This window comes from Antarcticimicrobium sp., assembly GCF_029212575.1.
In the GTDB taxonomy this organism is placed as follows: domain Bacteria; phylum Pseudomonadota; class Alphaproteobacteria; order Rhodobacterales; family Rhodobacteraceae; genus Antarcticimicrobium.
The window spans coordinates 111,859-166,741 of record NZ_JARGPK010000056.1 but is presented as its reverse complement, the minus strand read 5'-3'; the positions used below and the strand labels follow the sequence as shown (position 1 = coordinate 166,741).

At 66.2% G+C, this 54,883-nt stretch carries 57 protein-coding genes and 1 pseudogene (2 of these 58 running past the window's edge); 28 read left to right on the top strand and 30 right to left on the bottom strand.

The window, feature by feature from the left end; genetic code table 11:
- From atpA to P1U75_RS13030, 5 genes are all read left to right on the top strand, one after another.
- Window positions 1-885, top strand: partial view of a F0F1 ATP synthase subunit alpha gene (atpA, locus tag P1U75_RS13050; RefSeq protein WP_300244081.1) — the 3' portion only. The gene continues 654 nt to the left of window position 1, outside the view; only the last 885 of its 1,539 coding nucleotides appear in the window; its start codon lies off the left edge, out of view; the stop codon is at window positions 883-885.
- A gap of 15 nt (window positions 886-900) precedes the next feature.
- Complete coding sequence (locus P1U75_RS13045; protein WP_300244078.1) at window positions 901-1,776, top strand: F0F1 ATP synthase subunit gamma; 876 nt, start codon at window positions 901-903, stop codon at window positions 1,774-1,776.
- Between the two features lie 19 nt (window positions 1,777-1,795).
- Window positions 1,796-3,220: a F0F1 ATP synthase subunit beta gene (gene atpD, locus P1U75_RS13040; protein WP_300244075.1), complete on the top strand. Its 1,425-nt coding sequence runs from the start codon at window positions 1,796-1,798 to the stop codon at window positions 3,218-3,220.
- Between the two features lie 11 nt (window positions 3,221-3,231).
- Window positions 3,232-3,648: a F0F1 ATP synthase subunit epsilon gene (locus P1U75_RS13035; protein ID WP_300244073.1), complete on the top strand. Its 417-nt coding sequence runs from the start codon at window positions 3,232-3,234 to the stop codon at window positions 3,646-3,648.
- Window positions 3,649-3,770: 122 nt separating this feature from the next.
- Complete coding sequence (locus P1U75_RS13030) at window positions 3,771-4,121, top strand: H-type lectin domain-containing protein (protein WP_300244071.1); 351 nt, start codon at window positions 3,771-3,773, stop codon at window positions 4,119-4,121.
- 16 nt (window positions 4,122-4,137) lie between these two features.
- Here P1U75_RS13030 and P1U75_RS13025 read toward each other — a convergent pair whose 3' ends face one another.
- Window positions 4,138-5,157 (bottom strand): ribose-phosphate pyrophosphokinase, encoded by a 1,020-nt coding sequence (locus tag P1U75_RS13025; RefSeq protein WP_300244069.1) that lies wholly within the window; start codon window positions 5,155-5,157, stop codon window positions 4,138-4,140.
- A 108-nt stretch (window positions 5,158-5,265) separates the two neighbouring features.
- Between P1U75_RS13025 and P1U75_RS13020 the strand changes: the two genes are divergently transcribed.
- Both P1U75_RS13020 and P1U75_RS13015 read left to right on the top strand, forming a co-directional pair.
- Window positions 5,266-5,868 carry a 2-hydroxychromene-2-carboxylate isomerase gene (locus P1U75_RS13020; protein WP_300244066.1) on the top strand — a complete coding sequence of 201 codons (603 nt, stop codon included), beginning with the start codon at window positions 5,266-5,268 and terminating at the stop codon, window positions 5,866-5,868.
- Complete coding sequence (locus P1U75_RS13015; RefSeq protein ID WP_300244064.1) at window positions 5,868-6,728, top strand: alpha/beta hydrolase; 861 nt, start codon at window positions 5,868-5,870, stop codon at window positions 6,726-6,728. Before P1U75_RS13020 ends, P1U75_RS13015 begins: the two co-directional genes overlap by 1 nt.
- On the opposite strand, the gene P1U75_RS13010 is transcribed toward P1U75_RS13015, so the two are convergent.
- From P1U75_RS13010 to P1U75_RS12980, 7 genes are all read right to left on the bottom strand, one after another.
- Window positions 6,692-7,735 carry a beta-eliminating lyase-related protein gene (locus tag P1U75_RS13010; protein WP_300244062.1) on the bottom strand — a complete coding sequence of 348 codons (1,044 nt, stop codon included), beginning with the start codon at window positions 7,733-7,735 and terminating at the stop codon, window positions 6,692-6,694. The genes P1U75_RS13015 and P1U75_RS13010 overlap by 37 nt on opposite strands.
- Window positions 7,735-8,205 (bottom strand): YcgN family cysteine cluster protein, encoded by a 471-nt coding sequence (locus tag P1U75_RS13005; protein ID WP_300244058.1) that lies wholly within the window; start codon window positions 8,203-8,205, stop codon window positions 7,735-7,737. The genes P1U75_RS13010 and P1U75_RS13005 overlap by 1 nt, the downstream gene beginning before the upstream one ends.
- A complete protein-coding gene (locus P1U75_RS13000; RefSeq protein ID WP_300244056.1) occupies window positions 8,202-9,134 on the bottom strand; it encodes a bifunctional riboflavin kinase/FAD synthetase in 933 nt (310 codons plus the stop codon). The genes P1U75_RS13005 and P1U75_RS13000 overlap by 4 nt, the downstream gene beginning before the upstream one ends.
- A 56-nt stretch (window positions 9,135-9,190) precedes the next feature.
- Window positions 9,191-9,634, bottom strand: coding sequence for a MaoC family dehydratase (locus P1U75_RS12995; protein ID WP_300244054.1), 444 nt, complete (start codon window positions 9,632-9,634; stop codon window positions 9,191-9,193).
- A gap of 103 nt (window positions 9,635-9,737) precedes the next feature.
- On the bottom strand, window positions 9,738-10,613 hold the full coding sequence (locus P1U75_RS12990; RefSeq protein ID WP_300244052.1) for an HAD family hydrolase: 876 nt from the start codon (window positions 10,611-10,613) through the stop codon (window positions 9,738-9,740).
- 168 nt (window positions 10,614-10,781) lie between these two features.
- Window positions 10,782-11,195 (bottom strand): DUF1294 domain-containing protein, encoded by a 414-nt coding sequence (locus P1U75_RS12985; RefSeq protein WP_300244049.1) that lies wholly within the window; start codon window positions 11,193-11,195, stop codon window positions 10,782-10,784.
- Between the two features lie 64 nt (window positions 11,196-11,259).
- Window positions 11,260-12,180: a manganese-dependent inorganic pyrophosphatase gene (locus tag P1U75_RS12980; protein ID WP_300244046.1), complete on the bottom strand. Its 921-nt coding sequence runs from the start codon at window positions 12,178-12,180 to the stop codon at window positions 11,260-11,262.
- Window positions 12,181-12,314: 134 nt separating this feature from the next.
- On the opposite strand from P1U75_RS12980, the gene P1U75_RS12975 reads away from it, so the two are divergent.
- The 7 genes from P1U75_RS12975 (at window position 12,315) to P1U75_RS12945 (ending at window position 19,265) form a co-directional block, all read left to right on the top strand.
- Window positions 12,315-12,986, top strand: a complete 672-nt coding sequence (locus P1U75_RS12975) for a DUF2161 family putative PD-(D/E)XK-type phosphodiesterase (protein ID WP_300244044.1) — start codon at window positions 12,315-12,317, stop codon at window positions 12,984-12,986.
- Between the two features lie 162 nt (window positions 12,987-13,148).
- Window positions 13,149-13,436 (top strand): co-chaperone GroES, encoded by a 288-nt coding sequence (locus tag P1U75_RS12970; RefSeq protein ID WP_300244042.1) that lies wholly within the window; start codon window positions 13,149-13,151, stop codon window positions 13,434-13,436.
- Between the two features lie 44 nt (window positions 13,437-13,480).
- On the top strand, window positions 13,481-15,124 hold the full coding sequence (groL, locus tag P1U75_RS12965) for a chaperonin GroEL (RefSeq protein WP_300244040.1): 1,644 nt from the start codon (window positions 13,481-13,483) through the stop codon (window positions 15,122-15,124).
- Between the two features lie 180 nt (window positions 15,125-15,304).
- Complete coding sequence (locus tag P1U75_RS12960; protein ID WP_300244038.1) at window positions 15,305-16,438, top strand: hypothetical protein; 1,134 nt, start codon at window positions 15,305-15,307, stop codon at window positions 16,436-16,438.
- A gap of 12 nt (window positions 16,439-16,450) precedes the next feature.
- Window positions 16,451-17,296 (top strand): DMT family transporter, encoded by an 846-nt coding sequence (locus P1U75_RS12955; RefSeq protein WP_366915041.1) that lies wholly within the window; start codon window positions 16,451-16,453, stop codon window positions 17,294-17,296.
- A gap of 47 nt (window positions 17,297-17,343) precedes the next feature.
- Window positions 17,344-18,117 (top strand): alpha/beta fold hydrolase, encoded by a 774-nt coding sequence (locus P1U75_RS12950; RefSeq protein ID WP_300244036.1) that lies wholly within the window; start codon window positions 17,344-17,346, stop codon window positions 18,115-18,117.
- Window positions 18,114-19,265 (top strand): alpha-D-ribose 1-methylphosphonate 5-triphosphate diphosphatase, encoded by a 1,152-nt coding sequence (locus P1U75_RS12945; protein WP_300244033.1) that lies wholly within the window; start codon window positions 18,114-18,116, stop codon window positions 19,263-19,265. Before P1U75_RS12950 ends, P1U75_RS12945 begins: the two co-directional genes overlap by 4 nt.
- A gap of 26 nt (window positions 19,266-19,291) precedes the next feature.
- Here P1U75_RS12945 and P1U75_RS12940 read toward each other — a convergent pair whose 3' ends face one another.
- From P1U75_RS12940 to P1U75_RS12930, 3 genes are all read right to left on the bottom strand, one after another.
- A complete protein-coding gene (locus P1U75_RS12940) occupies window positions 19,292-20,368 on the bottom strand; it encodes a 5-(carboxyamino)imidazole ribonucleotide synthase (RefSeq protein ID WP_300244031.1) in 1,077 nt (358 codons plus the stop codon).
- Window positions 20,361-20,849, bottom strand: coding sequence for a 5-(carboxyamino)imidazole ribonucleotide mutase (purE, locus tag P1U75_RS12935; RefSeq protein ID WP_300244029.1), 489 nt, complete (start codon window positions 20,847-20,849; stop codon window positions 20,361-20,363). Before purE ends, P1U75_RS12940 begins: the two co-directional genes overlap by 8 nt.
- 120 nt (window positions 20,850-20,969) lie before the next feature.
- Window positions 20,970-21,194, bottom strand: coding sequence for a DUF465 domain-containing protein (locus P1U75_RS12930; protein WP_300244026.1), 225 nt, complete (start codon window positions 21,192-21,194; stop codon window positions 20,970-20,972).
- Window positions 21,195-21,356: 162 nt separating this feature from the next.
- Between P1U75_RS12930 and P1U75_RS12925 the strand changes: the two genes are divergently transcribed.
- From P1U75_RS12925 to P1U75_RS12910, 4 genes are read left to right on the top strand one after another with little or no spacing between them, the layout of a single operon-like run.
- Complete coding sequence (locus tag P1U75_RS12925) at window positions 21,357-21,770, top strand: Hsp20 family protein (RefSeq protein ID WP_300244023.1); 414 nt, start codon at window positions 21,357-21,359, stop codon at window positions 21,768-21,770.
- A gap of 5 nt (window positions 21,771-21,775) precedes the next feature.
- On the top strand, window positions 21,776-22,000 hold the full coding sequence (locus P1U75_RS12920; RefSeq protein WP_300244020.1) for a DUF1150 family protein: 225 nt from the start codon (window positions 21,776-21,778) through the stop codon (window positions 21,998-22,000).
- The gene (locus P1U75_RS12915) at window positions 21,997-22,899 is read left to right on the top strand and encodes a PhzF family phenazine biosynthesis protein (RefSeq protein WP_300244018.1); all 903 of its coding nucleotides are present in this window, start codon (window positions 21,997-21,999) and stop codon (window positions 22,897-22,899) included. The genes P1U75_RS12920 and P1U75_RS12915 overlap by 4 nt, the downstream gene beginning before the upstream one ends.
- A 39-nt stretch (window positions 22,900-22,938) precedes the next feature.
- Window positions 22,939-23,799 carry a hypothetical protein gene (locus P1U75_RS12910; RefSeq protein ID WP_300244016.1) on the top strand — a complete coding sequence of 287 codons (861 nt, stop codon included), beginning with the start codon at window positions 22,939-22,941 and terminating at the stop codon, window positions 23,797-23,799.
- Window positions 23,800-23,901: 102 nt separating this feature from the next.
- On the opposite strand, the gene P1U75_RS12905 is transcribed toward P1U75_RS12910, so the two are convergent.
- The 3 genes from P1U75_RS12905 to trxB form a co-directional block, all read right to left on the bottom strand.
- On the bottom strand, window positions 23,902-25,620 hold the full coding sequence (locus P1U75_RS12905) for a bifunctional sulfate adenylyltransferase/adenylylsulfate kinase (RefSeq protein WP_300244014.1): 1,719 nt from the start codon (window positions 25,618-25,620) through the stop codon (window positions 23,902-23,904).
- A gap of 179 nt (window positions 25,621-25,799) precedes the next feature.
- Window positions 25,800-27,482: an adenylate/guanylate cyclase domain-containing protein gene (locus tag P1U75_RS12900; protein WP_300244012.1), complete on the bottom strand. Its 1,683-nt coding sequence runs from the start codon at window positions 27,480-27,482 to the stop codon at window positions 25,800-25,802.
- Window positions 27,483-27,575: 93 nt separating this feature from the next.
- Window positions 27,576-28,520, bottom strand: a complete 945-nt coding sequence (gene trxB / locus P1U75_RS12895) for a thioredoxin-disulfide reductase (protein ID WP_300244010.1) — start codon at window positions 28,518-28,520, stop codon at window positions 27,576-27,578.
- A gap of 224 nt (window positions 28,521-28,744) precedes the next feature.
- Here trxB and P1U75_RS12890 point away from each other — a divergent pair, with 224 nt between their 5' ends.
- Complete coding sequence (locus tag P1U75_RS12890; RefSeq protein WP_300244008.1) at window positions 28,745-29,245, top strand: Lrp/AsnC family transcriptional regulator; 501 nt, start codon at window positions 28,745-28,747, stop codon at window positions 29,243-29,245.
- Between the two features lie 7 nt (window positions 29,246-29,252).
- Here the strand turns inward: P1U75_RS12890 and P1U75_RS12885 are convergent, their stop codons facing one another.
- From P1U75_RS12885 to lgt, 4 genes are all read right to left on the bottom strand, one after another.
- Entirely contained in the window at window positions 29,253-30,035 is a 783-nt protein-coding gene (locus P1U75_RS12885) for a Hint domain-containing protein (RefSeq protein WP_300244006.1), read from the bottom strand.
- Window positions 30,036-30,622: 587 nt separating this feature from the next.
- Complete coding sequence (gene pgeF / locus P1U75_RS12880; RefSeq protein WP_300244003.1) at window positions 30,623-31,378, bottom strand: peptidoglycan editing factor PgeF; 756 nt, start codon at window positions 31,376-31,378, stop codon at window positions 30,623-30,625.
- The gene (locus P1U75_RS12875) at window positions 31,375-32,445 is read right to left on the bottom strand and encodes an SAM-dependent methyltransferase (RefSeq protein WP_300244001.1); all 1,071 of its coding nucleotides are present in this window, start codon (window positions 32,443-32,445) and stop codon (window positions 31,375-31,377) included. The genes pgeF and P1U75_RS12875 overlap by 4 nt, the downstream gene beginning before the upstream one ends.
- Window positions 32,442-33,329: a prolipoprotein diacylglyceryl transferase gene (gene lgt, locus P1U75_RS12870; RefSeq protein WP_300243999.1), complete on the bottom strand. Its 888-nt coding sequence runs from the start codon at window positions 33,327-33,329 to the stop codon at window positions 32,442-32,444. Before lgt ends, P1U75_RS12875 begins: the two co-directional genes overlap by 4 nt.
- Window positions 33,330-33,425: 96 nt before the next feature.
- Here lgt and P1U75_RS12865 point away from each other — a divergent pair, with 96 nt between their 5' ends.
- The 3 genes and pseudogenes from P1U75_RS12865 to P1U75_RS12855 form a co-directional block, all read left to right on the top strand.
- Window positions 33,426-33,674 carry an accessory factor UbiK family protein gene (locus P1U75_RS12865; RefSeq protein ID WP_300243997.1) on the top strand — a complete coding sequence of 83 codons (249 nt, stop codon included), beginning with the start codon at window positions 33,426-33,428 and terminating at the stop codon, window positions 33,672-33,674.
- A gap of 111 nt (window positions 33,675-33,785) precedes the next feature.
- A complete protein-coding gene (locus P1U75_RS12860; protein WP_300243995.1) occupies window positions 33,786-34,853 on the top strand; it encodes a glycosyltransferase family 4 protein in 1,068 nt (355 codons plus the stop codon).
- Window positions 34,854-35,029: 176 nt separating this feature from the next.
- Window positions 35,030-35,179, top strand: a pseudogene (locus tag P1U75_RS12855) (IS5/IS1182 family transposase); the annotation flags it as partial.
- A 28-nt stretch (window positions 35,180-35,207) separates the two neighbouring features.
- On the opposite strand, the gene P1U75_RS12850 reads toward P1U75_RS12855, so the two are convergent.
- Entirely contained in the window at window positions 35,208-35,630 is a 423-nt protein-coding gene (locus P1U75_RS12850; protein ID WP_300243992.1) for a DUF1214 domain-containing protein, read from the bottom strand.
- A 53-nt stretch (window positions 35,631-35,683) separates the two neighbouring features.
- On the opposite strand from P1U75_RS12850, the gene P1U75_RS12845 reads away from it, so the two are divergent.
- Complete coding sequence (locus tag P1U75_RS12845) at window positions 35,684-36,034, top strand: hypothetical protein (protein ID WP_300244315.1); 351 nt, start codon at window positions 35,684-35,686, stop codon at window positions 36,032-36,034.
- A 61-nt stretch (window positions 36,035-36,095) separates the two neighbouring features.
- Here the strand turns inward: P1U75_RS12845 and P1U75_RS12840 are convergent, their stop codons facing one another.
- Entirely contained in the window at window positions 36,096-36,443 is a 348-nt protein-coding gene (locus P1U75_RS12840; protein WP_300243990.1) for a hypothetical protein, read from the bottom strand.
- Window positions 36,444-36,947: 504 nt separating this feature from the next.
- On the opposite strand from P1U75_RS12840, the gene P1U75_RS12835 reads away from it, so the two are divergent.
- Both P1U75_RS12835 and P1U75_RS12830 read left to right on the top strand, forming a co-directional pair.
- Window positions 36,948-37,637 carry a glutathione S-transferase family protein gene (locus P1U75_RS12835; protein ID WP_300243988.1) on the top strand — a complete coding sequence of 230 codons (690 nt, stop codon included), beginning with the start codon at window positions 36,948-36,950 and terminating at the stop codon, window positions 37,635-37,637.
- Window positions 37,638-37,933: 296 nt separating this feature from the next.
- Entirely contained in the window at window positions 37,934-39,313 is a 1,380-nt protein-coding gene (locus P1U75_RS12830) for a hypothetical protein (RefSeq protein WP_300243986.1), read from the top strand.
- 193 nt (window positions 39,314-39,506) lie between these two features.
- On the opposite strand, the gene P1U75_RS12825 is transcribed toward P1U75_RS12830, so the two are convergent.
- A complete protein-coding gene (locus tag P1U75_RS12825; protein ID WP_300243984.1) occupies window positions 39,507-40,247 on the bottom strand; it encodes a YebC/PmpR family DNA-binding transcriptional regulator in 741 nt (246 codons plus the stop codon).
- A gap of 105 nt (window positions 40,248-40,352) precedes the next feature.
- Between P1U75_RS12825 and P1U75_RS12820 the strand changes: the two genes are divergently transcribed.
- Entirely contained in the window at window positions 40,353-42,134 is a 1,782-nt protein-coding gene (locus P1U75_RS12820; protein ID WP_300243982.1) for an SLC13 family permease, read from the top strand.
- A gap of 39 nt (window positions 42,135-42,173) precedes the next feature.
- Here the strand turns inward: P1U75_RS12820 and P1U75_RS12815 are convergent, their stop codons facing one another.
- Window positions 42,174-42,494: a multidrug efflux SMR transporter gene (locus P1U75_RS12815; RefSeq protein WP_300243979.1), complete on the bottom strand. Its 321-nt coding sequence runs from the start codon at window positions 42,492-42,494 to the stop codon at window positions 42,174-42,176.
- A gap of 229 nt (window positions 42,495-42,723) precedes the next feature.
- Here P1U75_RS12815 and P1U75_RS12810 point away from each other — a divergent pair, with 229 nt between their 5' ends.
- Entirely contained in the window at window positions 42,724-44,379 is a 1,656-nt protein-coding gene (locus P1U75_RS12810) for an FAD-binding dehydrogenase (protein WP_300243977.1), read from the top strand.
- Between the two features lie 12 nt (window positions 44,380-44,391).
- Here P1U75_RS12810 and P1U75_RS12805 read toward each other — a convergent pair whose 3' ends face one another.
- The 6 genes from P1U75_RS12805 to mgtE all read right to left on the bottom strand — a co-directional run bounded on the left by P1U75_RS12805 (window position 44,392) and on the right by mgtE (window position 51,119).
- The gene (locus P1U75_RS12805) at window positions 44,392-45,567 is read right to left on the bottom strand and encodes a TPM domain-containing protein (RefSeq protein ID WP_300243975.1); all 1,176 of its coding nucleotides are present in this window, start codon (window positions 45,565-45,567) and stop codon (window positions 44,392-44,394) included.
- Between the two features lie 84 nt (window positions 45,568-45,651).
- A complete protein-coding gene (locus tag P1U75_RS12800; RefSeq protein WP_300244301.1) occupies window positions 45,652-47,430 on the bottom strand; it encodes an SLC13 family permease in 1,779 nt (592 codons plus the stop codon).
- A gap of 137 nt (window positions 47,431-47,567) precedes the next feature.
- On the bottom strand, window positions 47,568-48,380 hold the full coding sequence (locus P1U75_RS12795) for a TIGR00282 family metallophosphoesterase (protein WP_300243973.1): 813 nt from the start codon (window positions 48,378-48,380) through the stop codon (window positions 47,568-47,570).
- Between the two features lie 96 nt (window positions 48,381-48,476).
- Window positions 48,477-48,962, bottom strand: a complete 486-nt coding sequence (locus P1U75_RS12790; RefSeq protein WP_300243971.1) for a fasciclin domain-containing protein — start codon at window positions 48,960-48,962, stop codon at window positions 48,477-48,479.
- A gap of 187 nt (window positions 48,963-49,149) precedes the next feature.
- Entirely contained in the window at window positions 49,150-49,716 is a 567-nt protein-coding gene (locus tag P1U75_RS12785) for a 5-formyltetrahydrofolate cyclo-ligase (protein WP_300243968.1), read from the bottom strand.
- Window positions 49,713-51,119 carry a magnesium transporter gene (gene mgtE / locus P1U75_RS12780; RefSeq protein ID WP_300243966.1) on the bottom strand — a complete coding sequence of 469 codons (1,407 nt, stop codon included), beginning with the start codon at window positions 51,117-51,119 and terminating at the stop codon, window positions 49,713-49,715. Before mgtE ends, P1U75_RS12785 begins: the two co-directional genes overlap by 4 nt.
- A 136-nt stretch (window positions 51,120-51,255) precedes the next feature.
- Between mgtE and guaD the strand changes: the two genes are divergently transcribed.
- Window positions 51,256-52,548, top strand: a complete 1,293-nt coding sequence (gene guaD, locus P1U75_RS12775; RefSeq protein ID WP_300243964.1) for a guanine deaminase — start codon at window positions 51,256-51,258, stop codon at window positions 52,546-52,548.
- A 102-nt stretch (window positions 52,549-52,650) separates the two neighbouring features.
- Here the strand turns inward: guaD and P1U75_RS12770 are convergent, their stop codons facing one another.
- Both P1U75_RS12770 and hisN read right to left on the bottom strand, forming a co-directional pair.
- A complete protein-coding gene (locus tag P1U75_RS12770; RefSeq protein WP_300243962.1) occupies window positions 52,651-53,985 on the bottom strand; it encodes an 8-oxoguanine deaminase in 1,335 nt (444 codons plus the stop codon).
- Between the two features lie 123 nt (window positions 53,986-54,108).
- A protein-coding gene (gene hisN / locus P1U75_RS12765) for a histidinol-phosphatase (protein WP_300243960.1) crosses the window boundary here: on the bottom strand, window positions 54,109-54,883 show its 3' portion. The gene runs 17 nt beyond the window's last position; the window shows 775 of its 792 coding nt (coding positions 18-792); its start codon lies off the right edge, out of view; its stop codon occupies window positions 54,109-54,111.

Genomic DNA, 54,883 nt, shown 5'->3' with positions numbered 1-54,883 from the left:
GTGAAGAAGCTGGAAGAGACCGGCGCCATCGACTATTCGATCGTCGTCGCCGCGACCGCGTCCGAGCCCGCGCCGATGCAGTACCTTGCACCCTATACCGCCACCGCGATGGCCGAGTATTTCCGCGACAACGGCAAGCACGCGCTGATCATCTACGATGACCTGTCCAAACAGGCCGTGTCCTATCGCCAGATGTCGCTGCTGCTGCGCCGTCCGCCGGGGCGCGAAGCCTATCCGGGCGACGTGTTCTATCTCCACTCCCGCCTGCTGGAGCGTTCCGCCAAGCTGAACGAGGATTTCGGCGCCGGCTCGCTGACCGCGCTGCCGATCATCGAAACCCAGGGCGGCGACGTGTCGGCCTTTATCCCGACCAACGTGATCTCGATCACCGACGGCCAGATCTTCCTGGAAACCGAGCTGTTCTACCAGGGCATCCGCCCGGCCGTGAATACCGGTCTTTCGGTGTCGCGCGTGGGCTCCTCGGCCCAGACCAACGCGATGAAGTCGGTCGCCGGCCCGATCAAGCTGTCGCTGGCCCAGTACCGCGAGATGGCGGCCTTTGCCCAGTTCGGCTCCGACCTCGACGCCGCCACCCAGCAGTTGCTGAACCGTGGCGCGCGCCTGACCGAACTGATGAAGCAGCCGCAGTACTCGCCGCTGACCAACGCCGAGATCGTGATCGTGATCTGCGCCGGGACGCTGGGCTTCCTCGACAAGGTCGCCGTCGGGAATATCGGCCGGTTCGAAGCGGGCCTGCTGGCGCATGTTCGCGGCAAGCATCAGGACCTGCTGGACTGGATCACCAACGACGATCCCAAGATCAAGGGTGAGGCCGAAGACAAGGTGCGGGCAGCCATCGACGAATTCGCCGCTGACTTCGCTTAAGGGGAGGATGAGGCAATGCCGAACCTTAAGGACCTTAAAAACCGGATCGCGTCGGTCAAATCGACCCGCAAGATCACCAAGGCCATGCAGATGGTGGCCGCGGCGAAACTGCGCCGCGCCCAGGAATCGGCCGAAGAGGCCCGCCCCTATGCCGAACGGTTCAATGCCGTCATGGCGGGGCTGGCCGCCTCGGTCGGGGGCAGCGACAGCGCGCCGAAGCTTCTGCGCGGCACCGGCAGCGACCAGGTTCATCTCCTGGTCGTGCTCACGGCCGAACGGGGCCTGTGCGGCGGCTTCAACAGCTCCATCGCCAAGCTGGCCCGGACCCATGCCGAACGGCTGCAGGCCGAAGGCAAGACGGTCAAGACCCTGACTGTCGGCAAGAAGGGCCGCGATGCGCTCAAGCGCGATCTCGGCAAGTTCAACGTCGGCCATGTCGACATGACCGAGGTCAAGCGGGTCGGCTATGCCGACGCGCAGGGCATCGCCAAGGGCATTCTCGATCGCTTCGACGCCGGCGAGTTCGATGTCGCGACGATCTTCTTCGCCGAGTTCGTCAACGTGGTCACCCAGGTTCCGACCGCGCAGCAGGTCATCCCGGCCAAGTTCGAACAGGACGCAGAGGCGGACGACAGCACGCTTTATGATTACGAGCCTGACGAAGAGGCCATCCTGGCCGACCTTCTGCCCAAGGGCGTTGCGACCGCCATCTTCAGCGCGCTGCTGGAGAACGGGGCCTCGGAACAGGGCGCGCGGATGAGCGCGATGGACAACGCGACCCGCAACGCGGGCGAGATGATCGACAAGCTGACCATCGAATACAACCGCTCGCGCCAGGCCGTGATCACCAACGAGCTGATTGAAATCATTTCGGGCGCGGAAGCCCTGTAAAAGAACCGGAGACGAAACAATGGCAAACAAACAAGGCAAGGTCACTCAGGTGATTGGCGCCGTTGTGGACGTTCAGTTCGACGGCCACCTGCCCGAGATTCTGAACGCACTGGAAACCGACAACAACGGCAAGCGGCTGGTTCTGGAAGTGGCCCAGCACCTGGGCGAGAACACCGTGCGCACCATCGCCATGGACGCGACCGAAGGTCTGGTTCGCGGCCAGGTGGTGACCGATGCCGGCGCGCCGATCTCGGTGCCGGTGGGCAACGCGACCCTGGGCCGCATCCTGAACGTGGTCGGCGAACCGGTCGATGAAAAGGGTCCGGTCGAGGCGACCGAAACCCGTTCCATCCACCAGCCGGCCCCGGAATTCTCCGAGCAGTCGACCGAATCGGAAGTTCTGGTCACCGGCATCAAGGTCGTCGACCTGCTGGCCCCCTACGCCAAGGGCGGCAAGATCGGCCTGTTCGGCGGCGCCGGCGTGGGCAAGACGGTTCTGATCATGGAACTGATCAACAACATCGCCAAGGTGCACTCGGGCTTTTCGGTGTTCGCCGGTGTCGGCGAACGGACCCGCGAGGGGAACGACCTGTATCACGAGATGATCGAATCCAACGTGATCAAGCCCGACAACCTGTCGGAATCCCAGGTTGCCCTGGTCTACGGCCAGATGAACGAGCCGCCGGGAGCCCGTGCCCGTGTCGCGCTGACCGGCCTGACCCTGGCCGAGCAGTTCCGTGACCAGTCCGGGACCGACGTTCTGTTCTTCGTGGACAACATCTTCCGCTTTACCCAGGCGGGGTCCGAGGTTTCGGCGCTTCTCGGCCGGATCCCTTCGGCGGTGGGCTACCAGCCGACGCTGGCCACCGACATGGGCCAGATGCAGGAACGCATCACCTCGACCAAGGCCGGCTCGATCACTTCGATCCAGGCCGTCTACGTTCCCGCGGACGACCTGACCGACCCGGCCCCGGCGACCACCTTTGCCCACCTCGACGCGACCACCGTTCTGTCGCGCGCGATCTCCGAGCTTGGCATCTATCCGGCCGTGGACCCGCTCGATTCGACCTCGCGCCTGATGGACCCGTCGATCCTGGGCGACGAGCACTACCAGGTGGCGCGCGACGTGCAGGGGATCCTGCAGCGCTACAAATCGCTTCAGGACATCATCGCCATTCTCGGCATGGACGAGTTGAGCGAAGAGGACAAGCTGACCGTTGCCCGTGCCCGGAAGATCCAGCGATTCCTGTCGCAGCCCTTCGACGTGGCCAAGGTGTTCACCGGCTCGGACGGTGTGCAGGTGCCGCTGGAAGATACCATCAAATCGTTCAAGGCGGTTGTCGCCGGTGAATACGACCATCTGCCGGAAGGCGCGTTCTACATGGTCGGCGGCATCGAAGACGTGATCGCCAAGGCCGAAAAGATGGCGGCTGACGCCGCCTAAGGAGCGCCCTCATGGCAGATACGATTCAATTCGACCTCGTCAGCCCGGAGCGCCGCCTCGCGTCGGTCCAGGCCAGCGCGGTCCAGATTCCCGGCGCAGACGGCGACATGACGGCGATGCCCGACCATGCCCCGCTGATCACCACGCTGCGCCCGGGCCTGCTGAGGATCGAGAGCCCGGAAGGCAATTCCGAGTATTTCGTGACCGGCGGGTTTGCCGAAATCGGCGCCGAGTCGATGTCGGTGCTGGCGGAAAAGGCGATGCCGGTGGGCGAGATGACCCGTGGCCATCTTGACGAGCTGATCGCCGAGGCCCGTGCCAAGCACGAGGCCGCCAAGACCGCCAGCGACGCGGAGCCGAGCCTGGTGGACGACGCCGCCAAGCTGCTGGCGGACATGGAGGCCCTCGGCGATCACATGAGCCTGTGATCGCCGGCCCTCCTTCCGGTTGAAACCCTTGCAAGCCGGCCCCTTTTCGGGGCCGGTTTTGTTTTGACAAAGGGTTTCTCAAAATGGTTTTTTGTCAGATACTTGAGAAAATCGGGCAGGCTATGAAGAAACTTGAGAACCATCTCATCGGAATCGACCAGGGCGATGTCGTCCTGTTCTCGGATTTCGAGGAGGGAGGCGAGATGTGGACGGGCGCGGGTCCACGCGAGAGGCGCAAGGCGGTCCGTTTCGGCCAGCCCTTCCGCGCCGCGCCGGCGGTCCAACTCTCGATTTCGCTGCTGGATGCAGACACCCAGGCGGCGGTCCGCGCCGAACTGACGGCTGAAAACGTCACCGCGGAGGGGTTCGAGATCGTGTTCCGAACCTGGCTCGATACCCGCATCGCGCGCATGCGCGCGGCCTGGCTGGCGATCGGCGCGCTCGAGCATGACGACAACTGGGTGATCGACTGACCGCAGAGACCGCGCCTCAGTCCGTGGTGTAGAGCGACTCATAGATCGGCGACAGCGTCTTGTCCTCGAACAGGGACGACACGCTGGTGCCGTACCAGATGTTCAGGATCGCCTGGGCAAAGATCGGCGCGGTCGGCACCACGCGGATGTTGTGGGTGGACTGCACCGCCGGGCTGGGCTGGATCGTGTCGGTCAGGACCAGGGATTTCATCACCGAGGCTGACACCCGCTCCACCGCCGGGCCGCTCATCACGCCGTGGGTGATATAGGCGTGCACCTCTTTCGCGCCGTTCTCCAGCAGCACCTCGGCGGCCTTGCACAGGGTGCCGGCGGTGTCGCACATGTCATCGACGATGATGCAGATCTTGTCGGTGACATTGCCGATCACCGTCATTTCCGCCACCTCGCCGGGCTTTTCCCGGCGCTTGTCGACGATTGCGAGCGGCGAGTTGATGCGCTTGGCGAGTTCCCGCGCGCGGGCCACGCCGCCGACATCGGGCGAGACCACCATGAGATCGTCCATCCGGTCCTTGAAATGGGTGCGAATGTCGAGCGCAAAGATCGGCGAGGCATAGAGGTTGTCCACGGGGATGTCGAAGAACCCCTGGATCTGCGCCGCGTGCAGGTCCATGGTCAGCACCCGTTCGATCCCCGACTGGGTCAGCAGGTTTGCCACCAGCTTGGCGCTGATCGGTGTGCGGGCCTTGGTGCGGCGGTCCTGCCGGGCATAGCCGAAATAGGGGATCACGGCGGTGATCCGCGACGCGCTGGACCTCCGCAGCGCATCGGACATGATCAGCAGTTCCATCAGGTTGTCATTGGCCGGGTTCGAGGTCGGCTGGATGACGAACATGTCCTCGCCGCGCACGTTTTCGAACACCTCGACAAAGATCTCGCCGTCGTTGAACCGCTCGACCCGGGCATCCACCAGCCCCAGGTTGACGCCGCGATGCATGCTCATGCGGCGGGCGATGGCTTCGGCAAGCGGAAGGTTGGCGTTCCCGGCGATAAGCTTGGGTTCGTTCAGTGTCGCCATGTGCTGATATCCCCGGGCAGCAAGGTGTCGTGTGACAGATTCGTGATGTTGACACCGCTTAACATGGCCGTACGGTCGCGCATAGATTGCGGCAGGAGAAATGCAAAGATGACACATCATATCGACTACTTCTTTTCCACCCTGTCGCCTTATGTCTATCTCGCGGGCACGCGGCTGGAGCAGATCGCTGCGCGGCAGGGCGCCACGATCACCTACAAGCCGCTTGACATCATCGGGCTGTTTCCGCGCACCGGCGGGGTTTCTCCGGCCGAACGGCACCCGGCGCGGATGGAGTACCGGGCGCAGGAACTGATGCGGCAATCGCGGAAACTGGGCCTGCCGTTCCACCTCCAGCCGGCGCATTGGCCGACCAATCCGGCGCCCTCCTCCTACGCGATCATCGCGGCGCAGAACGCCGGCGGCGGCGACATGGGCGCGCTGATTCACGCCATCACCCGCGCGGTCTGGGCCGAGGAAAAGGACATCGCCGAGGACGGGGTACTGAAGGCCTGCCTGACCGAGGCGGGTTTCGACCCCGCGCTGACCGACAGCGGGCTGCTCACCGGCGCCGAGACCTATGCCGCCAACCTCGAAGAGGGGGCCGCGCGCGGCGTCTTCGGCTCGCCCTTCTACATCGTCGGAGAGGATCAGAGGTTCTGGGGGCAGGACCGGCTGGAGGATCTGGAGGCCACCCTCGCAGGGCGCCTGTGATGGACGGGCAGGGGCTGCCGCAGCCGGTCTTTTCGCGGCAGTTCGGACAAGGCCCCCGGCAGGTTCTCGCGCTGCATTGCACGCTGGGCCATTCCGGCGCCTGGCGCGGGCTGGCGGCGCAGTTCGAGACGGAAGCTACCTTCACCGGCTTCGACATGCTCGGCCACGGGCGCAGCCCGGACTGGGACGGGCGCGGCGACCCGCAGGACCGGATCACCGAGATCGCGGAAACCTTCCTGACCGGGCGGATGGACGTGATCGGCCATTCCTTTGGCGCCACGGTGGCGCTGCGGCTGGCGGTAGCGCATCCGGAGCGGGTGCGCTCGCTCACGCTGGTCGAGCCGGTCTATTTCTGTTTCGCGGCGCAGGACGACCCGGAGGCGCTGGCCATCCATGACGAGGACGCGACAGCCTTCACCGCGCAGCTGGAGCGCGGCGACTACGAGACCGGCACGCGGCGTTTCAACGAGATGTGGGGCGGGGCTGGCCCCGGTTGGGAGCAGATGCCCGAGGATGCCCGCGCCGGCATGATCCGCAGCATGCATTTCGTGCGTGCCTGCAGCCCTCCGCTCTATGACGATCCTGCCGGTATCCTGTCGCCGGGGCGGCTTGACCGGGCGGCGATGCCGGCGCTGTTGCTGCGGGGCACCGAAAGCCACCCGGTGACGAAGGCGATCAACGATGCCATCGCCCGACGCCTGCCGGATGCCGCCAACGTCGTGATCGAAGGGGCGGGCCATATGCTGCCGATCACCCACCCGGCAGAGGTGGCGGCGCATCTGCGTGCGCTGTTCGCGCGGACGGGGGACAAGGTTGGGGGGCGTCAGACCCGGGCCAGTTCCACGAAACGGTCGATCTGATCCGCACCGATCGACCAGTCGCAGACCAGCCGACAGGCGAGCATTTCCCCGCCGTCACCGGTCTCCAGCGGACCGCCCTGCAGGTAATACATCGCGCCCTCGGCCTTGAGCCGCTGGTGCACCCGGCGGGGCAGGGCGGCAAAGATCATGTTGGCCTGCGGCAGGTTCAGGAACTCGGCCCCCGCGTCGTGCAACCCGGCGGCGAGGCGGGTGCAATTGTCATTCGCCTGCTCGGCCATCTCCAGCCACAGGCCATCCTCAAGATAGGCGTCCATCTGCGCCGAGAGATAGCGGTGCTTGGAAAACAGATGCGCGCCGCGCTTGCGGCGCAGCTCGAACTCCCAGGCGTGGGCGGGATCGAAGAACACCACCGCCTCGGCCCCCATCAGCCCGTTCTTGGTGCCGCCGAAGGAGACCGCGTCGACACCGGCCTTCCAGGTCATCTCGGCCGGGCTGCACCCCAGCGCGACGAGCGCATTGGCAAAGCGCGCGCCGTCCAGATGCACCGGGAGGCTATATTCCCTGGCGACCGAGGTGAGGGCGGCGAGTTCGTCCAGCGTATGAACCGATCCGCGCTCGGTCACCTGGGTGATCGACACCGGACCGCGCTGCGGCCCGTGCACGCCGCGGGTCTGCTCGCCCTCGATGGCGGCGCGCAGGGTTGCGGGGGTCATCTTGTCGCCGGTGCCCACCAGCGTCAGCTTGGCACCGCCGGAATAAAACTCCGGCGCGTTGCACTCGTCCTCCTGGATATGGGCGACGGGGGTGCAAAAGATCGTGTCCCAGGGATTGGCCAGCGTCGCCAGCGCCAGCGAATTGGCGGCGGTGCCGGTGGCGACCAGATAGACCGCCGCCTCGGGCGCCTCGAACAGATTGCGGATGCGGTCGCGGACGCGGTCCATCAGCGCATCGGCGCCGTAGCCCATGGCATAGCCTTCGTTGGCCCTGGTCAGCGCCTCTAGAACATTGGGGTGGACCGGGCCGGAATTGTCGGAGGCAAAGAACATCAGACGGGCTCCTCGATGATGTAGTCTTCCCAGTCGTCTTCCGGGATCTCGAATTCCGGGACGGTGCGATTGCGTACGGAAACCCCGGCGGAATGTACGCTTTCGGCGGTGCCGGAGATCAGCGGGTGCCAGTCGTAGAGCGGCTTGCCCTCCCACAACAGGCGATAGGCGCAGGTCTGCGGCATCCAGTAGGCGTGTTCGTCGATGTTCTCGGGGCGCAACACGATGCATTCGGGCACGAACTGGTGGCGGATCTCATATTGCGCGCAGCGGCAGGTCTCGTTGTCGAGCAGCCGGCAGGCGACGCAGGTCAGGTCGACCTCGCCGGTGTCCTCGTCCTCGAGCTTGTTGAGGCAGCATTTGCCGCAGCCGTCGCAAAGCGCCTCCCACTCGCGCGGGTTCAACTGGCGCAGCGGTTTGCGCTCCCAGAACCGGGAGGCGAGGCCGGAGCGGTCGATCGGATCGCTCATAGCGCCCCCAGGATGTCGCGAGCGCGGGCGCAATCGCCGTCCATCTGCGCGATCAGCGCGTCGAGGCTTTCGAATTCCATCTCGGGGCGCAGGTAGTCCACCAGCCCGACCGAGAGCGTCGCGCCGTAGAGATCGCCGGAGAAATCGAACAGGTAGGTTTCGATATTGGGCACCTCGCCGCCGAACATCGGACGTACGCCGAGCGAGGCGGCGCCGCGATAGCTGCCCCTGTGCGGCCCGTCGAGCACGTCGACCAGAACCGCGTAGACGCCGAAGGCGGGCGGGTGCAGCCCCTCGATCGACATGTTGGCGGTGGGAAAGCCCAGGTCGCGGCCGCGCTGTTCACCGCCGATGACCGCGCCCTCGATCCGGTGCCAGTGGCCCAGCATGGCGGTGGCGTCGCGCGGGCGGCCCTCGCTCAGCGCGGTGCGGATCGCGGTCGAGGAGACGGTGTTTTCCGACTTTTCCAGCAGCGGCGCGACGGTGACGCCAAAGCCCATCTCGCGCCCGAAGCGCACCAGATCCTCGGCATTGCCGGCGCGACCCTTGCCGAAACAGAAATCGGCGCCCACCACCACATGCGCCACGCCCAGCCCTTCGGCCAGCACGTTGCGGGCAAACTCCTTGGGGGTCAGCCCGGCAAGGGCGGCGTTGAAGTTCAGCTCGTAAAGCTTTTCCACCCCCAGCTTTTCCAGCCGGTGGCCGCGCGCGCCGCGGCGCATCAGGCGGAAGGGTGGGCTTTTCGGGGCGAAATATTCGCGCGGGTGCGGCTCGAAGGTGATGATCCCGAGGGGGGCATCCGGCACCGCCTTGCGCGCCAGTTCGATAACCGACCGGTGGCCGATGTGCACGCCGTCGAAATTGCCGATCGCGGCGCTGGCGCCGCGGTCCTGGGCTTCGACGAACTGGTAATCCCGTATGATCCGCATGGCCGATGCCTAGCGCCCTGCGCGACCGGGCGCAAGCGCGGTTCGGCAAGGCGGTGTCAGTCGAACTTGCGGCTGGGGGCGAGGACGGTGGCCTCGCCCGCGAGGACCTTCTTGCCATCGACCGCACAGTGGCAATCCAGCTTGACGCGGCGCTTGGCGATGTCGATGTCGACCACCTTGACCTCGGCATAGACCATGTCGCCGGGGCGCACCGGGGCGAGGAACTTCAGCGTCTGGCCCATGTAGATCGTGCCGTGCCCGGGCAGTTGCTCGCCGATCACCGCCGAGATCAGCCCGGCGGTCAGCATGCCGTGGGCGATGCGCCCCTCGAAGATGGTATCGCGGGCGTAGTCGTCGTCCAGATGCACCGGGTTGTGGTCGGTGGAGACCTGCGCGAACATCTCGATATCCTCGTCGGTCACCTGTTTGCGCAGGTGGCGCGTCATGCCCATCTCGATGTCTTCGATACAGATGGTTCCGCGGGGCAGGTTGTCCAACATGTCGTCCTCTTTTCTCATCGGCGCGGTAATAAATGATCGACCGTGGCCGTATATTTGGCAACTTTATTACTTTGCAGGCGCAGAAAAGCAAGCGGTTTTTCGGTCAGCGCAACTGTCCGATGGCATAGGTCGGGTTGGACTGTTCGGTCGCGAGAAACCGGGTCAGCGCCGCCGGTTCGGGCTGCTCCGAAGTGGCGGTTTCGCGCGCTGACAACCCGCCGGTAATGAACAGCGAATCGATATCCTCGCCCATGGCGCCGGCGATGTCGGTGTGGATGCCGTCGCCGATCGCCAGGATCGCGGCATTGCCCGCATCCCTGCCCATCTCGGCCAGCCGACGGCGGGCCAGATCGTAGATCGGCGGGTGCGGCTTGCCGAAATAGAGGCTTTCCCCCCCCATCTCGGAATAGAGCCGCGCCAGCGCCCCGGCGCACCATTCGCGGGTCTCGCCCCGGTCGACGACGATGTCGGGGTTGGCGCAGAGCAGTTTCAACCCCTTTTGTTTCGCCAGCAGGAACTCTGGCCGGTTCACTGCCGGATCCGCCATCGGGTCGAACGGGCCGCAGCAGACGATGCCCTTGGCCTCGTCCAGCGGGACGCGGGTGATGGCGACGGGGTCGTGGATCACGTGGATCGGTTCGAAGAACTCGTGGTCGCGCTCCCATTCGCCCATGAACCAGACCTTTTCGCCGACCACCCCCTCGAACATCGCCGCGCGAGCGCTGTCGCCGCTGGTGGCGATGGTGTCATAGGCATCGTCCGGCACGCCGAAGCCGCGCATCTGGGTGGCAACGCCCAGCCGGGGTTTCGGCGAATTGGTGACCAGCACCACGGTGCCGCCGTTCGCACGGTATCGCTGCAACGCCGCCACCGCCGCCGGAAAGGCGCGCACCCCGTCGTGTACGCAGCCCCAGAGATCGACGAAGAGCACCTCGTAGCGGTCGGAGACGTCGGACAGGGCGGCGATGATCTGGGTCATGGGGGGGCTTTCGCGCAATTGGATCTGGCGCAGATATGGCGGTTTTGCAGGGATGGGGAAACCCCCAAGAGGTTTGGCGCGCACGCCTGCCGGGGGAGCCCGGATATTCTGTCCTGACACTTTCCGCCCGATGTGCCCGGTCGCTGGGCATGCAGAAAGGCGAGGCGGTCAGGGCCGCGTCGACTGGAAGAACCGGTGCGTGCCTTGAGACGGGGTGCTTGCTCCGCGATTGATCGTGGGGTCTTGCGGCACAGTGGGCTGGCTCAGAAGGACGCTCAAAGGAACCTCAGGCCAGTCAAAGGCCCGGGCGCGCAGCTCTGGTCCGGCAAGGTAACCGAGTACCGCGACGGCCACCAGATTGAGGCCGATCGCCATGGTCAGTTCGGTTCTGAAAGGTTGCTTGCGGGTCTTGTGGCGGAACACCCGTTGCCCGAGCTTGAGGGCGGGCCAACCGCCGCAAACGGCAAGCAGTAAAAAGCTTCTTTCCGACACCCGCCACCCGAGGTTTTTGGCCTGCGCCTTGTCCCAGCCAAAAAGCGCAAAGGCCCAGAGATTGATGACGAGGAGGAGACCAAGAAGCATCCGGGGTGCGGCTCCGGCAAGATGAGCGGAGGTGCCCGCCGGGGCACCTCCTCCGGCAAGGCGCTCAGACCTTGAGGTTCGGGATGATCTGCTTTTTCCGGCTCATGATGCCGGGCAGGACCACGGTGTCGCCCGCGACGGTGGCGCCGAAGCTTTTCTCGGCGACGGTCTTGACCAGGTCGTTGGGCACCAGCAGCGTCGCCTCTTCCTTCAGGATGTCGATGACAAAGAGCAGAACCTGGTCGACGCCGTCTTCTGCGGCCACCGACTGCATGCTTTCGACAAGGCTGTTCTTGCGGTCCAGCACGATGGCCGGGCTGGTCGTTTCCAGCACCGAGATACGGAATTTCCTGCCCGCGATTTCGTATTCCTTGCTGTCCATGCGCAGCAGTTCGGCATCGGAGAAGGCCGAGACATCGGATTTCGCCGCGAACATCTCGGCGGCATAGGCGGGGATGGCGATGCCAAGGTCGGTGGCCAGTTTCTCGGCCACGGCCCTGTCGTGATCGGTGGTGGTGGGGCTGCGGAATTCCAGCGTGTCGGACAGGATGCAGGTCAGCGCCGCGCCCTTGGCCCAGTCGGGCATCCTGGCGGCGTCCTCGCCCATCAGGTCGATCAGGATGGTCGCGGTGCAGGCCAGCGGGCGGACGGTGATGTCGATCGGGCCCTTGGTCTCCAGGCCGCCGACCAGCTTGTGGTGGTCGATGATCGCCTGCACGTCGGCGCCGTTGATATTGGCGGGCAGTTCGGCGGGGTTGTTGGTGTCGACGATCACCACCGCGGCGTCATCGGCGACATCGGCGATGATTTCGGGCTTGGGCAGGTCCCAGCGGGTCAGCATGAAGGCCGCCTCGGTGTTCGGCTCGCCCAGCAGCTTGGCCTCGGCCGGGGTGCCCTTTACCTCGTTCAGGTACCATGCCCAGATGATCGGCGAGCCGGTCGAATCGGTGTCGGGGGATTTGTGGCCGAAGACTTGGATGGTCATGATAACGTCCTGTTCAACAAAGGTTGGATTTTGCGCGCCTTATAGGCAGGGCGGCGGGCCTTGTCACGCGGGGTTTTCGCCTGCGATCCGGCGCCGGTTGGACGCGCCGGGGTGGATCGCCTAGGTTGGCCGCGATGACCCGCGAACAGGATCTTTATCCGCCGGTAAAGGCGCTTTTGGAGCGACAGGGCTATTGCGTCAAGGGCGAGGTCGGCGCCGCCGACGTGATGGCGCGGCGCGGCGATGATCCGCCGGTGATCGTCGAGCTGAAGCTGCGGTTCTCGCTGGGGCTGTTTCACCAGGCGGTGGCGCGGCTGTCGGTGACCGACCTGGTCTATATCGCGGTGCCGCGTCCCACCGGCAAGACCGCGCGCCGGGCGCTGAAGGACAACCTCGCGCTCTGCCGAAGGCTCGGGCTGGGGCTGATCACGGTGCGCGGCGACGGCCGGGCCGAGGTACAATGCGATCCGGGCCCCTACGCGCCGCGCAAGTCGAAAAAGCGCACTGCAAAGCTGCTGCGCGAGTTCGACCGGCTGGAGGGCGATCCGAATTCGGGCGGCGCCACGCGGCACGGTATCGTCACCGCCTATCGGCAGGATGCGCTGCGCTGCGCCGCCCATCTGGCCGAGCACGGGTCGCAAAAAGGGGCGCTGGTAGCGCGCGCAACCGGGGTGGCCCATGCCACGCGGCTGATGGCGGATAACCACTACGGTTGGTTCGAACGGGTGGAAAAGGGCATCTACCGCCTGACTGCGGCCGGGTCCGAGGGGCTGGTCCATTGGGCCTATAGCTGGGACACGGATTGAGGCGGCCCGTTGAGCGGTCTGTGCGAAAAGACCTGTTGACACAGGCCGGTGCTGTGCCTAGCTATGCGCCGTTATCACTCGCCTCGGGTGAGTGATAACGGTTCCCCGGGGAGAGCGGGGAACTTCAATCAAACGAACTTTGAGCCTCAAGGAGCTGCAAAGATGGCATTCAAACCACTTCACGATCGGGTGCTGGTCCGTCGCCTCGAAGGCGATGAAAAGACCGCAGGCGGACTGATCATTCCCGACAGCGCAAAAGAAAAGCCGGCCGAAGGTATCGTTGTGTCCTGTGGCGAAGGCGCCCGCAAGGACAGCGGCGAACTGATCGCGATGGGCGTGTCGGAAGGTGACAAGATCCTGTTCGGCAAGTGGTCGGGCACCGAAGTCACCGTCGAAGGTGAAGAGATGCTGATCATGAAGGAAAGCGACATTCTCGGCATCATCGCCTGAGATTGCGCCCTTCCCTGAAACCAAGTTAGACGAGGAAAACAGCAATGGCTGCCAAGGACGTCAAATTTAGTACCAATGCCCGCGACAAGATGCTCAAGGGCGTCAACATCCTGGCCGATGCCGTCAAGGTCACGCTGGGCCCGAAAGGCCGCAACGTGGTTCTGGACAAGAGCTTCGGCTCGCCCCGCATCACCAAGGACGGTGTGTCGGTCGCCAAGGAAATCGAACTGGAAGACAAGTTCGAGAACATGGGCGCCCAGATGGTGAAGGAAGTCGCTTCCCGCACCAATGACGAGGCCGGCGACGGTACCACCACCGCCACCGTGCTGGCCCAGGCCATCGTGAAAGAGGGCATGAAGGCGGTTGCCGCCGGCATGAACCCGATGGACCTCAAGCGCGGCATCGACCTGGCCACCGACAAGGTCGTCGAGGCCATCAAGGCCGCCGCACGCCCGGTCAGCGATTCGGCAGAGGTTGCCCAGGTCGGCACCATTTCGGCCAACGGCGAAGTCGAGATCGGCCGGCAGATCGCCGACGCGATGCAGAAGGTCGGCAACGAGGGTGTCATCACCGTCGAAGAGAACAAGGGCCTGGAAACCGAGACCGACGTGGTCGAGGGCATGCAGTTCGACCGCGGCTATCTGTCGCCCTACTTCGTGACCAACCCCGACAAGATGACCACCGAGCTGGAAGACTGCATGATCCTACTGCACGAGAAGAAACTCTCGTCGCTGCAGCCGATGGTGCCGCTGCTCGAATCGGTGATCCAGTCGCAGAAGCCGCTGCTGATCATCGCCGAGGACGTGGAAGGCGAAGCACTGGCCACCCTTGTGGTGAACAAGCTGCGTGGCGGTCTGAAGATCGCGGCCGTCAAGGCACCGGGCTTCGGCGATCGCCGCAAGGCCATGCTGCAGGACATCGCCATCCTGACCGGCGGTCAGGTCATCTCCGAAGACCTGGGCATGAAGCTGGAAAGCGTCACCATGGACATGCTTGGCACCGCCAAGAAGATCCAGATCACCAAGGACGAGACCACCATCGTCGACGGTGCCGGTGAAAAGGCCGAGATCGAGGCCCGCGTGGCCCAGATCCGCAACCAGATCGAAGAGACCACCAGCGACTACGACCGTGAAAAGCTGCAGGAACGCGTGGCCAAGCTGGCCGGCGGTGTGGCTGTCATCCGCGTTGGCGGCATGACCGAAACCGAGGTGAAAGAGCGTAAGGACCGCGTCGACGACGCGCTGAACGCAACCCGCGCCGCGGTTCAGGAAGGTATCGTCGTGGGCGGCGGTGTCGCTCTGGTGCAGGGCGCCAAGATGCTGGCCGGCCTGGAAGGTGCGAACAGCGACCAGAACGCCGGTATCGCCATCGTGCGCCGCGCGCTGGAATCCCCGCTGCGCCAGATCGCCGAGAACGCAGGCGTCGACGGCGCCGTCGTTGCCGGCAAGATCCGTGAATCGGACGATCTGAAGTTCGGCTTCAACGCGCAGACCGAAGAGTATGGCGACATGTTCGCCTTCGGCGTGATCGACCCTGCCAAGGTGGTCCGCACCGCGCTGGAAGACGCTGCATCGATCGCCGGTCTGCTGATCACGACCGAGGCGATGGTTGCCGACAAACCCGCCAAGGAAGGCGCCGGCGCCGGTGGCGGCATGCCCGACATGGGCGGCATGGGCGGCATGATGTAAGCTGCCCGGTCATCCGGACAGATGGGGAAGGGGGCCTTTGGGCCCCCTTTCTTTTTGGCGCGACGGAATTTTTGCGGCGGTTTTTCGGTGGCGGTCTTTCGCGGGGTTCTTGAACCGGCGCTGGCAACTGTCATATCGCGCGGGTAGCCTGCCGATGTTTTGCTTTCCCGGGGGATTGAGATGCGATTTCTGATTTCGGTTTTCTTGTCCGTTCTGCTGACCTCTGCCGCCCTGGCCGGGGACGACGGCCGCAGCCTTGCCATCGGCGGCGATGCCTTTCGTGCCGGCCGCAGCGTGAGTGTTTCCCAGATGGGGCGGACCGATCTGTTCCTGGCCGGGGAAAAGGTGACGGCGGCGGCTGACATCGCCGGCACCGCGCATATGGCGGGCCGCTGGGTGACGCTCTCCGGCGATGCCGGTGGCAACGCCTACATGGCGGGCCAGGACGTGACGCTGAACGGCGCGGTGGCGGGCAACGCGACCCTGTTCGGTCAGGAGGTCACCGTGCAGGGGCCGGTTGCGGGCAACCTGCGCGCCTCGGGCTCCGAGCTGCGGATCGACAGCGAAATCGGCGGCTATGCCCTGCTGGCGGGGGAACGCGTGACGCTTAACAGCGTGGTCGCGGGGGACATGGCGCTGACCGCGCGCGACGTGGATTTCGGCCCCGGCGCCCGCGTCGGCGGCACCCTGACCCTCTATGAAACCACCCCAGGGCAGCTGACGGTTCCGGCCTCAGTCGCGCCGGAGGATCGAATCGAGCGGCGCAAGATCAAGGACCGGGGACCGCTGGAGTGGGGCGGCGGACCCGAGATGGTGTCCTGGCGCGGGGTGCTCGGCGGGTTCCTGTTCGGCGTCCTGCTGGTGGCCGGTGTGGCCGCCCTGATCGCGGCGCTGGCGCCCGAGATGCTGGCGGCGATGCGGCGGCGTATCCTCGACCGGCCCGGGCGCACCTTTGGCGTCGGGTTCGTGGCGCTCTCGACGCTCAGCGGTGCGGGAATCGTCGTGGCGCTGACCGGGATCGGCATCCTGCTGACCCCGGCGTTTGTCCTGCTGGCCTTGCTGGCCGGGTTCTTTGGCTATGTGGTCGGGGCCTATGCCTTTGGCGTGGCGCTGCTTTCGGCGGCGGGCCGCACCCTGCCGGACAGCATCGGTGACCGGGCGCTTGCGGCCGGTGTCGGCGCGCTGGTCGCGGGCGTGATCGGGCTGGTGCCCTTCCTCGGCTGGCTCTTCGTCCTGCTGATGCTGCTGACCGGGCTGGGGGCGCTGGCGATCCGGCTGCTGCCAGACCACATGCTCGGCGCGCCGCGCTACTGATCGGATCCTTACATGCTGCGCCTTTCCCTGCTGGTCGTGCTGACCATGGCGGCCTTTGCGGCCAACTCGCTGTTGAACCGGGCCGCCGTCGATAGCGGCGCGATCGGCCCCTCCGGTTTTGCGGCGGTGCGGGTGGCGGCGGGGGCGGCGCTGCTGGTGGTGCTGGTGCTGGCGCGGCGGCAGGCGCTGCCGCTGTGGCATCGGCGGCGCTGGGCCGGGTCGCTGTCGCTCACCGTCTACATGGTCGGGTTCTCGCTGGCCTATCTGACGCTCGACGCCGGGCTGGGGGCGCTGATCCTGTTCGGGGTGGTGCAGATCACCATGCTCGGGCTCGGGGCGATGGGCGGCGCGCAGGTGGGGCGGCGGCAGGTGGTGGGCGCGGGTGTGGCCTTTGCCGGGCTGGCCTGGATCCTCTGGCCGACGGGCGAGGCGCAGGTTTCGCTCTCGGGCGGGCTGTGGATGGCGGCGGCCGGGATCGGCTGGGGCGTCTACACCCTGAGCGGCCGGGCGGAACCGGCGGCGCTGCCCGCCACGGCGGCGAATTTCTGCCTCGCGCTGCCGCTGACCGCGCTGCCGCTGCTTTGGGCGGTGGGCGAGGGGCAGGCCACCGGGACCGGGCTGGCGCTGGCGGCGCTGGCCGGGGCGGTGACCTCGGGCCTGGGTTATGCCCTGTGGTACAGCCTGGTGCCCCGGCTCGGGGCGGCGACGGCAGCGACCCTGCAACTCAGCGTGCCGGTGATCGCACTGGCCGCCGGTGCGGCGCTTTTGGCCGAGGCGCCGGGGCTGCGGCTGATCCTGGGCGCGGGGGTGGTGCTGGGCGGGATCGCGCTGGCGCTGCCGCGCCCGGCGCGCGGCTGAGCCGCTTGCCGCTTTTCACCCGCCGTCAAACCGCCTATCCCGCCTGCATGCGATACTTGGCTCTCCTTCTCCTGCTCTGGCCTGCCGCGGCGATGGCCGATTGCGTCGTTCTGCTGCACGGGCTGGCGCGGACCGAGTCCTCCTTCTTGGTGATGGACGAGGTGCTCAGCGGGCGCGGCTACAAAGTGGTGCGGCCCGGTTACCCCTCGACCGACCTGCCGATCCCGACGCTGGCGGATCAGACCCTTCCGCCGACGATCGAGGCGTGCGGCAAGGAAACGGTGCATTTCGTGACCCATTCGATGGGCGGAATCCTGCTGCGCTACTGGCTCAGGGATCACCGGCCCGAGAATCTGGGTCGCGTGGTGATGCTGGGGCCGCCGAACCAGGGTGCGCAACTGGTGGACGCGCTGGACGACTGGGAGGTGTTCGGCCTGCTCAACGGTCCGGCGGGCAAGCAGCTTGGCACCGGGCCGGGCAGCGTGCCGCGCGCCCTGCCGCCGGTGGATTTCCCGCTCGGCGTGATCGCGGGCACCGAAACGCTCAATCCGATCTTCAGCGGGATGATCGACGGGCCGGACGACGGCAAGGTCGCGGTCCGCGAAACCCTTGTGGCGGGCATGGCGGCGCATCTTGTCCTGCCGGTGACCCATACCTTCATGATGAACAACCCGCGCGTGATCGCCCAGGCGGTGCATTTCATCGAAACCGGGCGGTTCGATCCCGGGATCACCTGGCTTGAGGCGCTGCTGGCGGAAATCGACGAGATCTGCCTGACCGGCGATTGCCCGCCCGAACCGGTCTCGGAGCCGACCCGATGACGGGGCTGGCGCTGGATCTGACCGGGGCAAAGGTGCTGCGGCCCGGCGCGGGGCTGGTGTGCGATGCGCTGTCTTTCGCCGGCGGAAAGATCGTTGCGGATCGCGCGGGTCGCGTGGTCGATCTGAGCGGCTGCCTGGTGCTGCCCGGCATCGTCGATCTGCACGGCGACGGGTTCGAGCGCCACGTCGCCCCCCGGCGCGGCGCGATGACCGACCTGGAGGAGGGGATCGCGGCGGCGGCGGCGGAACTGGCCAGCCATGGCATCACCACCGCCGTTCTGGCCCAGTTCCACAGCTGGGAGGGCGGGCTGCGCGGGCCGGAGTTCGCCGCCCGGGTGATGCCCGCCATCGCCGCCGCGCGGGCGCGCGTGGTGCCCGACCTGATCCCGCAGTTGCGGTTCGAGACCCATCTGCTCGACGCCTATGACGACCTGCCCGACTGGCTGACCGCGTGGCAGGTGCCCTACCTGGTGTTCAACGATCACCTGCCGCATGACCGGCTGGCCGAGGGGCGCAGGCCGAAACAGCTGACCGGGCAGGCGCTGAAGGCAGGGCGCAACCCGGACCGGCATTTTGAATACCTGCTGGAGTTGCACGCGCGCGGCGGCGAGGTTCCGGCGGCCCTCGATGCGCTCTGCGCCCGGCTGGCAGCGCAGGGGGTGCGCATGGGCAGCCACGACGACCACAACGCCGGGGAGCGCGCCGATTGGCGCGGGCGCGGCGTGCGGATCGCCGAGTTCCCCGAGACGCAGGAGGCCGCCGAAAGTGCCCGTGTCGGCGGTGACGCCATCGTCATGGGGGCGCCCAACCTGATGCGCGGCGGCTCGCACAAGGGCAACGTCAGCGCGCTGGACGTGGTGGCGATGGGGATGTGCGATGCGCTGGCCTCGGACTATCACTATCCCAGCCCGCGCCGCGCCGCGCTGCGGCTGGCCGAAACCGGGGTGCTGCCCTTCGAGGCGGCCTGGGACCTGGTCTCCTGCGGTCCCGCGCGGGTGCTGGGGATGGGCGATCGCGGCACGCTGGAGGTCGGGAAACGGGCCGATTTCGTGGTGCTGGAAGAAATGACGGGGCGTGTCGCCGCCGTTTTTGCCGCCGGGCGGGTGGCCTCAATGGCCGGCGAGATGGCGGAACGGTTCCTGTCCTGACCCGGCGCCGCGCGGGGTCAGGGGCGTCAGCGCGGCGGCCGAATCACCCGGTTGACATGGCCCATCTTGCGGCCCGGCTTGACCTCGGCCTTGCCATAAAGGTGGATCGCGGTGTCGCTGTCGCGGGCCAGATCCGGCACCCGGTCCATGTCGTCGCCGATCAGGTTCTCCATCATCACATCCGCGTGGCGCTGCCCGTCGCCCAGCGGCCAGCCCGCGACGGCGCGGATGTGCTGTTCGAACTGGTCCACGGTGCAGCCGGTCTGGGTCCAATGGCCAGAGTTATGGACGCGCGGCGCGATCTCGTTGACCAGCAGACCGGAGGGCGTGACGAAAAGCTCCACCCCCATTACGCCGGTGTAATCCAGCGCGTTGAGGATATTGGCCGCCAGCAGCACCGCGTCGCTGCGCTGCATCGGGCTCAGCCGGGCGGGCACGGTGGTGGTCCGCAGGATGCCGCCCTCGTGCAGGTTCTCGCCGGGGTCGAAACAGGCGACCGATCCGTCGACCCCGCGCGCGGCGATGACCGAGACCTCGTGGCTGAATGCGACGAACCCCTCCAGGATCGCGGGGGCACCGGCCATGTCGGCCAGCGCCTGCGCGGCATCGTCGGGGGCCATGATCCGCGCCTGCCCCTTGCCGTCATAGCCGAAGCGGCGGGTCTTGAGGATCGCGGGCGTGCCGATCTCTTCCAGTGCCTCGGCCAGATCCTCGGCATCGTCGACGGCGGCGAAGGGGGCGGTTTTCAGCCCCAGGTCCGAGAGGAACGCCTTTTCCACCAGCCGGTCCTGGCTGATCTTCAGCGCCTTGCGGCCGGGGCGGATCGGGCGCAGCGGCTCCAGCAGGTCGAGCGCGGAGGTGGGGATGTTTTCAAACTCGTAGGTGATCACATCGACGGTTTCGGCAAAGGCGCGCAGCGCCGCCTCGTCGTCGTAACCGGCGGTGGTTACCCGCGCGGCGACCTGGCCCGCAGGCGGGTTGACGCCCGGCTCGTAGATATGGGTGGCAAAGCCGAGCCTGCTGGCCGCGACCGAGAGCATGCGGCCAAGCTGGCCGCCGCCGAGGATGCCGATCACGGCGCCGGGGGCGAGCGGTTCAGTCATCCTGTGGCACCTCGGGGATCGAGGCGGACAGGGCGGCGCGCCAATCGTCCAGCCGCCGGGCCAGCGCGGGGTCCTGCAACGCAAGGATGCCGGCGGCCATCAGCCCGGCGTTGGCGGCGCCTGCGGCGCCGATCGCCATGGTCGCGACCGGAAATCCCTTTGGCATCTGCACGATGGAATAAAGCGAATCGACCCCCGACAGCGCCCGGGTCTGTACCGGCACGCCGATCACCGGCACGCGGGTCTTGGAGGCCATCATGCCGGGCAGGTGTGCAGCGCCCCCGGCGCCGGCGATGATAACCTGCAGCCCGCGCTCCACGGCGGTCTTGCCATAGTCCCACAGCCGGTCGGGCGTGCGGTGCGCCGACACGATCCGCGCCTCATGGGCAACCTGGAGGATGTCGAGGATGTCGGCGGCCTCTTTCATGGTGGGCCAGTCCGACTGGCTGCCCATGATGATGCCCACGGAAGGTCTGGCCATGTATCGCGCCCCTTGCTGTACCCGCTGCTGCGAAAGAGCGCGCACTATAGCCAAATCGCGGTGTCAGGCAATGCGGTGGAGCGCCGACCCGGGCCCGACCCGGGCCCGACCCGGACCCGGTCAGGCGATGATGTCCGGCAACAGCCGGTCTTCGATCAGGGAAATCATGTCCTTGAGCCGAAGTTTCTTCTTTTTCAGACGCTTGATGGTCAGCGCGTCGCCAGTTCCGCGCTCGACCAACGCGGTGATCGCCTCGTCCAGATCGCGGTGCTGGCGGCGGAACACCTCCAGTTCCACGCGCAGCACCTCGTCGGTTTTCATCGAGATGTCGGTCTGGGCGTTCATGGGGCGACTCGCGGCTCCGGTTGATGGCTGGCGTTCAGGATACGACGAAGCTGGCGGTTCGCCTAGCCCTTGTTAATTCACGGCATTCTGCCCATATTTGGCTGGTGCGGTCGCCTGATGGGGCCGTGCAAGCCGTCGCTTTGATTGAAAAGGACGAATGACGTGTCGAAACTTACCCTGGGGTCCTACCCGCACATGCTGGGATTCGAGCAGCTGGAACGCCTGCTGGAACGCTCGGCCAAATCGGGCAACGAGGGTTACCCCCCCTACAACATCGAACAAACGTCGGATTTCTCCTATCGCATCACCCTGGCCGTGGCCGGGTTCGCCGAGGAGGATCTTTCGATCACGGTCGAGGATCGCCAGTTGGTGATCCGCGGCCGTCAGGGCGACGATGGCGCCGGGCGGGTGTTCCTGCATCGCGGGATCGCCGGGCGGCAATTCCAGCGCATGTTCGTGCTGGCCGATGGCGTCGAAGTGGGCGAGGCGATCATGGAGAACGGTCTGCTGCATGTGGACCTGACCCGCGCCGCGCCCGAAAGCGTCGTGCAGACGATCAACATCAGAAAGGGGTAACGGATATGAACACGCCTTTTGATTTCAACCAGGACGGCCGCAGAATCGTTTACGTCAAGGCGGTCGATGTCGCCGATCTCCCGGACGAGGTGCGCGCCGGTGCAGGCGGGCGCGAGCAGCTTTACGCGGTGCATGATTCGGAAGGCCAGCAGATCGCGCTGGTGGCCGACCGCCGCCTCGCCTTCGCGCTGGCGCGGCAGAACGATCTCGCGCCCGTCGCGGTGCATTGAGCCGCTATCCCTTCGACTGGGTCGATGCCTTCACCGACCGCCCCTTTGGTGGCAACGGTTGCGTGGTGGTACATGGCGCTGATGATCTGAACGTCGCGGACCGGCTGGCGCTGGTCCGCGAAACCTCGCTCTCCGAATGCGCTTTCGTGGTGGGCTCGGAGGTGGCCGATTTCGGGGCGCGGTATTACCTGGCCGACAAGGAAATCCTGATGGCGGGCCACCCGACGGTGGCGACGGTGGTGTCGCTGATCGACCGGGGGCTGGTGCCGCTGACCGACGGGCGGGCGGAATTCACGCTCGAGGTCAGGTCCGGTGTCTTGCCGATCGCGGTCGATCATCGCGCCGGCCGGACGATGGTCGTGATGACCCAGCCCGCCCCGCGATTCGGCCGCCGTGTGGATCCCGCCGCGATCGCCGCGATGGTATCGCTGGAGCCCGGGGATATCCTCGGCACGCCGCAGGTGGTCTCGACCGGCACGCCGTTCTGCATCACGCTGGTCAGGGACAAACCGGCGCTGCGGCGGGCGCGGCTTGACGCCGCGCTGTTTCACGCGATGAACCCGCAGGGCAGCGCGCGCGACGACATGGTCGAGCCTTTCTTGGTTACGCTCGGGGGCGAGACCTCCGCGGGCGATACCTTCTCGCGCCTGCTGTTGCCACCGCCGATGCCGCCGGAAGACCCGTTCACCGGCTCGGCCACCGGCTGCATGGCCGGGTATCTGTGGCATCACAGGCTGATCGGGGAACCGCGATTCGTCGCCGAACAGGGCCACTGGATGGGGCGCCCCGGCCGGGCCGAGGTCGAGGTGCTGGGACCGCACGAAGCGCCGACCGGCGTGCGCGTCGGCGGCCGGGGCTATGTGCTGATGCGCGGCGAGCTTGATCTTCCCGCCGCTTAAGGGCAGGGGCGGGGCGCGAGACGACAGGAAAGAGCCGAAATGACCGACCCCGCAATCGCCATCCTGCCCTACGGCAACCGCCTGGGTCCGGCCTTGGCTTCCCGGCCGCTGGCCGCGCTGACCTGGCCGCTGGGATGCCCGGACCGTCTGCAGGGCAAATCGGTCGGCGATCTCGAGGTGACCGACCATCTGCTGGTCTATCCCCGCACCGACATGCATGTCCGCCGCCGCAGGGGCACACGGGCGCGGATCTCGTTGATCATGGGAGAGCCGGCGGTGATCCACGGCCGCCATCTCAAGCTGTTGCGGCTGACCTGGCGGCGATTCTTTCGCATCCTCTCCTTCAACCAGGCGCTGCTGGACGCCGTGCCCAATGCCCTGCTGTTCCCGCTGGGCGGGACCTGGGTGCCGGACTGGCGTGGGCTGGCGCTGGAAAAGACCGCGATGTGTTCGCTGATCGCCTCGGAAAAGCGCGATACCGAGGGTCACAAGCTGCGCCATGCCGTCGCCGATTGGGCGCGGGAAACCGGGCGGGACATGGCGGTGATGGGGCGCGGGTACACTCCGTTTGATCGCAAGTCCGACGGTCTGGCGCCCTATCGCTATTCGGTGGTGATCGAGAACGTGCGCGAGACCAACTATTTTTCGGAAAAGCTGGTGGATGCGGTGCTGTGCAGCACCGTGCCGATCTACTGGGGCTGCCCCAACCTCGACCGCTTCATCGACCCCGCGGGGATCATCCAGTGCACGAGCGAGGCGGATATCCGCCGCGCGGTCGATGCCGCCTCGGTCCCCGATTTCGAGGCCCGCCTGCCGGATCTGCGCCGTCTTCAGGGCGCGTTGGAGCCCTATGCCGAGATCGAGCGCCGCGCCGCCGAGGCGGTGCTGAACAGCCTGTGACCCGATGCTTGTACGGCCCGGGCAGACTCACCCGGTGCCGCCAACAAAAACGGCCCGGACATTGCGCCCGGGCCGTTCGATTGTCGGCTCTGCCGTGGCGGATCAGGTGAGGCCGATCAGCCCCATCTGCTCCAGCTTCAGCAGCACCTGGTGGGCGCAGTTGTCGACATCGACATTCTCGGTTTCGACGCGGATCTCGGGGTTCTCGGGCACGTCATAGGGGTCGGAGATGCCGGTGAATTCCTTGATCTTGCCCTCGCGCGCCAGCTTGTAGAGGCCCTTGCGGTCACGGCGCTCGCATTCCTCGATCGTGGTCGCCACATGCACCTCGACAAAGGCGCCGTAGGCCTCGACATCCTCGCGCACGGCGCGGCGGGTGGTGGCATAAGGCGCGATCGGGGCGCAGATGGCGATGCCGCCGTTCTTGGTGATCTCGCTGGCGACATAACCGATGCGGCGGATGTTGAGGTCGCGGTGCTCTTTCGAGAAGCCCAACTCGGAACTGAGGTTCTTGCGCACGATGTCGCCATCCAGAAGCGTCACCGGACGACCGCCCATCTCCATCAGCTTGACCATGAGCGCGTTGGCGATGGTCGATTTGCCGGAGCCGGAGAAGCCGGTGAAGAACACGGTGAAACCCTGCTGGCTGCGCGGCGGCTTGGTGCGGCGCAGCTCCTTGACCACCTCGGGGAAGGAGAACCACTCGGGGATTTCCAGCCCCTCGGCCAGACGGCGGCGCAGCTCGGTGCCCGAGATGTTCAGGATGGTGACGTTGTCGCGATCCGCGATCTCGTCGTTAGGCTCATACTGTGCGCGCTCCTGCACATAGACCATGTGCTTGAAATCGACCATCTCGATGCCGATCTCGTCCTGGTGCTTGCGGAACAACTCCTGCGCGTCGTAGGGGCCGTAGAAATCCTCACCGGCCGAGTTCTTGCCGGGGCCGGCGTGGTCGCGACCGACGATCAGATGGGTGCAGCCGTGGTTCTTGCGGATCAGCCCGTGCCAGACCGCCTCGCGCGGGCCGGCCATGCGCATGGCCAGGTTCAGCAGGCTCATGGTGGTGGTCGCCGCCGGGTACTTGTCCAGCACCGCCTCGTAGCAGCGCACGCGGGTGAAGTGATCTACGTCGCCCGGCTTGGTCATGCCGACCACCGGGTGGATCAGCAGGTTGGCCTGGGCCTCTTTCGCGGCGCGGAAGGTCAGCTCCTGGTGCGCGCGGTGCAGCGGGTTGCGGGTCTGGAAGGCGACGATGCGGCGCCAGCCCAGCTTGCGGAAATAGGCGCGCAGCTCGTTCGGGGTGTCGCGACGGGCGCGGAAATCATAGTGGACCGGTTGCTGGATGCCGGTGATCGGACCGCCGAGGTAGATCTTGCCGGCGCTGTTGTGCAGGTAGTTCACGGCCGGGTGCGCGCTGTCGTCGGCGCCGAACACCTTCTCGGCCTCCAGTGACTTGTTCGGCTCCCAACGGTCGGTCACGGTCATGGTGGCCAGGATCACGCCTTCCTGGTCGCGCAGGGCGATGTCCTCGCCAAGCTCCAGCGTTTCGGCAAAGCTTTCCGAAACGTCGAGGTTGATCGGCATCGGCCAGAGCTGGCCGTTTGCCAAGCGCATGTTTTCGACAACGCCGTTGTAATCGGCTTCGCTCAGGAACCCTTTGAGCGGGTTGAACCCGCCGTTCATCAGCAGTTCCAGATCGCAGATCTGACGCGGTGTCAGGTCCAGGCTTTTCAGGTCGCCGGCCTCGACTTTCAGCTTCTGGGCGGATTCATAGGAAACGTACAGCTCCGGGATCGGAGTCAGGTTGCTAAGCATTGTCATTTCAAATCTCTCGGTTTCGGATCTTTGCACGGGTCCGTCGGACCGGTCGCGCGCGGGATAGACCCGCAACAGGTGGAATGTCCAGTTGCGCGCCGGTTTTTTCGGCAAAGCAGGGGGCGTTTGTGCCACGGACGCAGCTTTCCGCCGGTTTTGCCCGGATTTTCCGGGCTGAGGAAGTATCAGGCCGGGGATGCGGCCTCGGTCAGCAGGTGCTCCAGATCCTGTCCGCTGAGTGTCGCAAGGGCCGCAAGCGGCGCGGAAACCCCGCGCAGCTCCAGCGTGACCAGATCCAGCGTGTCGGTTCCGATGCCGGCGCTCGTCAGCACGGTGCGCGATACCAGCACCTCGACGCCGAGCTCCTTGGTCATGCCCTCAAGGCGGCTGGCGGTATTGACGGTATCGCCGATGATGGTGCGCGGCGCACTGCCCGCCGCGCCGATCTCGCCCAGAACCAGCTCGCCCAGATGCAGCCCGGCGCCGATGCGGATCGGCGGGACGCCCTCGTCCTCAAGGCGCAGGTTGAACGCGGCCAGCGCGGCGCTGAGATCGGCTGCGGCGCGCAGGGCGGCGCGGGCCGAACTGGCCTCGTCGGTGGTCTCGAACACCGCCAGCAGACCATCGCCCAGGTATTTGTCGATGCTGCCGCCGGCGGCGATGATCGGCGGCACGATGGCGTCGAAGAACCGGTTGAGCAGGAACACCACGTCATAGGGCAACTGCCCGGCGGTGCGGGCGGTGAAGCCGCGCATGTCCAGGAACAGGATCACCAGCCGCCGCTCCTGGCCCTGGCTGGCATGGGCGCGCCCGCGTTTTCCGTCCGGCAGGAACACCCGAAACACCGTCGCGGGGTGCTGCGGCCGGATCTGGCAGGCCAGCCGGGTGTTGGGGCCGGCCTTGACCGCGCGCAGGCTGTTGAGCTCGGCCGGGTCCGGCGGGTGCAGCAGGTCGGCGCCTTCCTCGATTACCACGCGGCAGGTGGTGCAGCGTCCGCGCCCGCCGCAGAGCGCGGTATGCGGCACCCCGTGCAGCCGCGACATCTCCAGCAGGGTCAGCCCGCGCGGCGACGTGACCTCGGGCCCGTCCGCATAGCGGATCCGGACCGAGCGGCGGCGGCGTACGATCCGGCGTCCGAAATGTACGATTCCGGCCAGCGCCAGCAGCCCCAGGAAGATCCAGAACCCCGTCCGCGCGATGCCGATCAGGATGTCGAAGGTGGAAGCGTCGGGCCAGTTGAACGCCGCCATCGCCTCGGCTCGTGCCTGTGGGTCGGCGAACAGCGCGCGCATCCGCCGCCCCTCGGTCATGAACCCGGCCAGCGCGAAGGCGGGCACCAGCGCGGCGGCGGCGATGAGATAGGGCAGCGCCCGCCGCCACCACGGTTTCAGCCGCAGCCAGAAATGCAGCCCGATGCAGCCGTGCGCCCAGACCAGCAGCAGCAAGAGCGATTGCATCCAGCCGTCCGGGGTGTTCCAGATCAGCACCGCGATATAGCTCATCTCGTCGTTCAGCGCGAAAAGCTCGTGCGCGATGCGTGTATGCACCACATGCGCGATCAGCAGAACCGGGATGGTCAGGCCAAAGCCGTATTGCAGCGCCTGCCACGCCGGCATGCGGAGGGTGCGCCGTTCAGCCAGGCTGAGCAGCGCCAGCCCGGCGTGGATCAGCAGTGCCCCATGCAGGATCACCCCCCCGACAAGATTGCGGGTGAACAGCTGGCGCGCGTCCTGAAACCCGTCCATCAGCGACGGTGACAGCAGCCCGAACCCGACGTTGAGAAAGTGGAAGAAGGCGAAGACGAACAGAATCAGCCCGCTGCCGATGCGCAGTTTCGTGACCCAGGTCCCCCGCCAAAGAACGCTCAAGAAACCGGCCCCCGCCCCGAGTTGTCCCGCCGCAACACTGCGGCGTCGCGGGCGGCGGGGTCAAGGGGCGGCGCGGACCGCCTCAGGATGCAATCAGTCGTTCTGCGCGGCCAGCCAATGCTCGGCGTCGAGCGCGGCCATGCAGCCCATGCCGGCGCTGGTCACCGCCTGGCGGTAGGTGTGGTCGGTCAGATCGCCGGCGGCGAAGACACCCGGAACCGAGGTCGCGGTGCTGCCCGGCTCGACCTTGACGTAGCCGCCGTTGTGCAACTCGAGCTGATCCTTGACCAGTTCGCTGGCCGGGGCGTGGCCGATGGCGACGAAGACGCCCTTGCAGGTGATCTCGGTGATCTCGCCGGTGTCCACATGCTTGACCCGCACCGCCTCGACGCCTTTGGGGTTGTCGGTGCCGACGACCTCGTCCAGCACGTGATGCCAGAGCGGTTCGATCTTGGGGTTCTTCATCAGCCGGTCGATCAGGATCCGTTCCGCGCGCAATTCGTCCCGGCGGTGGATCAGCGTGACCTTGGAGGCGAAATTGGTCAAAAACAGCGCCTCTTCCACGGCGGTGTTGCCGCCGCCGATGACCACAATTTCCTGGCCGCGGTAGAAGAACCCGTCACAGGTGGCGCAGGCCGAGACGCCGAAGCCCTTGAAGGCCTCTTCCGACGGCAGGCCGAGCCATTTGGCACGCGCGCCGGTGGCCAGGATGACGGCGTCGGCGGAATAGGTGGTGCCGCTGTCCCCCTTGGCGGTGAAGGGGCGTTTCGACAGGTCCAGGTCGGTGATGATGTCGCCGATGATCTCGCATCCCATCGCCTTGGCATGGTCCTGCATCCGCACCATCAGGTCGGGGCCCTGCACCTCGGTGTCGCCGGGCCAGTTCTCGACCTCGGTGGTGGTGGTAAGCTGCCCGCCGGGTTCGATCCCCTGCACGAGGATGGGTTCCAGCATGGCGCGGCTGGCGTAGATGCCGGCGGTATAGCCGGCCGGGCCGGAGCCGATGATCAGAACCCTGGTTTGGCGCGTGTCAGTCATGTTGTCCCCACAGATCAGCAGCGCGGCGGCCGGGGGCCACCGCAGTCCGTTGAGCATATAAGCCAGGCCGCCAATGGCTTAAAGCCCTCTCTCGGGGCCATTCGACACAGGGCGTGCTGCCTGTTTTTTCGCCTTGGTCTTTGGGATGATTGCGCCGCAGCGAAACATTATTGCGCGTACCCGGCGCGCTGCTATAAGAAACGCAACACGAAGGGGAACTCGCGATGGCGACTACACGACTAGATCCGATAGATCGCAAGATCCTTTCGGAACTTCAGGCCGATGGACGGATGACCAATGTCGAATTGGCCAAGCGTGTTGGAATATCCGCCCCCCCCTGCCTGCGGCGCGTGCGTACGCTTGAGGAGTCCGGTCTGATCCGGGGCTACCACGCGGATGTGAACGCGCGCGAGCTGGGGTTCGAGGTGCAGGTCTTTGCCATGGTCGGGCTGGACAGCCAGGCCGAGTCGGAACTGAGCGCCTTCGAGGAACGCTGCCGTCAATGGCCGCTGGTGCGGGAGTGCCACATGCTGAACGGCGAGGTCGATTTCATCCTGAAGTGCGTGGCCCCCGATCTGAGCAGTTTCCAGAGTTTCCTGACCGGGGATCTGCTGACCACGCCGAACGTGGCCAGCGTCAAGACCTCGCTGGTGATCCGCGGCGCCAAGGACGAACCGGGGGTGCCCTTCGACGTGCTCGAGGAACGGCTGAGCCGGTCGGCCTGAGCGCGGATCAGGCGCTCAGCGCGTTGATCTCGCCATCGCCGGCACGCGCGTAGGCCATCGGGCCGAAGTCATAGATCGACGAGATATGCGGGAACAGGTCGAGATAGACCTCGCGGAGGGCAGGGCTGATCAGATGCAGCGCGTTGGTTCCCGGGTGATAGGTTTCGAACTCCAGCCCGCCGATGCGGATCACCGAATGCTGCCTCAGGCAGAGATGGAACAGCTGCACGGCGGTGGGCGGCGCGGTCTCGATGGCGTTCATGCCGTCGATGAATTCCGCAACCGGGGTCAGCAATGGCGATTGGCCCGCCAGCTTGCGCAGGTGCCCGGGTGTTTTCAGCAGGCGCGCGGCGGGGCCGGCCAGGACATCTGACATCGGCACCTGCATGCCAAAACTGTCGGCCATGATGCGCACCAGCGGGTGACAGCGGCCCTTGGCGTCCGGGCGGCCGGGGACGATCAGGGTGCTGCCCTTCCACATCAGGGTTTCGGCGGCGCCGTCGCGGGTGACAATCCGGTCGCCGGGCAGAAGATCCTCGACAGCGATCTGACCGGCCTCGGTTTCGATCAACGAGCCGCGGGTAAAGGCGGAAAACGCGTTCTCGAACAGCGGCAGTGCCGGGGCGATATGGCGGCTGTCGACGATATCCCCGTTGGCGGCAAGCGCGCTGACCTCATACCGGCGCAGCTGTGGCCGCGAGCGCGCCCGCAATGCGGCGGGATCTTGCAGAATGGGGCTGGTCTGGACGGCATTGCGCGCAGCCCGCGCGAGCGAGGTGGGGATCGTCATTCATCGGCCCTTTCTTGTCGGGTCGCATCTGCGTCGGCCCCCACCGACAACGACAGATGGACACGGGTAAACACGTGATCGGCATCTGTACTGCTACGATTTGTCCAAAAAACGCTTATAATTGTCAAAAAATTGCCCTTTTACGCCCGTTGGACGGGATCAATCCGCCGGGGCTACCCATTACTGTTTCTAAACATGCGAGAAATTGGCCACATTTCGGCCATTAACCGATTCTCGCGTTCCGCCAATTTGCCCGGGACCATCGCCCGGACTCGGTCGGCGCGGTTACGCGCTTTGGGCCTGATGGCGTGCTGCGGCGGCGCGCGGCGTACGGGTTCCGCGGGCCCAGGGCAGAGGGGCCTCGGTGGACTTCGCGGTGGCGATGACCGATGCGATAAAGCGTGATTTCCGTTTCATGGGTTCTGCTCCTGCCTGATGCCGTCCGTTCGATGCGGCGATTTCTTTGATCAGACTATCGGCGAGCATTCAGGCGGACGTGGGACCGGGGCTGGGAGATTCCGCGCCCAAATGGGGCCGGACGGGCGCAATTGCGGCGGTTCGGTCGCAATCCCGCGTGACGGCGTCGGTCAGAGCCGGATCGCCGAGAGCAGGCGGCCATAGTCGGCCTCGCCGGCATGGGTGGTGCGGCGGTAGGAATAAAACCGGTCCGGGTCGGAATAGGTGCAATGGCGCGTCCACTCCGCCTCGCCGATGCCGGCGGAACGGAGCCGGTGCCGCCCGTAGCCAGGCAGGTCGAAGTGATACCTGTCGCCCTCGCCGTTGATGAAGAAGCGGCCGTTGCCGGGATCGTCTGCAAGGAAATCGTCGATGAACTCGGGGCCCACCTCGTAGGCGCGCTGGGAAATCGTCGGACCGATCACCGCCACGGTATCGGCGCGATGGGCGCCGAGGGCCTCCATCGCCTCCAGGGTGGCCTCCAGCACGCCGTCGAGCGCGCCGCGCCAGCCGGCATGGGCGGCGCCGATCACCCCGGCGGTCTTGTCGGCGAACAGCACCGGCTGGCAATCCGCGGTCAGGACCGAAAGCGCGATCCCCGGCGTGGCGGTGACCAGCGCGTCGGCGCGCGGCATATCCGCAAGCGGACCTGTCACCGGAACGACATCGGCCGAATGTACCTGGTGGACCGCCACCAGCGCATCGGCCTCGATCCCCAATGCGGTGGCGGCGCGGCTGCGGTTGATCGCCACCGCTTCGCGCTGATCCGATGAGCCGGGGCCGCAGTTCAACCCGGAGAACACCCCCGAGGATGCGCCGCCGCGTCGGGTGAAGAACCCGTGCCGCAACGGGGCAATGCGATCGGAAGTGAGGATTTCCAGAGTCATGGGGCCAGTCCGGGCGGTGGGGCGGCCTGGGTCGGATAGAGACCCAGCACCTTGAACAGGTTTCCCATTTCGTCGGGGTGCGTCAACCGGCGATGTGCCGCGACCAGATCGTCGAGCGCGGCGCCGGAGCGGCCCCGCGCCAGTGCCTGCGCCCGCGCGGTGATGCCCAGACGTTCGAGGAAAACCCCCTGCGGGGTCACTCGGCTATGGGCGCAGCCTGCGGCGCGGGCGGCCTCGGCCAGCGGTTCGAAATCCACATGCGCGGTCAGATCGGCCTGGCCCGGATCGGCCAGAACATCGGCCGGTTCATGCGCGCGCAGGGCCTGCAACGTGTCGCCCAGGCTGCGCCAGTCGCCATAATCCACGATCAGAGTCGCCCCGCCCCGCGCCGCGATTCGCGTGGCAAGGGCCGAGATGATCGGCGCCGCCGCCTCGCAGACCTCGACCAGATCGCCAGCGCTTGTGTCCTCCAGCCGGTGCGCCAGCGCCGCTTGCGGTGCCTCGGCGCCAAGCCCGAAGGCCAGCGCGCCGTCGCGCAGCCCGACCCGCCGCTCGCACCAGCCCGCGCCCTGGCGCAGGAACTGGCGCACCGGCAGGGCGTCGAAAAATTCGTTAGCCACGGCAAAAAGTGGCCGGTCGCCGGGCAGGTCCTCGACCCGGTCGAGCCATCGCGGCGCGTGTCCCTTTAGGGTCTTCGCCTGCACCGCGCGCAGGGCGGGGGAGGCCTCGATCAGGCAGATCTCGGCGGCCGCGCAAAACCCCGGCACCGCGCGGGCGGCGCGCAACACGTCCGCCATCAGCGTGCCGCGCCCGGGCCCCAGTTCGGCCAGCACGAACCGCTTTGGCCGTCCCTGGTCGATCCAGCTTTGTGCCAGCGCCAGCCCGATCAATTCACCGAACATCTGGCTGATTTCCGGTGCCGTGGTGAAATCGCCCTTGGTCCCCAATGGATCGCGGGTGGTGTAATAGCCGTGGACCGGGTGCAAAAGGCACTCGGCCATGTAATCGGCGATGCTCAGCGGGCCGGTCTCCCGGACCCGCGCGATCAGGTCGTTCCGCAGGCTCATGTCGCGGTCCGTCGGACCCGCAGCGCGAAGAACAACCCGAGCGCGATCATCGGCAGCGACAGGATCTGTCCCATCGTCAGCCCGTAGCCGCCCAGGTGAAACGCCAGCCCCAGCGGATTGCCGGGCGAGACGAATTGCGCGTCGGGCTGGCGGGCAAACTCGACGAGGAACCGGGCCAGCCCGTAGCCGGAAAGGAAGATGCCCAAGGTCAGGCCGGGACGCTTGAGCGCGCCGCGCCGGTAGACCAGCCAGAGCAGCAACGCCCCCAGCACCAGCCCCTCGATCCCCGCCTCGTAAAGCTGCGAGGGGTGGCGCGCGCAGGGGCCAGCCACGCCGGGGCAGTCCTGCGCCGCCGGTCCGGGAAACACCACGCCCCAGGGCAGGTCGGTGGGCCGGCCCCAGAGCTCGGCATTGACAAAATTGGCCAGCCGCCCCAGCAGCAGCCCCGGCGGCACGACATGGGCGATCAGGTCGGCCGCGCCGAGCCGGGATATGCCGTGCCGCGCGGTGAACAGCCAAGAGGCCACGATCACCCCCAGCAGGCCTCCGTGGAAGGCCATGCCGCCCTGCCAGACCATGACGATCTCGGCCGGGTGCCGCAGGTAGTAGGCGGGCTGATAGAAAAGCACGAATCCCAGCCGCCCGCCGAGGATCACCCCGAGGATGATCCAGGTCAGCAACTCCTCGATCTGCTGCGGGGTCATCGGCGCGGCGTTACCAGGCCAGAGCGCCGCGCGCCGCACCGCCCGCAGGGCCAGTTGCCAGGCGATCAGGATGCCGGCGATATAGGCCAGCGCATACCAGCGCAGCGCGAACTCCATGCCAAAGAGCGTGAAGGAGACCAGTTCGGGCGAGAGATCGGGAAATCGAAGGGCAGCCTGCATATGCGTCTCCTTGCCTGCAGGCGCGGGGCGAAGTCAACCTTGCCGCAGCGCCGCGCAGGGCCCATATAGGGGCCAACCGCGACACGGAGACCACAGATGCAGACCCGCAACAAGATCCTCGACGATATCTCGCAGCTGATGACCAACGCGATGGGCGTTGCGCAGGGCGCCAAGGACGAGGCGGAGACGGCGATGAAATCGCTGATGGACCGCTGGCTGGCCGACCGTGATTTCGTGACCCGCGAAGAATTCGACGCGGTGCGCACGATGGCGCAGAAGGCGCGCGAAGAGAATGCCGCGCTGACCGCCCGGATCGCCGCGCTGGAAGAGAAGGCGGGCAAGTAACGGCGCCCGGACCGCGGTCTCGCCGCGGTCTTGCCCGGGCGCGCGGCCTGCGGCACTGTGCGCGGGTTCCCGCGCCGGGGCGGCTGGCCCCGGAGAAATGGAGGGTTCAGCGTGCTCCCGCGTCTCCGGGTGGGGTTTCTCTCGCCGCACAATCCCTTTGATCGACAGGCCTTCAGCGGCACCGCGTATTTCGCGTTCCGGGCGTTGTCGCGCCGGGCGGACCTGTCGGCCCGGGTTCTCGGCCCCTACCGGGCGCCCTGGCGCCTGCGCCACCTGGAGCGCATCGCGCGCCGGACGGAGCCTGCGGTCGATCCGCTCCGGCTCGACCTTGCGGGGCTCGATGCCATCGTCGCCCTGACGGCGACGGACCTGGTGCATCCGCTTCTGACGCGCACCGATGTCCCCATCGTGCATGTCACCGATGCGACCCCCGCCTTCATCCGGGCGTTCTACGGGCATCCGGTGTCGCAGGCGGTCGAGATCCGCGAGGCAGAGGTGCTGGGCGGGGCGGCGCTCACGGTCTATTCGTCGCGCTACATGGCCGACCGGGCGCTGGAGGAGCTGGGGGGCGATCCGGCGCGGGTCACCTGCGTGCCGTTCGGCATCAACATGGAGGATCTCCCCGCCGCCGCGCCGGACAAGCCGCCGCTCGATCCGCTGCGCCTGCTCTGGGTCGGCACCGACTGGCAGCGCAAGGGCGGGCAGATCGCGCTCGATACGCTTGCGGCCTTGCGCGCCACGGGGCAGGGCGCGGTCCTGTCGCTGGTGGGCGACGTGCCCGGCAGTATCGCCCTGCCGCCGGGGGCGGAGCGGATCGGCCACCTCGACAAGAACCGCCCGCGCGACGTGGCGCGGCTGGCGTGGCTGTTCGCCCGGGCGCATCTGTTCATCCTGCCGACCCGGGCCGATTGCACGCCGATGGTGGTGGCCGAGGCCAATGCCCACGCCACCCCGGTTCTGATCACCGGGACCGGCGGTATCGGGTCGCTGATCGAAGAGGGAACCAACGGACGCATGATGCCGATGGAGGCCGGGCCGCAGGACTGGGCAAATGCCGTCCTCGCGTTGATCGCCGATCCAACGCGCCATGAAGCGCTGTGCCGCGCCAGTTTCGACCATGCTCATACGCGCCTGACCTGGGAAGCCTGGGCGCGGGATCTGACCGCGCTCTTGCTGTAAGTTGACACTTATTCTTTCAGGGATATCGGAAGACCCGTGAAGAGGGTGGAAGACGGGTGAAAACAAGGTGTTGCGAGAGAGTTGGCGCGCAGAACGGCGGAACCACGAATAGGCGTTGATGCACAACTCGCTCCTGAAAGATTCACAACGCGAATCCATGGGTTTAGAAGGGCTGCATGCGGAAACCTTTAGCCGCCCGCTACCGCACGACGAACTGGTCCGCTTGCAACGCCGCGATGCGGAAGCGCGGCTCCCTGTTGATCTGGTTGGACAAGGAGATGATATGGCACGCTCCGCGTGATGGGCGCCCCGGGCGCCCTCCGGTATCTCCCTGTGATGTTTGGTCTCTTGATTTCAGTCGTCGTAGGTTCCGGGATGCGGCACGGGCATGCGCCCCTCCAGCTGGTCGATGCGCGGCAGGTAGGCGCACGGGAACAGGTGGAACGGCCCCGGTGGCGCCGGCAGCCAGTTCGCCCCGCGGTCGGGTCCGGGGTTGTCGGCCCCGATCCAGATGTCCAGCGAGCCATCCGCATTGCGCCGAAGCCCTGGGCTCCGGTCGCCGATGGCAAAGCGGTCCAGCTCGTTGCGGACGAAAAAGAACTCGCCCAAGGGGGTCGGCTCGTACATCGAAAGCGACCAGAAGGCATCGCAGGGCAGATCCCCGCCCGGCGGGAAATGCATCCGCCACTTTCGCCGTCCGTCGAAGGGCACGCCCTTCTCCCCGCCCGAGCGGAGATAGGTCGCCTCGTCAAGCGGCAGCGCCCCCAACCCGCCCACGGCCACCGCTGCGCGCAGGAAATAGTCCTGCCCGTAGATGCCGAGGTTGCGTCATGGCCAGACCCAGCCGCCGCCCCCTTGGCCATCGAGGTCTGGATCCGCGCCAGGCGGTCGGCCGCGATCTGGATGCCCGACTCGATCGCCTCGGCCTCGTCCGGGGTAAAGGCCGACGAATCGAACAGCTGGTCCGGCCCGTTGCCCAGCGATGCGATCCGGCGCAGCAGCGCAAGGTCGGTGCGCGGCGGCCGGTTGATGCTGATCAGCCGGTTCGCCTCACCAAGAAACGTGTCCCAGGGCGCATCGCGCAGGACTCTCTCTCCCTCGACATTGTCGTGCTCCGGCGCCTCCAGCCCGAGGCCATCCGCCGCCGAAAAGTCTCGAGGATCACCAGCGGCAGCGCGTAGACAAAGGCCTCCTGCGCCAGCGCGGCAAGATCCTGGGTCGTCGGTCGGGTCATGGGTTTGTTCACAGGGTTTCTCCTCTCAGGGTGGCCGTTCGCCGCCGCAGGGTCAGGACCGTCAGCGCGGCAAGAAGGACAAGATCGGCAAGATCCAGACCGGGGTTCTCGAACAGTAGAAGCAACGCCGCGGTCAGGTGCAGACCGCGCCAGACCGTCGTGGCCGGCCCACCAAAACCATAGCCCGCAAAGCCCACGCCCAGCGCCCAGACAGGGCCGATCAGGCGCAACAAGCCGATGGCGAAATCGGTCGGTTCGAACCCGATCACCAGGAGCAGCGACGGGTTGTAGACAAAGACGAATGGCACGATGAATCCGATGAGCGTCAGCCGCATCGAAACGATTGCGATCTTCATCGGGATGGCCTGGGCGGCCGGGGCAGCGCGGCGGGGTGAAACGGAGGGGGAGGTATATGGCTCTTTTTACATATTGTGAAGGCTCTCACTTTATCAGCTGCCTTCATTTGGTGGAAGAAAACATCCGACCAAAGCGGAAGGACGAATCTAATGTTCGAGGGATTGTGATAGGTCTTGATGATGCCGGCATTGTTGCGCCTAGCCGCAACGGCTGCTTGGACCCCTTGTTTCCAATTCATCAGTTAGCCGCGAACGGCGGCTTTCACGACAGGACACAAACCTGCGGAAACCTCCTGGGTTCTGCCGACGGATTCTGACCGTGTTAAGCTTGTGGCGGGCCGCAACTGCGGACGGCCGCCAGAATCGACCGTTTTCGGCCGGGTTCGATCTACGCACAGCAGCTCCAAGTTGAGCCTTTGCTGAGAGAACGGGTTGATCATGAGCCAAATGAGACATGCCCTTCGTTTGTGCTAAGCTCACTCAGACAGGTAGTGGAGGGACATTATGCGCGCTTTGCTTTTTACAACAGGATCACCTTTTGCACGGGCCGTGCGTATCGTTCTTGATGAACTAGGGCTTGACTACGAGCGGCGCGAAGAGATCACGACACCGAGCGCGGAGGATCGGGCGGCTGCCACTCCCACGCTGCAAGTGCCCACCCTCTGGGACAATGATCTTACGCTTTGGGAAAGCGGCACCATTGTCGAATACCTGCTGTCGACTTATCGGAAAAGCCAGGTGGGTGAGCCGCCTCTGACAGCGCACGCCTTCCGTCCGGACGCCGAATGGAAAGACAAGCTTGCGTTCTCGACGATCCAGACGTTTGGAAATGCGGCAACTTTCATTTCGCAGATGACGTGGACGGGTGTTGCGGTCGGCGACAACGCTCATCTTCAAAGATCGGCCGAGAAACTGACACACATTCTAGGATGGCTCGAAAGCCAGCTTGTCCACAGCGAAATCGGTTTCCAGCCAGAGTTTGTTTCTATGCAGGACATCTTTCTTGCGGCACACGTGCGTTTCGTTGAGGCTAGACCTCTGGGGATTGATCTCGGGCTCGAACGCTATGAGAAAATTTCCAGGTTGCTGAGTCGCCTTGATGAGCGCGACAGCTTTGTGGCGAACCCAATCTGGTGGTGGGAACCGGGTGTTGTCGGCTACCAGCCGGATGGAACTCCCGTGTTCAAGGACTAAAGTCAAGCGATCCGAGAACTCGAGGCGACGGCGATTACTCTCCTTTAAGCTGAGTTCTTGTTGGCGGTCAATAACCACCGTTTCCGCCTGTAACGATGGTCCAAGAACGCGTTGGCGCGCTCGGTGAGGCCTCAGCGGTGCGGCTACACTGGAACTTGACCCAATTGGCGGGCGAGGCCCGCGATGAGTTGCGGTTGGACTACCGCCGTCGCTGTGGCGCTCTGCTTGAGCCATGTCAAAGCGGGGAATAGCAAGACCTGATAGCTCTTCCGCGTTTTCCAGATGGGGGAGTTGCGATGAGGGTTCTTGGTTCTGCTACATTTGCTGCAGTGCTAACAGCTTTTCTTGGGGTCGCAGGATCCCCTGCCAAAGCTGACGGGCTGACCGCGTTTATACTGCAACCGTATTATGACGAGATCGCCGCCTGCGAGGCAGCAAAGCCCGGGCTGCAGGCCCAGGCCGACCGTCGGCTTCAGGAGATGAACGAAGATCTGGCGCTGTTGCAGCGACAGTACGAGTTCCTAAACGTCAAGGTCTCGATGCTGGAAAAGAACTGGAAGCACAGGATCAATTTGGCGCAAAACGCCTATACAGCCGCGTCAAACATGGCGACGAGGGAAAATGGCGATGTACCGCATTTCGGGGCCAGCATGGAGGATCTGAAAGAGGCCTATGACAACCTCAAGGAAGAGTACGAAAAGGTTCAGAAAGAGATATCCGAAGGTAGCTACTCGTTCCATTCCCAGGCGATCGGCTGGATTACCCGACAGGAACTGGATGGGCAGATCAAGGATTTGCTTGAGCGTCAGAAAGAATTTCAGGATGAAGTTGGACGTGGCGAATACGAGGTCCATACTGGTGCACAGGGATGGCATGATCGCAACTCGCTGGATCGCTGCATCGAACAAGCCAACGAACGGTTGAATGAGCTGAGCGACGAAATCGCGCGCGGCGACTACGAGGTTGATATTCCGGGATATGGCGAGACCACCCGTAACGATTTGCTCAGAAATATCGAGCAGACGGAGCAGGAAATGAGCGACATGGCGGATCAATATGCAAAGGGCGATGCCCGTATCCATCGTGGTCGCTTTGGTCATCGTACATGGTGGAGCCTGAACAGTCTGGAGGGCACGTTGTCCGGCAAACAGAAGGCCTATGACGAGCTTGAGGAATATGTCGCGACGCCAGCCTACAAGTATCATCTGCCCGACAAGGGGTGGATGTCGGCCGAAAGCTTGGAAGCGGCGGCGCAGGCGGCAGAAAAGGCCTTCGACGGGGCGACGGAGGCCTTAGCCCAGCAGATCCAGCGCGTCACCCTGCCCGACAACAAGCGATGGAACGTAGAAGAGATTAACTCTTATCTGCAAAGCGCCGACTCTGACGGCGCCAGCGAAGGAATGAAGGAGAAAGCCGAGGCACTTAAGAAATGGGTTGGTGACATAGCCACCGCCTCGCAGCACGATATCGACAATTATGCGTTGGAAAAAAGCGCGCTCTTGGCTTGGATCGCCGAAATAAACAAGCTGAAGAAATTCGCACTGGAGGCCGACAAGCTAGATTTGGATCAATGGAAGCGTTATCGTGGTGACTACAATGACGAATTGCAGGGCGAGCTTCAGCAGAAAAAGGCCGAACTGGCGCGAATGAATGCGGCATTGGAGTTCTTGCCCTGAACACGCAGGCAACGGTCACGAGCGACAAGGAGTGATCGTGGGGGGCGCTCTCCGAGGGCGAACAACGCCCGGTATGTTGGTCTCACGATGTTGCTCCAAATTGGTTCCCCTGTAGCCATAAATACGGAATGAAAAAGGCCGCCCCGAGAGGCGGCCTTTCCCATGCGTCTTCAATGCGCCGGGGTCGAACAGATCAAAGCTGTTCCATCACCTCGTCGGAGGCCTCGAAGTTGGTGGTGACGCGCTGCACGTCGTCGTCGTCCTCCAGCGCCTCGATCAGCTTCATCAGCTTTTGCATGCCCTCGAGGTCCATCTCGGTGGTGGTGGTGGGTTTCCACACCAGCTTGGTGCTTTCGCTTTCGCCCAGCTCGGCCTCGAGGTTGGTGGCGACCTCGTTCAGGTCGGTGTCGGCGCACCAGATCACATGGCCGTCCTCGGAGCTTTCCACGTCCTCGGCGCCGGCCTCGATCGCGGCCATCATCACGGTGTCGGCGTCACCGGCATCGGCGGGATAGCTGACCTCGCCCTTGCGCTCGAACATGAAGCCGACGCTGCCGGTCTCGCCCAGGTTGCCGCCGTTCTTGGTGAAGGTCGAGCGCACGTTGGAGGCGGTGCGGTTGCGGTTGTCGGTCATCGCCTCGACGATCACCGCGACGCCGTTGGGGCCGTACCCCTCATAGCGGATTTCCTCGTAATCGTCGCCCTCGCCGACCTGCGATTTCTTGATCGCGCGGTCGATCACGTCCTTGGGGACCGACTGCGATTTCGCCTCTTTTACCGCCAGCCGCAGGCGCGGGTTCTTGTCCGGGTCGGGATCGCCCATCTTGGCGGCGACGGTGATCTCCTTGCTGAGCTTGGAAAACAGCTTGGCGCGGACCGCGTCCTGACGTCCCTTGCGGTGCTGGATATTTGCCCATTTAGAGTGGCCGGCCATGGTGCTTCCTCATACTGCGTTCCGGGTTCGCGCCCGTATAGCCGCTTGGCCCGCCCCTGTTCAAGCGGCGCTTGTTCCTGCCCCGCCAAAGGGTAAAGTGCCGCCATGACAATAGACCAGATCCTGCTCTTCGCCGTCTTCTTCGCCGTCTTCGCGCTGCTGCTCTGGGGGCGGTTCCGCTATGACCTTGTCGCCTTCGGCGCGCTGCTGGTCGCGGTGGTGCTGGGGCTGGTGCCGGCCGAGGCGGCGTTCTCGGGCTTTGGCCACCATGCCACCATCATCGTGGCGCTGGTGCTGGTGGTCTCGGCCGGGCTGACACGCTCGGGCGCGGTGCAGCTGATCACCCGCACCGTGATCGACAGTTCGCGCTCGGTCAGCCAGCATGTGGCGCTGATGGGCGCGGTCGGCGCGGTGCTGTCGGGGTTCATGAACAACGTCGCGGCGCTGGCGCTCTTGATGCCGGTCGACATCCAGACCGCGCGCAAGGCCAAGCGGCCGCCGGGCAGCACGCTGATGCCGCTCTCGTTCGCCACCATCCTCGGCGGCATGGTCACGCTGATCGGCACGCCGCCCAACATCATCATCGCCGCGATCCGCCAGGAGCAACTGGGCGCCTCGTTCCGGATGTTCGATTTCGCCCCGGTCGGCGGGATCACCGCGCTGGCCGGGCTGGCCTTTGTCACCCTGATCGGCTGGCGGCTGATCCCGAGGAGCGCGCGGGAGAGCGACCCGACCGAGCAGTTGCGCGACACCTCGGCCTTCATCGCCGAGCTGGCGGTGCCCGAGGGCAGCGACTGGATCGACCGCAAGGTCGGCGATCTTTATGACACGGCGGACGAGGCCGACGTTTCGATCATCGGGTTGATCCGTGGCGGCAGCCGCCGCTATGGCAGCGCGCGCGGCACCGCGCTCAGGGCCGACGACATCCTGATCCTGGAGGCGCAGGCGGATGCGCTGGACGCCTTCCGCTCCAGCCTCGGGTTCTCCTATACCGACGCCGACCGCCGCGAGGTGATCGAGGGCGAGGCGCAGGGGCTGGCGCTGACCGAGGTGGTGGTGCCGCGCGACGCGCGCATCGCCGGGCGCTCGGCGCAGTCGGTGGGGCTGCACTGGCGCCAGAGGGCGGTGATCGTCGGCATCTCGCGACAGGGTCGCCGCATCACCGAGCATCTGCGCCGCGCCGTGATCGAGCCGGGCGACATCCTGCTTTTGCTCAGCCCGGCGGAAACCGGGCCACAGGTGGCCAGCTGGCTGGGCTGCCTGCCGCTGGCCGAGCGCGGGCTCTCGGTCACGCAGGAGAGCAAGACCTGGCTGGCCATCGGGCTGTTCGCCGCCGCCGTACTTCTGGCCAGCCTGGGCTGGATTTCCCTGCCGGTGGGGCTGGGGCTGGTGGTGGTCGGCTACGTGCTGACCGGCATCGTGCCGCTGACCGAGCTTTACGATCAGATCGAGTGGCCGGTGGTGGTGTTGCTCGGCTCGATGATCCCGCTGGGCAAGGCGCTGGAGGCCAGCGGCGGCACCGAGCTTCTGGCCGGTTCCCTGGTCGGGCTGACCGGAGGGTTGCCGGCCTGGGCGATCCTGACCGTGCTGATGGTGGTGACGATGTCGCTGTCGGACGTGCTGAACAATACCGCCACCACCATCGTCGCCGCCCCAGTGGGGATCGAGATGGCGCGCGCGCTGGGGGTCTCGCCCGACCCGTTCCTGATGGCGGTGGCGGTGGCGGCCTCCTGCGCGTTTCTCACCCCGATCGGACACAAGAACAACACGCTGATCCTCGGGCCGGGCGGCTATCGCTTCGGCGATTACTGGCGCATGGGCCTGCCGCTGGAGGTGCTGGTGATCGCGGTCAGCATTCCGGCGATCCTGCTGTTCTGGCCGATGTGAGGCAGGTCGGGAAATCGGCCACGATCTCGCGGCGCGCCCTCAGGGCGTGGAGGACAGTTTCATCAGGATGATCCCGCCAAGGATCAGCAGCGCCGCGATCACCCGGCCCGCGCTCAGATGCTCGCCCAGGACCACGACCCCGACGACAAAGGCCCCGAGCGCGCCGATGCCGGTCCAGATCGTATAGGCGGTGCCAAGCGGAAGCGATTTCATCGAGACCGAGAGGAGCGCGAAACTGCCGAGCATGAAGGTCAGGGTGCCGACGGTCGGCCAGAACCGCGTGAACCCGAGCGATTGCTTCATCAGGTAGGACCAGATGACTTCGGTCAGTCCGGCGAGAAAGAGTAAAATCCAAGGCATGATGCCCCCATCGTTTTCGAACCGCCGGGCCGTCCCGGACCTGTCGCCCCGATCGGGGGGAGGTCGTTGCCTTCCACGGCGGATATAAAACACCTGCGGCCTGCCTGCAAACCCCCGCGCGGCCATCCGGTCGACCCCGGCGAACCGGCGCAAACACCATCCGTGCCGTTGACCCGTTGCCCCGGAGCGCATCCGCGCCCTAAGCTGGCCGGAACAGGGAGGGGACAGCATGAACAGCGCCGATGCAATCGTGGTGGGCGGTGGCCTGGCCGGGCTGGCCGCCGCGGCCGAGCTGGGCGACCGCGGCAAGACCGTGATCGTGCTGGAGCAGGAGCCGGAGCAATTCCTCGGCGGGCAGGCGTTCTGGTCGCTGGGCGGGCTGTTCATGGTCGATACCCCCGAACAGCGCCGCATGGGCGTGCGCGACAGCCGCGAGCTGGCGCTGCTCGACTGGCAGGGCAGCGCCCAGTTCGACCGGGACGAGGACGCCTGGCCACGCAAATGGGCAGAGGCCTATGTCGAGTTTGCCGCCGGCGAGATGCGGCCCTGGCTGCGGGCGATGGGGCTGCGCTGGTTCCCGGTGGTGGGATGGGCCGAGCGCGGCGGCGCCTTTGCCACCGGCCACGGCAACTCGGTGCCGCGGTTCCACGTCACCTGGGGCACCGGGCCGGGCATCATCGAACCCTTTGTGCGCCGGGTGCAGGAGCATGTGGCGGCGGGGCGCATCGTGCTGAAATTTCGCCATCAGGTCAGCTTTATCATCATGCAGAACGGCGCCGCGCGCGGGGTTTCGGGCGAGGTTCTGGCCCCGGACGATGCGGCGCGGGGCAGAAAGACCAACCGCGACGAGATCGGCGAGTTCGAGGTCTACGCGCCCTCGGTCATCGTCACCTCGGGCGGGATCGGCGGCAATTTCGACCTGGTGCGCCGCGCCTGGCCGCGCGACCGGCTGGGTGAGCCGCCGAAAACCATGATTTCCGGGGTGCCGTTTCACGTCGACGGGCGGATGATCGGCATCTCCGAGGCCGCCGGCGGCCATGTGATCAACGGCGACCGGATGTGGCATTACACCGAAGGGGTGCAAAACTGGGATCCGATCTGGCCCGATCACGGCATCCGTATCCTGCCCGGCCCCTCCTCGCTCTGGTTCGATGCTGAGGGCAACCGGCTGCCGCCGCCGTGCCTGCCGGGGTTCGACACGCTGAGCACCCTGCGCGAGATCCTGAAGACCGGTTATGATTACAGCTGGTTCGTGCTGAGCCAGAAGGTGATCGAGAAGGAATTCGCGCTCTCCGGCTCGGAACAGAACCCGGACCTGACCTCGAAACGCTGGAGCGAGGTGCTCAAGGCGCGGCTGATGTCGCGCGGCAAGGCACCGGCCCCGGTCGAGGCGTTCAAGGCGCATGGGGCGGATTTCGTCGTCGCCGGCGGGCTGACCGAGCTGGTGTCGGGGATGAACCGGCTGGGCGAGGTGCAGATCGACACAGGCAAGCTGCAGGCGCAGATCGCGGCGCGCGATGCGCAGGCGGACAACCCGTTTTCCAAGGACGCGCAGATGATGGCGATCCATTCGGCGCGCAATTATCGCGGCGACCGGCTGATCCGCACCGCCAGGCCGCACCGGTTCCTCGATCCGAAGAACGGCCCGCTGATCGCGGTCAAGCTGCACATCCTGACGCGCAAGACGCTGGGCGGGCTGCAGACCAACCTGGACAGCCAGATGATCGGCGCGGATGGGGCGGTGGTTCCGGGACTGTTCGCGGCCGGCGAGGTGGCGGGTTTCGGCGGCGGCGGCTATCACGGCTACAACGCGCTGGAGGGCACCTTCCTGGGCGGCTGCATCTTTTCGGGGCGCAATGCCGGGCGGTCGCGGGAGGTGGCCTGAGGGTGAGGGGCCTTACCAGCTCCCGCTCGCCCCGCCGCCGGAGGAGGAGCCGCCGCCGAAGGACGACCGCCCCGAGCCGGAGGAGGATTTCGAGACCTTGGGGATCACCCGCTGTTCGGTGTCGTGATAGCTGCAGTTCTTGCAATCATAGGTCAGCCGCTTGAGGCCGGTTCTGCTGGTGGTGGCGGACCGCAGGATCTTGGTCGTCGTGGTCAGCGCGCGGTAGCCGCATTTCGGGCAGGCGCCGTAGCCCGAGAACCAGTTGCGATAGCGCAGGATGTCCATGTGCTCGCAGCTCGGGCAGGCCCAGACATCGTAATCCACCGATTTCAGGAATTCCTCCAGCGTCTGGCCACCGTCGAGATGGGCGTCGTCGGCCTCTTCGCCGAGGCGGATCATCATCGTTCCGCAGTCCGGGCAGGGGCGCGGGCGGTTGCGCAGGTAGCGGCGCAGCCAGAGGCCGAAGCTGGCCAGCGGCACCGCGATCAACCCCCAGATCCAGTCTCCCAGCGCGGTCAGGCGCCAGAAGATCCAGCTCCATCCCCGGGCGAATGTGCCGGCATCGAAGGTGCCGGGATAGTGGCCGGTCAGTTCGAAGATTGTTTCGCGCACCCCGGTCTCGATCCCGGCCTGATAGGCGTCGTTGCGGAAATCGGGCAGGAAACCGGCGTCGATCACGCGCTGCATCCGCGCATCCCAGGACGGGTCGTAGCCCGCCCCGATCTCGATCCGCATGCGCCGGTCGTTGCGGGCGACCAGCACCAGGATCCCGTCGTTGCGCGCCGCGTTGCCGATGCCCCAGGCGTTGAACAGCGCGGTGGCAAAGGGCTCGATCGGCCCGTCGTGGCGATAACCGCTCAGGTCGGAAATGGTCAGCACCGTCATCTCGATGCCGGTATGATCGTAAAGCTCGATCAGGTTGTCGCGGATGCGCGCCTCGGCCCCGGTGTCCAGCAATTCGGCGTAGTCGTTGACGTAGACGTCGTTGTATCCCGGCAGGCTGCCGCCCGAAGGATTGGGCAGCGTCCCGGCCTGCGGCGCGGCGAACTCCGCCTGTCCCTGCGCCGGGGCGCCGGGCAGATCGCGCTTGCCCGCCACCAGCATCCCCGCGCCATAGCCCAGCGCCAGCCCGAGGGCCACCACCACGACGGCGATCAGCCCGGCGATCTTCAGGTCATGTCGTGTCATCCGTACTCTCCGCCCGCCCTGCTCGCCCGCAAAGGCTAGCAGGCAGCGGCCGCCGGTCCATAGGGGAAAAACCCCGCGACCGGATCAGAGCGGCCAGATCAGCGGGATCAACAGCGAGGCCAGCATACCCACGGTCAGGTTCAGCGGGATGCCGACGCGCATGAAATCGGTGAACTTGTAGCCGCCGGGGCCGTAGACCAGCATGTTGGTCTGATAGCCGATCGGGGTGGCGAAACTGGCCGAGGCGGCGATCATCACTGCCACGACCAGCGGGCGCGGGTCCAGCCCCATCGCCTGGGCCAATCCGATGGCGATGGGGGTGACCACCACCGCCACCGCGTTGTTCGACACCAGTTCGGTCAGCACCGAGGTCAAGAGGTAGACCGCCCAGACCACCAGGAACGGCGGCATCATGCCCAGGTAGGGCGCCACCACGTTGACGATCAGCCGCACCGCGCCCGAGCTTTCCAGCGCCGCGCCGATCGCCAGCATGGCGAAGATCAGCGCCAGCAGCCGCCCGTCGACAAAGGAAAACGCCTCGTCGGCGTCGATGCAGCGGGTCAGCAGCACCGCGGCCACTGCCAGAATCGACAGCAGCAGGATCGGCGCCACGCCGAAGGCGGCCAGCCCCACGATGCCGATCAGCGCGGCGATGGCGATGGGCGCATGACCGCGCCGGAACGCCCGTGCCGAGGGGTGGGAGACATCGACCAACTCCATATCCACCGCAAGCCTCTGGATATCTTCCGGCGCGCCCTCGAGCAGCAGGGTATCACCCACCCGCACCACCAGGTCATCGAGCTGCCGGCCGATGTTCTGGTTGCGGCGGTGCACCGCCAGCACGTAGACGCCATAGCGCCGCCGCAGCCGCATCGCGCCCAGGCTGCGCCCGACCATCTTGCAGCCGGGCGAGATCAGTGCCTCGACGGTGGTGGTCTCGACCGCCGAGATCTGATCGACGCGCCGGAGTTCCTTGTTGTTCTGCAGGCTCAGAAGCTCGGTCATCCGGGTCCGCAGCACCACCCGGTCCCCGACCTGAAGCGTGACTCCTTGTAAGTTTCGCCGCAGCGACTGGTCGCCGCGCACCACGTCGATCAGGCGCACCCCCTCGCGCTTGAACAGCTGCACCCCCAGCACCTCGCGGTCGATCAGGTTGCTCTCGGGGGGGATCACCGCTTCGGTAAAGAACTTCATCCGCGACTTGTCGCTGAGCAGATTGGCCATGCTGTCCCGATCGGGCAGCAGACGCGGCGCGATGAAGCGGATGTAGATCATCCCGTAGGCCACCAGCGCCAGCCCCAGCGGCGTCACCTCGAAGATCGAAAAGGCCGCCAGCCCGTGGCTGCGCGCCACGCCATCGACCAACAGGTTGGTCGAGGTGCCGATCAGCGTCAGCGTGCCGCCCAGGATCGCCGCATAGCTGAGCGGGATCAACAGCTTGCTGGCCGAGACGTCGAGCGTGCGGGCGATCTGGATGAACACCGGGATCATCACCACCACCACCGGCGTGTTCGACACCACCGCCGAGGCGATCAGCACGAAGCCCATCAGCAATGCGATGGCAAAGCGCGGCCGCGTGGCGGCCTGGCTCTGGGCCACGCTGGTAAAGGCGTCAAGCGCCCCGGTGCGCACCAGCGCGCCCATGATGATGAACATCGCGGCAATAGTCCACGGCGCCGGATTGGCGAGCACCGGCAGCGCCGCGTCATAGGGCAGAACGCCGGTGACCAGCATCGCCGCGACCCCGCCGATGGCAACGACCTCGGTCGGAAAAATCTCGCGCAGGAACATCACGAACATGCCGACCACGATGAACAGGGCCAGGATCGCGCTTCCGGTTTCGGACAGGGCAAAGAGTTGCATTTCGGGTGTTTTCAACGCCTCTACCAAAACGACCCCTCCGGGCCGGCGGCCACTTTCGCCGATCGCATCGGGCGGGGCAAGCGGTACATGCGGTCGCAGGCCGCCATCGGGTCATCGCCCGCCGATCCTGCCCGGTTTCACGGCGCCGCCTGCTCCAGCCGGCCACCGACCCGCACCATGCGCAGATCCTTTGCCTTTCCGGTGCGATCATCGGTCTCGACGAAGATGCCGGACAGGGTGGCCGGCCCCGTCGCGGGCGAAAACCGCTCCTTGCCCATGCCGGTGACGAATCGGCGCATCGGCTCGGCCTTGTCCATGCCGATGACCGAGTTGTAGTCGCCGCACATGCCGGCGTCGGTCAGATAGCCGGTGCCGCCGGGCAGGATCTGGGCATCGGCGGTGGGAACATGGGTATGGGTGCCCACCACCAGACTGGCGCGTCCGTCGCAGAAATGGCCCATCGCCATCTTTTCCGAGGTCGCCTCGCAATGCATGTCGACGATCACCGCCTGCGCCTGCCCGCCCAGCGGATGCGCCCGCAGCACCTGCTCGATCGCCGAAAAGGGATCGTCAAAGGCGCGCTTCATGAACACCTGGCCCAACACCTGCGCCACCAGCACCTTGCGCCCGCCGGGGGCGGCGAACAGGCGAAAGCCCCTGCCGGGCGCGGTCTTGGCATAATTGAGCGGGCGGATGATGCGCGGCTCGCGCTCGATGAATTGCATCATGTCCTTCTGATCGAAGGCATGATCACCCAGCGTGAGGCAGTCGGCGCCGGCGTCGAGCAGGAGCCTGGCGTGATCGCCGCTCAGCCCCATGCCGTTGGTGCAATTCTCGCCGTTGACCACGACGAAATCGAGCCGCCATTCGTTGCGCAGGCGCGGGAGGGTCTCGGAAATCGCCGTGCGGCCCGCGCGGCCCATCACGTCGCCAAGGTGCAAAATTCTCATGGCGGCTTGGTAGGGGGTGGCACGACCAAGGGCAAGGGGCGCGGCCCGCACGATGGAGTGAAATGCGCCCGCCCGGGTCGGGCGGGCGCAGGCGGATCACTTGGGCAGGATCACCTGGTCGATCACGTGAATCACCCCGTTCGAGGCCATCACGTCGGCGGTGGTCACGTTGGCGCCGTTCACGGTGACGCCGCCCTCGGTCATGATGGTCACGTCACCGCCCTGCACGGTCGCGGCCATCATGTTGTTGCTGAGGTCCGTGCTCATCACCTTGCCCGGCACCACGTGGTAGGTCAGGATCGCAGTCAGCTGGTCCTTGTTCTCGGGCTTGAGCAGGTTTTCCACCGTGCCCTCGGGCAGCGCGGCAAAGGCGTCGTCGGTGGGCGCGAAAACGGTGAAGGGGCCCTCGCCCTTGAGGGTTTCGACCAACCCGGCGGCCTGGACGGCGGCGACCAGCGTGGTGAAGCTGCCCGCACTCACGGCGGTATCGACGATGTCCTTGGAGTGGCCCCCGGCAAAGGCGGCGGTGCCTGCGGTCATGGCGGCGGCGGTGGCGATGGACATGAAGGTGCGACGAAGCATTGTACGGTCTCCCATTGAAAATGTACGAATGCCGATGTGACATTCTCCCCTGCTACGCCGCTGCCCTCGGGTTGGATCTGCCAGAAAGACCCCGGTCGCGCCCTTGACCTGCGAAACCGCGCGCTAAGCCGCAGCGGTGCGAAAAGTCACGTCACGATCATGTGACCCCGCGTGAGGAAAACCCAGCTCATCCGCGTGGAATGGTCAGCACGCGGCTTTCGGTGACGATCATGTCGAGCCTCTGGTCGGTCCCTTCCAGCGGCAGGTTGTCGGCCTCCTGCGCGTCATAGGCAAAGCCGATGGCCAGCGCCGCGTGGCGCGCGCGCAGGTATTCCAGCGTGCGGTCGTAATATCCGCCGCCATAGCCGAGCCGGTTGCCACAAACGTCGAAGGCGACCAGCGGCACGATCAGGATCTCGGGCTCGAAATACTCGGCCCGAGCCGGAATGCGGGCGCCGAAGGGGCCATCGGTCATGGCGCAATCGGGGGTCCAGCGGCTGAAGCGCAGCGGCTGCCCCTCGGCCACGATCACCGGCACGCCGACCGCGCCATGTGCTGCGGCCTCCTCCATCGCCGGGCGCGGATCGATCTCGGTGCGGATCGGCATGTAGCCCGCCAGCGGCACCGCGCGGTAGCCCGCCAACACCGCGCTGAGCTGCGCCGCGGCCCCGGGCCCCGCTGCCGCATGCGCGGCCTTGCGCCGGGCGAAGGCCGCCTTGCGGGCCTCTGCCTTGGCCGCGGCCTGACCGCTCACAACAGCACCAGAGAGGCGAGCCCGAGAAAGGCGAAAAAGCCCACAACATCGGTCACCGTGGTCACGAAGGTGCCCGAGGCCAGCGCCGGGTCGATGCCGAATTTCTCCAGCGCGATCGGAACCACCGTGCCGGCGACCCCGGCCACCACCATGTTGATCACCATCGCCGCCGCGATCACATATCCCAGGTCGAGCGTGCCGAACCAAACCAGGCTCACGACCCCCATAACCAGGGCGAAGACCACACCGTTGACCAGCCCGACCAGCAATTCGCGCCGGACCACGCGCCAGACGTTGGCGCGGGTCAGGTCGCGGGTGGCCAGCGCGCGCACCGCCACGGTCAGCGACTGGGTGCCCGCATTGCCGCCCATCGAGGCGACGATCGGCATCAGCACCGCCAGCGCCACCAGCACCGCGATGGTCGCCTCGAACTGGGCGATCACCAGCGAGGCGAGGATCGCGGTCAGCAGGTTCACCGCCAGCCAGGGCAGGCGCTGCCGCGCGGTGGCCGCCACGGTATCGGAGAGCGAGCTTTCCTCGCCCACACCGGCCAGGCGCAGGATATCCTCCTCGTGTTCCTCGTCCAGAACGATCATGGCGTCGTCGATGGTGATCATCCCCACCAGCCGCCCCTCGGGATCGACCACCGGGGCGGAGATCAGGTGATACTGGTTGAAGGCATAGGCGACATCCTCCTCGTCCTGGTCGACGGGGATGACCTGGAACACCTCCTCGGTGATGTCTTCGAGTGGCACGTCCCGCCGCGAGCGCATCAGCTTGCCCAGGGTCACGTTGGCGGTGGGATGCATGCGCGGATCGACCAGGACCACGTGATAGAACTGTTCCGGCAGATCCTCGGAATCGCGCAGGAAATCGATCGTCTGGCCGACGTTCCAATGCTCCGGCGCGAACACCACCTCGCGCTGCATCAGGCGGCCGGCGGAGCTTTCGGGATAGGCCAGCGCCTGCTGCACCGCCACCCGGTCGGCGGCCTCGAGCGCGCCGAGGATCGCGGCCTGCTGCGGTTCCTCCAGGTCCTCGACCAGATCGACCACGTCGTCGCTGTCCAGCTCGCGCACCGCATCGGCCAGGACAGTCGGGTGCAGCATGCCGATGACATCCTCGCGGATGCCCTCGTCGAGCTCCGACAGGATGTCGCCGTCGAACTCGCGCCCGTAGAGCCGGATCAGCCGGCCGCGGTCATAGGCGTTGATCTGTTCCAGAAGGTCGGCGATGTCGGCCGCGTGCAGCGGCTCCATCAGCTCGATCAGCTTGTCGCGGTCGCCGATGTCGACGGCATAGAGAATCGCGGCAACCGCCCGGCGGTCGAGTTCATAGGCGTTGTCATGCCCGCCCTCGTCGTGCTGCGCGTCCTCGTGGAGCTGATCGTCGCCTGTGTTCATGACCTGCCCAATACCCCGAAATGCGCGCAAATTAGAAGAAGGTTCTACCCGAAAACAATGACAATGGCGGAATTTACCAGTTCTTGCGTGCACTCTAGTCTGACGGCGACATAATGGACCGAAAAGCGGATTTTCGATGAGCGCAGTGACAATTCTGACCGGGCGGGTTCTGTCCTTTGCCGCCACGCCCTTCGACGGCGCACCGGGTGAGGCGGCCCGGCTCGACGCGGCGGTGGCGCTTGAAGGCGGGCACATCGTGGCGCGCGGCGCGGTGGAGGAATTGCGCGCGGCCTACCCGCAAGCAGATCGCCATGACCACGGCGACAAGGTGATCTGCGCCGGGTTCATCGACCCGCATGTGCATTATCCGCAAACCGCGATGATCGCGAGTTGGGGCAAGCGGCTGATCGACTGGCTCAATACCTATACCTTTCCCGAGGAGATGAAATTCGCCGATCCTGCCTATGCCGACCGCATCGCCGCGCGCTATCTCGACCTGACGACGGCGGAGGGGACCACGACGATGTGTTCCTTCTGCACCATCCATACCGAAAGCGTCGATGCCCTGTTCACCGAGGCGCAAAGGCGCGGTCAACGGGTGGTGGCGGGCAAGACCTGCATGGACCGCAACGCACCCGAGGGGCTGCGCGATACCGCGCAATCGGGGTATGACGACAGCAAGGCGCTGTTGCAGCGCTGGCACGGGGTGGACCGCATCGCCTATGCGATCACGCCGCGGTTCTCGCCGACCTCGACGCCACAGCAGCTGGAGGCGCTGGGCGCGCTCTGGGCCGAGCACCCCGATTGCCTGATGCAGACCCACCTGAGCGAGCAGACCGACGAGATCGCCTGGGTCAGAGGACTGTTCCCGCAAGCGCGCGATTACCTCGACACCTATGAGCAGTTCGGCCTGCTGGGCACCAACGGCCTTTACGGTCACGCGATCCATCTCGAGCCGCGCGAGCGGGATCGGCTGCGCGAGGTGGGCGGGGCGCTGGTGCATTGCCCGACCTCCAACACCTTCATCGGATCGGGCCTCTTTGACATGGCCGGGCTGATGGCCGAGGGGCAGCGGATCGGCCTGGCCACGGATACGGGGGGCGGATCGTCCTTCTCGATGCTGCGGACCATGGCGGCGGCCTATGAGATCGGCCAGTTGCGCGGCACGCCGCTGCACCCGGCGCAGCTGATCTGGCTGGCGACCGTGGGTTCCGCGCAGGCGCTGCGGATGGACGACCGGATCGGCAATATCGCGCCGGGCATGGAGGCCGATCTGGTGGTGCTCGACCTTGCCTCGACCCCCGCCATCGCCCAGCGCGAGGCCGAGGCCGGGGACCTGTGGGAGGCGCTGTTCCCGACCATCATGATGGGGGATGATCGTGCCGTGGCCGAAGTCTGGATCGGCGGAAGGCGCGTGAAGGGGGATTGAACGGGCCCTGACGGGCCCGTGCCTCCGGCGGGAGTATTTTCAGCCAGAAAAAGAGCGCGGGGACGGTAGGCGAGATGCGGGGGCATCGATGCGGGGGGCGGTTCAGCCCATCAGGGCGCGGGCCAGCGTGTTTTGCCGTTCGATCACCCGCGGCAGGTCGAGGGTGGCGATCTGCCCGTCGCGCACCACCTGTCGGCCCTCGACAAAGAGGTGTTTGACCTTTGTGGGCCCCGCCAGCAGCAGTGCGGCGGGATCCCAGCTTCCGGCGCTGTCGATGCCGGTCACGTCCCAGAGCGCGATATCGGCGCGCTTGCCCACCTCGAGCCTTCCGCAGTCGGGGCGGCCCAGTACGTCGGCGCCGCCACGGGTGGCGATCTCCAGCGCCTCGCGGGCGCTCATCGCGTCGGCGCCATTGGCCACCCGCTGCAGCAGCATGGACTGGCGTGCCTCCAGGATCAGATTTCCCGCGTCGTTGCTGGCCGATCCATCCACGCCCAGCCCCACCGGCACACCGGCATCGCGCATCGCGCGTACCGGGGCGATGCCGGAGCCCAGCCGACAGTTGGAACAGGGGCAATGGGCGACGCCGGTGCGGCTGCGCGCGAAAAGGTCGATCTCCTGCCCGTCGAGCTTGACGCAATGGGCGTGCCAGACGTCAGCCCCGGTCCAGCCCAGATCCTCGGCATACTGTCCCGGGCGGCAGCCGAAATGGGCCAGGCTATAGGCGATATCCTCGTCGTTCTCGGCCAGGTGGGTGTGCAGCATCACGCCCTTGTCGCGCGCCAGCAGGGCAGCATCGCGCATCAGGTCCCGGCTGACCGAAAAGGGCGAACAGGGGGCGATGCCGACGCGCACCATCGCGCCCTCCTCCGGGTCGTGAAAAGCATCGATCACCCGGATCGCGTCGGCCAGGATTTCCGCCTCGCGCTCCACCAGCGTGTCGGGCGGCAGGCCGCCGTCGCTCTCGCCGATGCTCATGGCGCCCCGGGTGGGATGAAACCGCAGCCCGATCTCGCCCGCCGCGGCGATGGTATCGTCGAGCCGCGCGCCGTTCGGGTAGAGATAGAGGTGGTCGGAGGTGAGCGAACACCCGGAGAGCGCCAGTTCGGCCAGCCCGGTAAGAGCCGAGACATGCACCTCCTCCGGGCCGAAGCGCGCCCAGATCGGGTAGAGCGTTTTCAGCCAGCCGAACAGCAGCGCGTCCTGCCCGCCGGGCACCGCGCGGGTCAGGCTCTGGTAGAGGTGGTGATGGGTGTTGACGAGGCCCGGGGTGACGACACAGCCCCTGGCCGATATCACCGCGCCTGTCGTCGTAAGGTCGGGGCCGAGGGCCGCGATGGCGCCGTCACGGATCTGGATATCGGCGCCCGCCAATTCGCGGCGGTCACCATCCATGGTCAGGATGCAGTCGGCATTTCGGATCAGGATTTCGGTCATTGATGCACACTCCGGGTTTTGCCCGTTTCGGTTGCGAAGTGTGACAAGGCGCCGACAGAACGCGGGCAAAGGACTCGGCGCGGAGAGTAAGTTAACGGCGGCGGCACATGGGGGCAAGCCCGCTCAGACCCGGCGCAGGATCTCCAGCGCGGCGGCGTGCAGCGTGGGGTTGGCGGCGGCGAGCGCCCGACCGCCGTCATGCACCGGGCCGCCCTGCCAATCGGTCACGACGCCGCCGGCGGCCTCGATCACCGCGATCGGCGCCTGGATGTCATAGGCATTGAGCCCGGCCTCGATCACCAGGTCGATCTGGCCCGCCGCGAGCAAGGCATAGGCGTAGCAATCCATGCCGTAGCGGGTCAGGCGCACCTGTTCGGATACCGCCTGGAACCCGGCGCGGTCCTCTGGCGTGCCGACCTCGGGGAAGGTGGTGAACAGAATCGCGCGGTCCAGCGTTTCGGTGGATCGGGTGGACAGCGCCACACGCCCGCGCGGGCCGTCGAGCACCGCCACTCCGGGCGCGCCGATGAACCGCTCTTGCGTATAGGGTTGGTCGATGATGCCCAGAACCGGGCCATTCGCCTCGGACAGCGCGATCAGCACCCCCCAGGTCGGCGTGCCGCTGAGGAACCCACGGGTGCCGTCAATCGGGTCCAGCACCCAGGTGCGGCCGCTGCTGCCGGGCCGGGCGCCGAATTCCTCGCCCAGGATGGCGTCGGCGGGCCGGTGCCGGGACAGCAGATCGCGCATCGCGGCCTCGGCGGCGCGATCGGCCTCGGTCACCGGATCAAATCCGTCCGCCTCCTTGTTGTCGGTGACAAGGTCGGGATGCCGGAAATACGGCAGGATCGCCGCGCGCGCGACGTCTGCCAGCATGTTGGCGATATCGAGATCCGAG

Coding starts and splice junctions, on each gene's coding strand:
- P1U75_RS13045 (WP_300244078.1), top strand. CDS start 901: ATGCCGAACCTTAAGGACCTTAAAAACCGGATCGCGTCGGTCAAATCG.
- atpD (WP_300244075.1), top strand. CDS start 1,796: ATGGCAAACAAACAAGGCAAGGTCACTCAGGTGATTGGCGCCGTTGTG.
- P1U75_RS13035 (WP_300244073.1), top strand. CDS start 3,232: ATGGCAGATACGATTCAATTCGACCTCGTCAGCCCGGAGCGCCGCCTC.
- P1U75_RS13030 (WP_300244071.1), top strand. CDS start 3,771: ATGAAGAAACTTGAGAACCATCTCATCGGAATCGACCAGGGCGATGTC.
- P1U75_RS13025 (WP_300244069.1), bottom strand. CDS start 5,157: ATGGCGACACTGAACGAACCCAAGCTTATCGCCGGGAACGCCAACCTT.
- P1U75_RS13020 (WP_300244066.1), top strand. CDS start 5,266: ATGACACATCATATCGACTACTTCTTTTCCACCCTGTCGCCTTATGTC.
- P1U75_RS13015 (WP_300244064.1), top strand. CDS start 5,868: ATGGACGGGCAGGGGCTGCCGCAGCCGGTCTTTTCGCGGCAGTTCGGA.
- P1U75_RS13010 (WP_300244062.1), bottom strand. CDS start 7,735: ATGTTCTTTGCCTCCGACAATTCCGGCCCGGTCCACCCCAATGTTCTA.
- P1U75_RS13005 (WP_300244058.1), bottom strand. CDS start 8,205: ATGAGCGATCCGATCGACCGCTCCGGCCTCGCCTCCCGGTTCTGGGAG.
- P1U75_RS13000 (WP_300244056.1), bottom strand. CDS start 9,134: ATGCGGATCATACGGGATTACCAGTTCGTCGAAGCCCAGGACCGCGGC.
- P1U75_RS12995 (WP_300244054.1), bottom strand. CDS start 9,634: ATGTTGGACAACCTGCCCCGCGGAACCATCTGTATCGAAGACATCGAG.
- P1U75_RS12990 (WP_300244052.1), bottom strand. CDS start 10,613: ATGACCCAGATCATCGCCGCCCTGTCCGACGTCTCCGACCGCTACGAG.
- P1U75_RS12985 (WP_300244049.1), bottom strand. CDS start 11,195: ATGCTTCTTGGTCTCCTCCTCGTCATCAATCTCTGGGCCTTTGCGCTT.
- P1U75_RS12980 (WP_300244046.1), bottom strand. CDS start 12,180: ATGACCATCCAAGTCTTCGGCCACAAATCCCCCGACACCGATTCGACC.
- P1U75_RS12975 (WP_300244044.1), top strand. CDS start 12,315: ATGACCCGCGAACAGGATCTTTATCCGCCGGTAAAGGCGCTTTTGGAG.
- P1U75_RS12970 (WP_300244042.1), top strand. CDS start 13,149: ATGGCATTCAAACCACTTCACGATCGGGTGCTGGTCCGTCGCCTCGAA.
- groL (WP_300244040.1), top strand. CDS start 13,481: ATGGCTGCCAAGGACGTCAAATTTAGTACCAATGCCCGCGACAAGATG.
- P1U75_RS12960 (WP_300244038.1), top strand. CDS start 15,305: ATGCGATTTCTGATTTCGGTTTTCTTGTCCGTTCTGCTGACCTCTGCC.
- P1U75_RS12955 (WP_366915041.1), top strand. CDS start 16,451: ATGCTGCGCCTTTCCCTGCTGGTCGTGCTGACCATGGCGGCCTTTGCG.
- P1U75_RS12950 (WP_300244036.1), top strand. CDS start 17,344: ATGCGATACTTGGCTCTCCTTCTCCTGCTCTGGCCTGCCGCGGCGATG.
- P1U75_RS12945 (WP_300244033.1), top strand. CDS start 18,114: ATGACGGGGCTGGCGCTGGATCTGACCGGGGCAAAGGTGCTGCGGCCC.
- P1U75_RS12940 (WP_300244031.1), bottom strand. CDS start 20,368: ATGACTGAACCGCTCGCCCCCGGCGCCGTGATCGGCATCCTCGGCGGC.
- purE (WP_300244029.1), bottom strand. CDS start 20,849: ATGGCCAGACCTTCCGTGGGCATCATCATGGGCAGCCAGTCGGACTGG.
- P1U75_RS12930 (WP_300244026.1), bottom strand. CDS start 21,194: ATGAACGCCCAGACCGACATCTCGATGAAAACCGACGAGGTGCTGCGC.
- P1U75_RS12920 (WP_300244020.1), top strand. CDS start 21,776: ATGAACACGCCTTTTGATTTCAACCAGGACGGCCGCAGAATCGTTTAC.
- P1U75_RS12910 (WP_300244016.1), top strand. CDS start 22,939: ATGACCGACCCCGCAATCGCCATCCTGCCCTACGGCAACCGCCTGGGT.
- P1U75_RS12905 (WP_300244014.1), bottom strand. CDS start 25,620: ATGACAATGCTTAGCAACCTGACTCCGATCCCGGAGCTGTACGTTTCC.
- trxB (WP_300244010.1), bottom strand. CDS start 28,520: ATGACTGACACGCGCCAAACCAGGGTTCTGATCATCGGCTCCGGCCCG.
- P1U75_RS12890 (WP_300244008.1), top strand. CDS start 28,745: ATGGCGACTACACGACTAGATCCGATAGATCGCAAGATCCTTTCGGAA.
- P1U75_RS12885 (WP_300244006.1), bottom strand. CDS start 30,035: ATGACGATCCCCACCTCGCTCGCGCGGGCTGCGCGCAATGCCGTCCAG.
- pgeF (WP_300244003.1), bottom strand. CDS start 31,378: ATGACTCTGGAAATCCTCACTTCCGATCGCATTGCCCCGTTGCGGCAC.
- P1U75_RS12875 (WP_300244001.1), bottom strand. CDS start 32,445: ATGAGCCTGCGGAACGACCTGATCGCGCGGGTCCGGGAGACCGGCCCG.
- lgt (WP_300243999.1), bottom strand. CDS start 33,329: ATGCAGGCTGCCCTTCGATTTCCCGATCTCTCGCCCGAACTGGTCTCC.
- P1U75_RS12865 (WP_300243997.1), top strand. CDS start 33,426: ATGCAGACCCGCAACAAGATCCTCGACGATATCTCGCAGCTGATGACC.
- P1U75_RS12845 (WP_300244315.1), top strand. CDS start 35,684: ATGGCCAGACCCAGCCGCCGCCCCCTTGGCCATCGAGGTCTGGATCCG.
- P1U75_RS12840 (WP_300243990.1), bottom strand. CDS start 36,443: ATGAAGATCGCAATCGTTTCGATGCGGCTGACGCTCATCGGATTCATC.
- P1U75_RS12835 (WP_300243988.1), top strand. CDS start 36,948: ATGCGCGCTTTGCTTTTTACAACAGGATCACCTTTTGCACGGGCCGTG.
- P1U75_RS12830 (WP_300243986.1), top strand. CDS start 37,934: ATGAGGGTTCTTGGTTCTGCTACATTTGCTGCAGTGCTAACAGCTTTT.
- P1U75_RS12825 (WP_300243984.1), bottom strand. CDS start 40,247: ATGGCCGGCCACTCTAAATGGGCAAATATCCAGCACCGCAAGGGACGT.
- P1U75_RS12820 (WP_300243982.1), top strand. CDS start 40,353: ATGACAATAGACCAGATCCTGCTCTTCGCCGTCTTCTTCGCCGTCTTC.
- P1U75_RS12815 (WP_300243979.1), bottom strand. CDS start 42,494: ATGCCTTGGATTTTACTCTTTCTCGCCGGACTGACCGAAGTCATCTGG.
- P1U75_RS12810 (WP_300243977.1), top strand. CDS start 42,724: ATGAACAGCGCCGATGCAATCGTGGTGGGCGGTGGCCTGGCCGGGCTG.
- P1U75_RS12805 (WP_300243975.1), bottom strand. CDS start 45,567: ATGACACGACATGACCTGAAGATCGCCGGGCTGATCGCCGTCGTGGTG.
- P1U75_RS12800 (WP_300244301.1), bottom strand. CDS start 47,430: ATGCAACTCTTTGCCCTGTCCGAAACCGGAAGCGCGATCCTGGCCCTG.
- P1U75_RS12795 (WP_300243973.1), bottom strand. CDS start 48,380: ATGAGAATTTTGCACCTTGGCGACGTGATGGGCCGCGCGGGCCGCACG.
- P1U75_RS12790 (WP_300243971.1), bottom strand. CDS start 48,962: ATGCTTCGTCGCACCTTCATGTCCATCGCCACCGCCGCCGCCATGACC.
- mgtE (WP_300243966.1), bottom strand. CDS start 51,119: ATGAACACAGGCGACGATCAGCTCCACGAGGACGCGCAGCACGACGAG.
- guaD (WP_300243964.1), top strand. CDS start 51,256: ATGAGCGCAGTGACAATTCTGACCGGGCGGGTTCTGTCCTTTGCCGCC.
- P1U75_RS12770 (WP_300243962.1), bottom strand. CDS start 53,985: ATGACCGAAATCCTGATCCGAAATGCCGACTGCATCCTGACCATGGAT.